A 57,671-nucleotide genomic window follows, 5' to 3' on the forward strand; every position below is an offset into this window, starting at 1 on the left:
CAAGGAGCAAATTTTGCGTTGCCGCCTTTCGACAGCGACTTAATTAATATACCATCTAATAGAGTTAAAGTCAACAGCTTTTTTTATTTTTTCTTGTTTAGATGTATTTGATGTTGCGTCTGTTTTTGCAACGATTAATAATGTATCATGTTTTATTCCCTGGATCAATAGCAAATTAAACAAAAAATAACTGGGTATTTCATCCAAATTAAAATGACCCTATTACTTTCCACTCTTCAGTTAAATCGATCCCCGCGTGCGCTTTGATTTAAACCAAAGCGCACGCGGGGGCCTGTAGTACACAGCGGCAACATTGATTATATGCAGGTAATCAGCACTTGCCCGCAAATAATCCCTTTATATGGAATTATTTATTGCGCATTTGCGGAAACAGTAGCACATCCCGGATGGACGGGGAGTTAGTTAACAGCATTACCAGCCGGTCTATTCCAATTCCAAGTCCACCCGTTGGCGGCATGCCGTATTCCAATGCTTCCAGAAAGTCTTCATCCATTAAGTGTGCCTCATCATTTCCGGCATTCCGTTCTTTTACTTGAACTTCAAAACGTTCACGCTGATCGATTGGATCATTTAATTCACTAAAAGCGTTCGCATGCTCACGGCCGACTACGAACAATTCGAATCGATCAGTGAACCTGGCGTCCTTGTCATTTCGCTTGGCCAGTGGCGAAATTTCCACCGGATGACCGTAAATGAACGTCGGCTGAACAAGGGATTCTTCAACCTTTTGCTCGAAAAATTCATTAAGAATGTGACCATACGTCATACTTTCGTCAACCGCAATGCCGTTTTCTTTAGCTAGCTTAAGTGCTTGTTCGTTACTCATCTTAGGCCAGAAGTCAACACCGGTATACTCTTTGACAGCATCAACAATATGCATCCGCCGCCATTCCGGCTCCAGATTTATTTCCTCGTCATCATAATGTATCGTCATAGTGCCAAGCACTTCATTGGCAATATGAGAAATAAGATTCTCGGTAAGTGTCATGACGTCATGGAAATCAGCATAGGCTTCATACAGTTCCATCATGGTAAACTCAGGATTGTGCCGGGTGGACACACCTTCATTCCGGAAAACACGCCCGATTTCATACACTTTCTCCATACCGCCGACGATCAGTCGTTTCAAATGCAATTCAATTGCTATTCGCATATATAATGGAATTTCCAGAGCATTATGGTATGTTTCAAATGGACGTGCTGCTGCCCCTCCAGGAATACCATGCATCATAGGCGTTTCTACTTCCAGAAAACCTTGTCCATCAAGGTAACGCCGCATTGACTGAATGATTTTACTTCGCAGAATGAATGTTTCTTTACTGTCTGGATTGGTGATTAAATCCAGATAACGTTGACGATAGCGCTGCTCAATATCTTTCAGCCCGTGATATTTTTCGGGCAGTGGCCGCAATGACTTGGTTAGCAAGGTGAACTTCACAGCTTTCACTGACAGTTCCCCCACTTTTGTCCTGAACATAAGCCCCGTTACGCCAACGATGTCTCCCATATCGGCCGACTGAAAAACCTCATAGGCATCTTCACCAATCATATCTTTCCGCACATAAATTTGGATTTGGCCGCTCAGGTCCTGAACGTGGGCAAATCCTGCCTTTCCTTTGCCGCGCTTTGTCATAATCCGGCCGGCAATTGTCACTTCATCGTCCTTTTCTTCCAATTCTTCCTTGGAAAACTGATCATATATGCTGGCCAAATCAGCCGCATAATGAGTCCGGTTAAATTTCCCGCCGAACGGGTGGACGCCTTTTTCATGATAAAATTCAAGTTTTTCGCGCCTTGCCCGCATATGATCATTTAATTCCTCTGTCACATTTATCACTCCATTTTATACGACCGGCTCCATGTTTTTGAAGGAACCTGGCTTTCAGTAATAAGTATCTCGATTTCCATGGCATACGCCAAGATTTATAAATCAGGAGGACTTGCTTTTAGCTTCCGGTTCTTCTGCAAATGAATAAAGTATGTCAACGAGATTTTCGCGGGTTTCCGTATCGCTGATTTTACGCCGGATTTGAGGCTTTGGCTATTCCTCCTTCTTGTTCGGAGGCTTTTTACCCTGCAATTCACCTCTTGATACACGTAATTGGTCAGCTATTTGCTGCAGCAATTCATCTGAAGCTTGCTGGCTCCCCCGTTCGACATCACCAAGATTAATAATAGGCATATTTAATTGCTTTGCCAGACCTGCCTGCGTATACCCCTTTAATTTGCGGAATGCTTTTATTCTTCTTCCTAATCTCTCTCTGTCCATTGTCGTACATCCTTTATGTCGCTTTCAGGAAGTGCTTTTATATAATCCGCTGCACGCTTGTGACCTACTGCCGTGATCGTCAGTTCCGGAGCAATTTCACCGAGCGGAATTAGCACAAATGCCCGCTCAAGCATACGTGGATGCGGAAGGATTAATCGTTCTGTTTCTCTATTTTCCTGATTATACATTAAAATGTCAAGGTCGATTGTACGCGGGCCAAAGCGGATTTCTCTTCTTCTGCCCAATTGCTTTTCAATTGCCTGACAAACATCCAACAATTCCATCGGCAAAAGGGAAGTATCCAATTCAATTACCATATTTAAAAACTCAGCTTGATCTGTATAACCGACGGGGTCTGTCTGATATATAGATGACTTTTTAATAATGGTAATCTGCCGATGAGCGTTCAATGCTTCCAGTGCTCTAGTAAGGTATTTCTCCCGCGGTTCGATATTGGACCCTAAGGCCAGATAAATATTCTTCATGCGTTACGCTCCCGGAAAATTTGTACGGCAACTGACTGATAATGACCTGGTATCGGCGGGTCGGGTTTGATGACTTTTAGCTTACACGACTCAAGCAAATTAAAAGAGCGGAACAATTCATCCGCAATGTCTTCGGCGATTGCCTCCACCAGCTTTTTTGGCTTACCTTCCATAATATTTTTGACGACGTTATAAATCTCGCCATAATCAATGGAATCATTCATATCATCCGAACGGCTTGATGTTTTTAAATCAAGCATCAGTTCGACATCGACATAAAACCGCTGTCCAAGTGTGTTTTCTTCCGGAAATAAGCCATGATATCCGTAGAATTCCATTTGATTAAGCAATATTTTATCCAAGGTTCTCAACTCCTCGCTTACCGAGCATTGTATCCATCATTTTTGCCAATTCGGCATGTAATTTCACATTATGAACCCGAACGACCTGAACACCCTTCGTGATTCCCAGACACGTTGTGGCACCCGTTCCATTATCACGCTCTGCAGCCGGTACATCCAGAATTTTGCCGATAAAAGATTTCCGTGATGCCCCGAGCAGTATAGGGTATCCCAAATCATGAAATTTCTCCAGCTGGTTAATCACCGTCAGATTGTCAGCCGACGTTTTGGCGAACCCGACCCCGGGATCGAGCACGATATTATCCGGCAAGACACCTGCATTAAGCGCAATATCGATGCTTTCATGCAAATCCTGTTTCATATCAGGGATTAATGAGCTATAATTTCTATTAGTTCGATTATGCATCAGGATAATCGGAACGTTATAATCAGCAGCAACACCTGCTATGTCAGGTTCTCGCTTTGAACCCCAGACATCATTGATAATCTCAGCACCCGCTTTAACAGCCTGCCTTGCCGTTTCAGCTTTATACGTGTCGACAGAAATCGGGATCGTTATGTTTTCCTTTACTGCCCGGATCACCGGCAAAACTCGCGCGATTTCCTCATCCTGCGAAACGGGCTCATGGTCCGGCCGGGTGGATTCACCACCTATATCAATCATGTCGGCGCCCTGTTCCTCCATTAAGATAGCCTGATTAACCGCGCGTTCAACTGTGGTATAACTACCGCCATCCGAAAATGAATCAGGTGTGACGTTCAGTATTCCCATAACATGAGTTCGTTCATCCAATTGAAACGTCCTAGAATCAGTTGTTAATCTCATACTGTACCTTCTTTCAAATCTGTAATGAAAGTCTCATCTCAAGCATTATTCATATCGTATCACACCATTAAAAAAAGGACTAGCACCAGAGTATCCGGTGCCAATCCTTGATTCAAGCAATTATTCTTCGTCATATTGGTAGAGCGGTGTGGAGAGGTAGCGCTCACCATTGTCCGGGATGACCGCAAGTACTTTTTTACCTTTGCCCAATTGTTCCGCAACCTTCTTCGCCGCGGCTACGGCTGCCCCGGCCGAAATACCGCCCAGGATACCTTCCTGTCTGGCAACCTCCCGGGATGTTTGGAAAGCTTCATCGTTCGAAATACGGATGGTATCATCATAAAGTTCCGTATCCAGGATCTTAGGCACAAATCCTGCGCCAAGCCCCTGAATTTTATGTGGCCCCGGTGAATCTCCGGAAAGGACAGCAGAATCATCCGGTTCAACAGCATACAGTTTGACGTCTTTAAAATGATCTTTCAGAACTTTGCCAGCGCCAGTGATCGTTCCGCCGGTTCCAATACCGGAAACAAACGCATCAAGCCCGTCGTCCATCTGCTTGACAATTTCCTGACCAGTTGTACGGGCATGCACTTCCGTGTTGGCTTCATTGTTAAACTGCTGTGGCATAAAATAGCCATGCTCTTGCTGCAGTTCCTCAGCTTTCTTAATCGCGCCTTTCATAGCATCCGCCCCAGGGGTCAGCACCAATTCAGCACCGTATGCGCGCAATAAATTACGGCGTTCCTTACTCATCGTATCAGGCATAACCAGGATTGCCTTATATCCTTTTGCAGCAGCAACCATGGCCAGACCAATACCGGTGTTGCCGCTGGTTGGTTCAATAATCGTGTCACCCTCATTTAGTTCGCCTTCTTTTTCAGCAGCTTCAATCATCGACAATGCAATCCGGTCTTTTACGGAACTGCCAGGGTTCATGAATTCTAGTTTCAAATAAACATCGGCACTATCCTTTTCAACTGAACGGTTTAACTTTACAACCGGTGTTTCCCCAATCAGGCCAGTTATATTATCAGCAACTCTCATCTTAACTCCTCCCAATTCCAAGTATTTTTATAGGATTTATATTTAATGTACGTTTAAATTGAAAAAATGTCAATCATTTTAAATTGAAATGTTACTCACTGTAAATCCAGTCTGTTTTCAATTCATCCCATAATGATTCAGCTGACAAAGACTGGTCCATTTGATTCAATGCCAATTCCCGCTCCACATACGGTTTTATCTCATCATAATCAAATGTAATGGAAGGAAGCTTGCGATGAAGATAGATAATTGCCACCCCGTTTTGTGTCTCAAAGGGTTCACTGAATGTGCGTTCTTCCATATTCTTAACTTTATCAAGATAACCGTCAGGCCAAAATTGGCTGGTATTGACCAAAAAACCCAAGTATCCGCCATTATTCTTCGTTTCTTCATCTATTGAATATTCTTGTGCGAGTAAATCGAATGATGCGCCGTTCTCAAGTTCGCTTATCACTCTGTCCGCGGTATTCATATCCGGTATTACAATATGGGAAACTTGAGTTGAGGCTTTAAAATTATATTGCTCCTTATAATCTTCATAATACGTTTTGACTTTTTGGTCAGGTATATCTCTATCAGCCGTCAAGAGGGCTTCCAATTGATAGCGATGTTTAATATCATGCCGCCATCGCTCTTCTTTATTATTTGTTTCTTCCTCGGTCATAACACCCTGCATTGTCGTTAGCTGTGCTATTTCCCGGGTAATGACTTTATCATCAACGGTAACATTGTGTTCTTCAGCCAGCTGCTGCACCACCTGCCGGTTCATCATGATCTTCAGCTGCTCTTTCCCGTGCTCTTCACGTAATGTAAGCATCCATTCATCAAACGAAATTGTTTCATCACCTGCAGAAGCAACCGGTTCTCTCTGATTGATTTGATTGTTATGATGATCAATCGGTATCGTTTCATCCTGATTCCACAACATGAGGGTCGCAATGTTTGTTACAAGCAACACCGTAATAATACCCCAGAGAAGTTTCCTATTCATCGGCTGCTCCTTTCCGCTTCAGTCGTTTAATAAAGGGATAGTTTAAAAGCGTGTCAAAAAGGAGTATAACATGGACTTTTTGAACAACCACTTTAAATACGCTCTTTCAGTTCTTCCAGCTCCTGTTCAGACAAACGGTAGACTTCATTACAGAAATGGCATGTTGCTTCTGCCCCGTGGTCCTCATCTATCATGCTCTGAATTTCTTCACTGCCGAGACCCATAACTGCCTGTTCAACGCGTTCTTTGGAACACTTACATTGAAAACGGACAGGCAGTCGTCCATGAATCGTTATTTCTTCATTTCCAAAAAGCCTTTCAAGAATTTGTTCCGGCGAATTACCTTCCCTAATCAAGGACGAAATGGCCGGAAAGTTCTGGATTTGTTCCTCCAGACGGGCGATCACCTCTTCATCAGCACCAGGCATCACTTGGACGATAAAGCCGCCAGATGCCGATATGCTGTGATCAGGATTAACTAACACCCCGGCCCCGACAGCAGAAGGCACCTGTTCAGAATTGGCGAAGTAGTAGGTAAAATCGTCGCCAATCTCGCCGGATACAATCGGAACCTGACCTGTAAAGTGTTCCTTTAAACCCAAATCTTTAACGACACTGAGATTCCCTTCTGTACCAACCGCTTGTGCCACATCCAACTTGCCTTGTTCATTCAAATCAAAATCGACATGCGGATTTGACACGTAACCACGTACATCCCCCGTTGCATCACTGTCAGCAATGATTGCACCAATCGGACCGGTTCCTTCAAACTTTACCGTAAGCGAATCATCACCTTTCAGCATCGCTCCCATCATTGCACTGACGGTAATTGTCCGGCCCAGAGCGGCTGAAGCAGTTGCCCACGTATCCTGGCGCCTTCTTGCTTCTTCAACCGTATTTGTCGAACTGATGGCGTATGCGCGGACTTTCCCGTCATATGCCGTCGCTTTTAAAATATAATCTTTCATGTGATATGGACATCTCCTTTAAATTCTCAGTTAAAAATCTGCCGCTTGCGTATTTTGCTTGTAAATCAGATAAAGCCCTTTTAACGTCAAATATTTATCGGCATAATCAATCGCTTCAGAGGCTTCTGTAAACAAAGATGCAAGTCCCCCGGTAGCAATAACGGTCGGTTCTGTTCCCATTTCCTGCTTCACCCGGTACACAATCCCGTCAACCTGTGCAACGTAGCCATAAAACACTCCGGATTGCATCGCATCTTCCGTTGTACGGCCGATCACATTTTCCGGTGCTTGCAATTCAATTTTCGGCAACTTTGACGCTTTACTGTTAAGTGCCTCCATGGATATCAGAATCCCCGGTGCAATCAATCCGCCGTGGTAAGCTTTTTCATGATTAATATAACAAAAGGTCGTTGCCGTTCCAAAATCAATAATAATCAGCGGGGCTCCATATTCATCGATGGCACCGACTGCGTTCACAATACGATCAGCCCCGATTTCTTTTGGATTTGGATACGCCATTTTTAAATATGAATGCACTGACTCCTTACCGATCACGAGGGGTTCAAGGTGAAAATATTTGGTGCACATTTTTTCCAGCGAAAACATGATCGGCGGTACAACAGACGAAATAATCACCCCGGTGACATCAGTGAAGGAGAGATTTTCATGTTCCAGTAATGATTTAACAAGAACTGCGTATTCATCCTCCGTTTTATGACGATCCGTTTTAATGCGCCATTCATGGATTAATGTATCGTCCCTAAAAACACCCATAACCGTGTTTGTATTACCTGCATCGAGCACAAAAAGCATTGATTACCAAACCTTCCTGTATACCTTTTCTATCCTTTTACTATATCATAAAGCGAAACTTCATTCAGCAGAGTGCTTTTCTCTGCTGAATGTTAGTTGAGCCGAATCGGGCTTTTATGGACAGTTATCTGTCGTAGTTTGGCATGTTGTTGCCCGTCATATGTGGGTTAAAACAGTCTAAGAGAAAAAATCAGCCTCTCACTTTCATGAGAGGCTAACAAATTCTGTCTTATTCTTTTTTATCTTCCGAGTCAGAGGATGAATCGTGATCGTCACTTTGTTCTTCGTTTTGTTCTTTCCTTTTCTCTTCATGCTCTTTTTCAGCCCGGCTTTTGGCTTCTTCATACGTTTTCGGCTCAGGTTCGTCGCCATCTTTGGACTGAATATTCACTTTCACATCATCATTATTGTCATCGCTCTCTGAAGTGGAATTTCCTTCACTCTTATCAGGTTCAGGGAGAAAGCCCTCTTCAAACAATGTCTTGAGCTGTTTTCTGTCCAGCGTTTCAACATCAAGCAATGTTTGAGCCATCAATTCAAGCTTATCTTTGTTCTCGGTAAGAATCCTCTTGGCACGGTCATAGCAGTAATTGATAAAGTTTTGCATTTCTTTGTCGATCTCATATGCAATCGTATCACTGTAATTTTGATCGTTTTGGATGTCACGGCCAAGGAATACTTCTCCGCCGCCGCTTGTAAACTGCAGCGGACCAATTTTATCACTCATACCATATTCCGTAATCATCTTGCGTACAATATTGGTTGCCTGCTGAAAGTCATTATGTGCGCCTGTACTCACTTCGCCGAACATCACTTCCTCAGCAACCCGGCCGCCCAGTAATCCGGTAATCTTATCAAATAGCTCTGGTTTGGTAATGAAGGCCCGGTCTTCTTTTGGCAACTGGATAGCATAACCGCCTGCCTGACCGCGCGGCACAATCGTCACTTTGTGCACTTCATCCGCATTCTCCAGCACAAGACCGATGATTGTATGCCCACTTTCATGGTGGGCAACAATGTCGCGTTCCTTCTTGGAAATAACCTTACTCTTCTTGGCAGGGCCGACAATAACCCGATCAATGGCTTCATCCACATCTTCCATGCCGATCTTATCTTTATCGAAGCGCGCAGCAACAAGCGCCGCTTCATTCAGCAGGTTCTCCAGATCGGCACCCGAAAATCCCGGTGTGCGTCTCGCAATCGTATTGAGATCGATCGTATCATCAAATGGTTTATTCCGTGCGTGCACTTTCAATACTTCTTCACGGCCTTTGACATCCGGACGGTTAACCGTGATCTGTCGGTCAAAACGTCCCGGACGCAGAAGTGCCGGGTCAAGAATATCCGGACGGTTTGTTGCGGCTATAATGATAATGCCTTCATTGATACCAAACCCATCCATTTCAACGAGCAGTTGGTTCAAGGTTTGCTCACGCTCATCATGGCCGCCGCCAAGCCCTGCGCCACGCTGTCGGCCGACAGCATCGATTTCATCGATAAAGATGATGCACGGTGAGTTTTTCTTGGCATTTTCAAATAAGTCACGTACACGTGATGCACCAACACCTACGAACATTTCCACGAAGTCCGAGCCACTAATGGAGAAGAACGGTGTGCCTGCTTCTCCTGCTACAGCACGGGCAAGCAATGTTTTACCTGTCCCCGGCGGGCCTACGAGCAGCACCCCTTTAGGGATTTTTGCACCGACTGACGAGAACTTGCGGGGATCCTTTAGAAAGTCAACAACTTCGACGAGTTCCTGCTTTTCTTCATCCGCCCCGGCAACATCCTTGAAACGAACTTTTTTCTTATCATCACTGACCATTTTAGCTTTACTTTTGCCGAAGTTCATGACACGGCCGCCACCGCCGCCTTGAGCCTGACTAAGAATAAAGAAGAAAAACAGTCCTAATATAAGAAATGGAATAATTGTTGTCAGAAAGGTTACCCAGCCGCTTGGTTGTTCCTCTTCTGCTACACTGAGCTGGCTTTGTTCACGAGCCTGCTGTGTTATATTTGAAACAACAGTATTCGTATCCGGAACTTGGGCGACAAATTGTTCGCCTTCTCCCATTTCACCGGTAATACGCACGATACCGTTAGCCGGCTGCATGGTCATTTCCGCAATTTGTCCTTCTTCTAATGCACTCATGAATTCCTGATAATTATATTGTTCTCTTTGATCATTTTGGCCATTAAATACTCCTATGACGCCTATGACGACCAGGAATATAAGCAGGTAGAATATAACATTTCTAAATATCCGGTTCATTCCTTACCTCCTCCAAGCGGGAAAACTACAAACAATACTACCATATAAAAAAGTAGCGATACAACTAATTGTGCTTACAATTTCTTTAATCAGTTTACCGTGAGTTCTGATATTTTATCACTAAAATAATAAGTTCATTAACTGACAGGTCACGATTCTTCTCCGCCATATATCTCCGGTTTCAGCACACCGATATATGGCAGGTTTCGGTACCGTTCCTCATAATCAAGACCATAACCGACAACAAATTCATTCGGCACTTCAAATCCAACAGTATCCGCTTTGATATGTGACGTGCGTCCGGATGGTTTATCAAGCAGTGTTACGATTTTAATGGAATTTGCCCTGCGGTACTTGAATAAATCAACCAGATAACTGAGTGTTAAACCACTGTCAATGATATCCTCGATAATTAATAAGTCACGGCCTTCAACCTTTGTATCCAAATCCTTTTCAATCTTCACTTCACCAGATGAACGCATTTTGCCGCCGTAGCTGGAGACATCCATAAAATCCATTTCCAGATATGTATGAATATGGCGCAATATGTCAGACATGAATGGCATAGCTCCCTTCAGAACACCGATGGCCAGAGGGAATTTTCCATCGTATTCCTTTGTCAGCTGTTCACCAATTTCCGCGCACTTTGCGGCGATTTCCTCTTTCGTGATCAATATCTTTTCAATATCGTTGTGCATGCTGCTCCTCCTATTTTATGCGTTACTGGGCTTAAAACTTAATTGAATGTACATTCCGCTGTCGGTTTGCGTCAAAGGTGTTCCTTTTTTTAAACCGGCAAGCCACAGGACGGTATCATTATTATCAGTTATAACCGGCCATGTATCCCTTTCATTTAATGGAATTTTTGCATCAATAAAAATATCTTTGACCTTTTTGCTACCGTTCAGACCTTTCCACCGCAGGCGATCCCCCGGCTTTCGTGTCCTGATATGTAAAGGCAGGGCGACTGCTTCCTTATCACATACATAAACCATTCCATCTTTCATGCGAGGAATGCCGGTCATTTCCGCCGACATAACACCCCCGTCGGGCAGCACCGTTTCACCGGGAAGTTCGACCAGCATATGATAGGAGAAAGATTGGGTCTGTTCGTTCTCGAAGTAAAAGGACGTACTTTGATAGGATCTTTCCAGTTTCAAACGATTGGGGAAATCAATCCGCATATTGCCATGACTCGCATTAAGCATTTTAAAAAACTGTTCTTCATGTACATATGACATTTTTTCCGGCAGATTACTGTATAGATAGTTCAATATTAGATGAAAGACTCGCCTTTGTAAAGATTGCGGATAAGAAAGAAAGGTCTGAGTGTTAAAATGCACTGCGATTTTCTGTTCATCAAATATAACCATCTCTTCTGCCATCTGTTCAGCTTCATGTCCCAGAAATTTTTCATCTTCCTGCAGTGAGCGACTTAAATGTTGGATGGTCCGATGCAGATTCTGATTCTTATTTTTTAATAATGGAAGTACTTTGTTACGGTAGTAATTTCGTGTATATGTTATGTCGTCGTTTGAAGGATCCCTTCTTGGTGTAATGGCATGCTCTCTGCAATAATGTTCGATGGATTCTTTTGTTACACATAAAAAAGGCCGGATAATCTTTCCGGATGCAAAATTCCGCTCAAGTGGCATGCCAGCTAATGACTTTACACTGGCTGAATGAACCAGCCCCATTAGCACCGTCTCTACCTGATCGTCACCGTGGTGCCCGAGTGCAAGACAGTCCGCATCATACAGACGCATCTGTTCAGCGAAAAATTGATAGCGCAATTCCCTTGCTGCAATCTGTGTCCCCATTTGCCTTTCCTGTTTATAGGCCGGTACATCCAGCGATGTCCCAATAAATTCAATGTTCCGTCCCCGGCAAAGCTCTTTGACATACTCAAGATCCTCAAGCGACTCCCCCCCCCGGAGCTGGTGGTCGACAGATACGGCAATTACACGTAAATTCCATTCTTCCCGAACACTCCAAAAAAAATGAAGTAATGCCATGGAATCCGGGCCGCCCGAGACAGCAATCAAAACCGTTGAATGTTTGTTTACCAGTTGGTAGCGTTTAATAAATGCGCGAACTGTGTTATCCATCCCATTCCTTCCAATCACGAAAGACTCCTTTTAGAACAACCACTTTTATTTTCTCTTTTATTCTATCATAGTTTCATCACGTGACAAAGCATTAGGATGTCTCTGGAAACTATGGCAACATCAGTGATGAAAGGTAGTAAAACAGAGCAGCCAGAATAATCCCGCTGCCCTCTGCAAGCGGGGCCCTTGCGCCATTCGCGTATCTGGACCGGCGTTTTGGTCTTTTTCGGTGTTCTGCTGCATTGATCGTATTCATTAGATCACGTCGCATGTCAGCACTCGACTGATAGCCGCCGAGTAGTGCTTTTTTTAAACACTCCTTGTATCCACGCAACTGCCGGACATCATTCAATTTCTTCAAAAGGGTTGCTTTGGGATTTGCTCCTTTTTCAAACCGCTTTGGGTAATATATATTTAAAAACACCATCACCAATGCAAATAAATCATAGCTTGGTTCAGCCTTTCTTGAGCCAAGCCCCCAATAGCCGCGGTCATAGAATTCCGTATATTCCTTGATTGCCCTGCCAATTTGTGTTGTACCGCCGACATCGATCCAGCGGACAGTCGGTGGATGCGGGATCACGATAAGATTTTCGGACTTAAAATCTCCGAACACCCAGCCGGCCTGATGCAAGTGTTCCAGATCATCGAGTAATTGCAGCATGAATATAGGCGTCCATTCATGGCCGTGCCTGCTAATGAAACGGGTTATCGGCTCTCCCTGCAAGTATTCCATCACATAAAATGAACACTTGCTATTAGGGGACATTTCCCAGTCATCAACATCCAGCAGAGAAGGTCCAAGACAATTGCCTTGGACCTTCTCCAGCGATTTCAGAACATTTACTTCAACCGTCATGGATGTGGCATTTTTACTGATTTTTAAAGCGCCATATTGGCCGTTGCAATCACATAAATATACTGTTCCGATTGCACCCTGGCCAATCTTTCGTTTTATGACATACCGATTCTGATGCCATTTTCCATGAATAACCGTACCCGGTTTTAGATTAATGCCCTGCTTCTTCCACGCCTGGTCCATCTTCATCCCTCAATTTTTTTAATAAACCTTTCTTGCCAAATTGATACATCGCCTCCTTGATTGCCGGACCGGTTGGAGTGATGCCACCGCTTGTCAATTTTGGGAAGATCGTGGAAATTGAATCAAGCTTAGGAGACCAATCCAATACATTTTCAATGGCTTTACGTTTACCGGGAAAATTGAAAATACAAAACCGGTTGCGCCCAATGCGGGCGTTCAGGCTGATTGACAAATCAAGCAGCGCTTCTTTAACGGTTGGAAGTTTATCATGCATGCTTGCGCTCGTATCTGTCAGTACAAGCACTTCCAGATCACACGTCTCGCCCATATCTTCAACAACTTCCATAATTTCGCCCCGTTTTTCCGGTTCAATCTCTTCCAGACTCTGGTTGTCTCCAAGAATTTGTTTCAGCTCCTGATTGACAAAGCCCTGCAATGTCTGGGTCATTGCCTGTTTTGTAACGGTTTGAACAGTTTGAGAAAGCGCCTGTTTATAAACTAGCTGACTGATGCCGCCACCTGACAACGCAATATCTTCCACTTCCTGCAGCCCTTCAGGTTCTTCAGTCTGATCATCATCAAGAATCCCGATGACATTGACAGTTATCCCCTGTTCCCGGCAGAGTGCAGCTGTCACCGTCGGGTCTTCACCTTTGTTTGAGCAGCCATCCGTGATTAACAAAATCTGTTTTAATGTTCCTTTTTTCACCGAAAATACCTCCCTTGTATCCACTACCATCATCACCATAAATGCTGGGCTATATACGTGGGAGGACGGATGACAGCCGTTCAAAGACGGGAAGCCCTATATGCTGAAGACCCCCGAAGTAGGCGGTGGGGGCCATTTACTGTGCCTGATCTGTATAAACAGGAATTGACGTCCACTGCGGTGAATTTTTCGTTACCTTGGCAACCACCACAGTCATGTCATCTTCAATCGCCCCGCCTCTTGTCCGTACAACTTCTTCCAATATTAAATCGGCCATTTCCTGCGGGTCATCTGTTTGCATATTCCGGATTTTCCGTTTCAGCCACATATCAATATTTTCAATGTGCTTAGGCCCGTCCAGGATACCATCGCTCATCATGATTAAAATATCACCTGACCTCAATTGGTCACCGACAATATCGACATCAAATTCCTGAATAATCCCCATCGGCAGATTGCTCGCCTCAACCTTAATGATTTCATCTCCACGTTTAATCAGACTAGGGGTGGATCCAATTTTCAGAAATTTAACTGACGCATTATGCAAATTAATGACCGCAAGATCCAGCGTCGCGTACATTTCATCAGTTGTTCTTAACGACAGGATGGAGTTGATTGACTTGATGGCAACACTTTCCGGTATTCCCGTCTGCAGAATCTGCTGCAGCAAGCGCAATGTTTCTTCACTTTCTTCATTCGCGCGGGTGCCGTTACCCATACCATCACTGATGGCCATGGCATATTTGCCTTCCCCAAGTTCAATCGTCCGGAAACTGTCCCCTGAAACGAGCCCGCCTCCTTTGGCAGCGTTGGCGATTCCTGTGTCGACAACGTATTCTTTTGCCGAACCGAATACCAGCTGGCAGTAACCATTCGGAAATGGTGATACGTCTTCCTTTTTCACGATAATCATTTCATTGAGAATATCAGATAAAACCGGCGCAATCAGTTTCGATCCTTCTCCATGATAATCATAAAAGGACAGTGTCATTTCCAAATCGACATTACCTTTTTCCAGCCGGTAAATATCAAGCTTTTCCAGCGCAATTCCCATGTTTGTCAGCGTCTCAATAATTTGCATTTCCTGTTTTTCGTGATGCTCCCGTTCCTTAAGAATCTCATTTGCAAAATCATCCATGACTTCTGACACACCCTGCAGTTGATCCGCAACAAAGCGTTTGCTTTCCATCACTTGTTTTTTCAATTTTTTATTTGCTTCGAAAAATGAAATTTCATCTTTCATCGTATCCATTACTTTTTTGTTTTTGACACAATGATTTTCAAAGTCACGAACCGACTTGTGATTTGGTTCTTTTCCATCTGCCAAATCATGCTTTAAGTTCTCCATTAATGAATACGTTTTATCAAATTGCTGCTCCCAGCATCGTTCTTTCATAAAACAGGTCTGGCAGGTTTTTTCGGTTACCTGGCTCAGAAAGTAGTCCGTATCCCGCCTGGCACTAACGCTATCTTCGTTCGTTTCCTCAGCTGCTGAAAAACTTTTTGACAGTGCTTCAAAAACATCAGAAAATTGCTCAACACGTTTGGCTGTGACATTGCGGACTTTTTGCAGGTATTGCTCCTGCTCATTGGAGTGTTCCTCAGTCCCCGGTATATAGCGGGACAATTTTTTTATCCACCCTGATGGGGTGATCAGAAACAATGCAATGGCAATTGACGTTTCTGTAAGCGACGGTATAACTCCCGCTACATCAGCATAAATCGCAATCAGAAACGTTCCGACCAATAACCCGATACTGACACCAACCTTACTGCCTTCTTTGAGAAGACCGCCAAGCAGTCCGGAAAAAGCCAGAAGACTCATCTGATAAAGATTGGCAACATTGGCGAGCGATAATATAAGCCCTGCCACAACGCCAACGGTAGAGCCGATAGCCGCGCCCCCGACAAATGAAAGCAGCAGTACAAAATACCTGGAGAAAATTTGTTCAATGGAGGCATTATAGATTTCCCAGCCGATCGTACCTGTGAGAATCGATGCCAGAAGTATAATTAGACAAACAATTTCCTCATTTTTTAATGCGGGTTTAAAACGTTGTGGTGATAATAATGGAATACTCTGCATAAAGATTAATACCAGGACGGTTCCCAGAACACCTTCTACTAACAACAGCATCCATTCATAAGATGACAGCTGTCCCCAAAATGAATAAATGGACAGCCGCGGGGCTACTGTTGCAAAGAAAACAAAAACAGGTATCAAGACCTGCTGTCTGCTCACGTTCTTAAAAATGCCGGCCATAAAAATAAATAGAATCATCGCCAGCATAATAAATACACCATGTGTGACTGAATAACTGAATGCTCCGGCCAAAACAGCGAGCATCACTTTCGGAGCCTTCTCCCTATGTATAAGCCAGATACCAGCTAAAAAAGCAACAGCAAATGGAGAAACCACTGATAAAATGATAGCTCGTCCAAGCAAAAAGCCGACAAGAAAAAATAACCACCCTTTTTCCAGCAGTAGCGTTTTCAATTGTGCGGAAAATTTGATGCGCAGTTTTTCCAGCACCCCCTGATTGACACCAATCGTTTTGGTTTCCGCGCGTGAAATTGAATTTATCATACAATACCACTCCCTCTTGCCACTCATTAAATCACATAATGCATTCTTTTTTTGTCAAAACAACAGGGCGAATTCAAAAAATCGTTCGACTGGTTTCTAAGCGGACAAGCTATTTTCTACATCAGGTTCCGTATTCTGTTTAGTGATGTCATCTTTTTGTCATTATCCCGTACCAGTACTGATTGGAAGCCGAAAATAGATGTTATGAAAATCGATATGCTGGCTAATTTCCGTATATGTTGCCAGTTTCGATGATAAAATTTCTGTTGACACATAGGTATTGCTGTTGTATTATATTTTTTGTGACTGAATTTGGCGGTGTAGCTCAGCTGGCGAGAGCGTACGGTTCATACCCGTAAGGTCGGGGGTTCGATCCCCTCCGCCGCCACTAAGAAGCAAAAGAAATCGGTAATAGCACCGATTTCTTTTTTATATCTGTCGGTTTTCTTGAAGATTGTCGTTTTTGAAACAAAGTCCATAAACTGCGACGTAGTGAAAATTTTGTGTGCAATAACATCGCTTCGGAAATACACTGCGCTTTCCTCGGGCGGCTGGTGAGCCTCCTCGAACTCCGTTCTGCGGGGTCTCACCTATGCCTTTTCTCCCGCAGGAGTCTCCGTGTATTTCCTTCGCTGGTTTGGAGATATTCGACTTCCAATCACTATTGATGATATTATGATGGTTGATTGGAGCGGAGGGCAGTTAACCCCTGCGGGAAGGCGGGCAGCTGAAGATCCCGCAGGAAGCGTTTTTTGCTTCCGAGGAAGCTGAAGCGTTGCCCGCGGAAAGCAACTGCCCGAAGCGGAAATCACCCTGTCACTTTGTCGCAGTTTATCTCAACTGTGTGTTTTTATAAAAATGAAAAAGTCTTAAAAAAGCAGGTGCCGCGATCGTGTACGCGGCACCTGCTTTTTATTTATGGGGAAATTTATTATCAATTTTTCATAGACAGCAAACAGCTATCCTCTTTTAGCACCTCGACCTCCGCGTTTGGATTCCGTGTGCTTTTTCAAAGAGGCTAAACGGTCTTCCGAATCTTTAAGGAATTTGTTCATTTTTGATTCAAAAGATTCCGTCCGTTGACGACTCCGCTGACGTGGCGGTCTATCTTTTGCTTTTTTGATGGAAAGGCCAATCTTCCCATCATCCTGGACATTAAGCACCTTGACCGTTACCTCATCACCAACGCTCAGGTGATCATTAATGTCTTTTACATAGTTGTCGGCAACCTCACTAATATGGACAAGGCCCGTTTTTCCTTCATCAATTTCTACAAAGGCCCCGAAATTAGTGATACCGGTTACCTTTCCCTGCAGCTTGCTGCCTACTTCGATTGACATACAGAAAGTGCTCCTCCTTAGATTGTTGAAAAGTATACTTCTTATATATTATAGCCAGTATTGTAAAAGCGTGTCAATAAGAGGGATTTTCATCTGGAATGTTAAAAATTAACTCGCCTTCTTTTGAGAAAAAGTAGTTGGTGCGTGCGATGTCTAATACGTATTCCTCATCGTTCAGCAGATTAATTTCTTCCTCTAGATTCTGTTCCTCTTTTTCAAGTGCGGCCATCTCGCTCTGTAGTTGTTCATACTGCTCTGTTTTTTCTGCATGAAGCGCACGCTGATTGAAATGATAGGTGGCCAGACTGCCGAAAACGATTAACACCACGATTGAAAATAAAACCAGACGGCGCCTCAGACGCTGTTTCTTCCGCTTCTGTCTTTCTATGTAGGCATCATACTGCTGTATATAATTCGAATCTAGCCGTGTCACGTTCTTTTCCTTTAAAGGCAAAGGCATCTACCTCCTCTTAGAGATGAGCTTGTTTATCCATTTCTTAAATGTATTCTCTATTGTACTATAAAACCCTGCTATTTTGTGTAACTTTTTTTGAATTGTTTGAGGAAGCATTTTAAAAATTCTTCGAGCCAGCCACAAGATTGGGGTCAATACAATTATTAAGATGTATCGAACCACAAAGAGCAGTATCTTTACTATAAATACAACAATTGTTATGCCCAATTGAACAATGAATTTAAGTGGTGCCATGACTAGTATTCTGACCATCTTTTCCAAGAATTGATAAACCTGGAGGATGATTCTGATCAGATGTTCCAGCAGCTTCTTGTATGTTTTGGCGGCTGCTACCTGATATATGGAAAAACCTAAAAGAACAGCAATAAACACATAGAAACGCAATTCACCGCTATTCACTTGGAATAAAACATAATATAACAGCAAAGTCTGCGTCAGCCAAAAACTGATTTCCATGAAGTATTTCAGAAATACTCGCCGCCTCCAGCTGTCGGAAAGACGCCGGAACGAGTCCAACGCAACGCCCAGGTAGAATCCTCCGGCGATCATGGAAAGCATTGTTATAAACTGCACATCCAATGTCATTTGAATAGCTTGCTAAAGAATCCTTTAGCTTTCTCCTGATGATGTTCATCAACATAGGAAAGCTCGTAAACCTTGCCCTTGATGGTGACAAGACCATCACTCACATCGAGGTTTTTCAATTGCAGGTCTTGGCCGCGGATAATTAAATAGCCCATAACCGTTTCCAGCAAAAACTCTTCGTTGTCAAAACTATCGACTTCTTTTACACCGGTTATCTCCAAGTTTTTTCGGTTTTTAACTGTTACAGTATGCTCCTGTTCTGTCCGATTAACGGATTGCTGTTCATAATAATTCATACACTTCGCCCTCCTTATCACTATCACTGTATGATAAAGAGGACAAGTCTAGAACTATTCTAATTCACTTTCTCTTCACTGATTACTTTATACAAGCTTTCCGCTTCATCTTTTTTTGCCGCTTCTTTTAATGATGTCACTTCAAGTGTCACCGTTTTCTGGCCGAACTTTATGACCAATTCGTCACCTGTCGATAGGACTGTTGATGCCTTTGCAGGATTTCCATTAACCTTAATGCGTCCCTGCCCAGCGACTTCCTTTGCCAGTGTCCGGCGTTTAATCAGTCTTGACACTTTTAAAAATTTATCAAGCCGCAATACTATCACTCTTTTCTTTTTGCCTGATTCCAGTAATGATCCATTTCTTCCAGAGGGGTTCCCTTAATGTCTTTCCCTTGAATCTCCAATTGTCTTTCAATGTGGGAAAAACGCGAAATGAACTTCCGGTTCGTCTGATTCAGTGCTATTTCCGGGTTTATTTTATAATACCGCGATATGTTGGCCAATACAAACAATACATCGCCAAGTTCGCTTTCGAGTTCCGTCTGATCTTGTCTATCGATTGCCTCCTGGGTCTCGTCCAGTTCTTCCTGTAGCTTCTTCCATAGATCCTGAATGTCATCCCAGCGAAACCCGACTTTGGCTGCTTTTTTCTGTAGTTTAAATGCCTTTGTCAGCCCCGGAACCCCCGCTGGTATGCCGTCCAGAACTGATTTCCGCTGATCACCTTTTTCCTCCTGTTTCAGCGCATCCCACGTTTTGTCAACAGCATCAACTGTATCAGCCGATTGGTCTTTAAACACATGCGGATGGCGGTAAATCATTTTATCTGTGATCGAACGAATGACATCATCAATGGTAAAGTAGCCATCGTCTTTACCAATCTGACTGTGGAGCATTACCTGCAGCAGCATGTCCCCCAGCTCTTCCACAATACCGTCGTCATCCTGTTCATCAATCGCTTCAATTAATTCATAGACCTCTTCAATGGCATATTCACGAAGTGTTTCATGGGTCTGCGCACGATCCCACGGGCAGCCATCAGGTGCTCTTAACGCGGCAATGACTTCACGCAGGCGCGTAAATGTATGGCGCAGCATCTCCTCCGGTACGGGCGGAACATAAACGGAAATTAGATTATCAACCTCGGAAAAGGCATGATCCAGTTCTTCCAATTCAAGAGCAGTTATTTTTTCCTGAGTGGTGCCAGCTGCTCTAACAATCTTCACAAGATAATTCGGCGGCAGATCTTCAAGCAGTTCAAGCTTAACATTTGATGCGATAAACTGGTCATACACCTGACTGAAAACAATATGTTGATAATAATTCAATTGGCTGCGGTCAAACGCTGTTCCATCAACGAATTGAAAGCCGTCAATCGGATCAATTTTAAGAGACGTGAACAAAGCATCCAAGTAGCTGTGACCGCCTGTGATTTCAACCGGCACATCATCTTGTTCCAACAATAGCTGTACCGTTTTTTCGGCAAGCATCGGATGGCCTGGTACCGCATAAACAACGGAACTGTTCTGTGCTTTTCCCAGCAGTATACCAGCGATCTGTTCATATACATCCCCAAATTGGTCTGTTGCTTCGTATATGTGATCAAAGGCTGTGAAAGTAATGTCCTCCTTCTTTAACTGCCTTACCGCCGGATGATCGACCGTACGGAGATATAGCGGCGTATCGCGATTGGTTAGTTTTTTATAAATGCCAAGTGTTAATTGATCCAGGTCACCGGCACCAAGCCCGATTATTTCGATTTTATGATGCATTAACGATCCCTCTCTTTATGTATTCGAATCAACACGGCAGCAAACGGAAACATGGACAGCTCTTTTTCTGTAAAAGCCCTAAGCCTAAGCAGCAAAATCAGATAAACGATCGCTCCTGCAATTGAAATGAACATCACATAGAATAACAGTCCTGCTCTCGACGTAATCGGTTCAAACAGATAATCCATCCCAGCTAAAAAAACAGCCATTCCGGCCAAAGCTATCACAAGTGCGGTCCAATTCAAGTGGTTTGCCAGTTTCAGTTCAGGCAACTTCCGTTTTAATGCCATGATCATCATGGCGGCAAAAGCGGCTAAACCAAGCACAGTGGCAAGCGCACTCCCGGTTATCCCAAACAGCGGCACCAGCACCTGATTACCGGTCCATTTCAAGAAAAACGCAATGACAACAAAGCCTGCTGTCCGTTTCATAAAACCCATTCCCTGCAGGATGGAAGCTGCTGTTATGCCGACAGAACTGAGCAAAATGGCGATAACCAGTATTCGCAGGCTCCCCGATCCGGCATCATTCTGAAACAATAGGACGTTTGCTTCCGGGAAAATGATCACCAAGCCCGCTGTTGCGCCCGCCGCCAAGTACGAACTGACAAGCAGCGCACTCCGGACAGAATTACCGATTGCTTTCTTCCCGCTTTTAAGACTTTCTCCCGATACGGCCGGCACTAACGCTAAAGCAAACGATGATCCCAGAACCGTTCCGAGCTGAATAAGTGGCTGCCCGCGGTCAAAGATACCTTTTGCTTTCATTGCTTCGCGTTGTGACAGGCCAAATTCCTGCAAGCTTGGAATTAGTGTAAACGTATCAGCAAATTGAATAATAATGAGAACCATATGGTTTAATGCCGCAGCAATACCCAGGACGAGCAATGTTTTCACATAATATTGCCAGGGTATTATCAATTGCTGTTTTTCTGATGGCCTGCAGCGGAAAAAGAAAATAAGAAGAATCATAATTGCCGTCAGAGTGCCCATGATGGAGGCAACAGCAGCTGCCTGTCCAATATTGTATAAATACTCCGGATGGCTGTAAATCCATATGGCAGCAGCAATAATCAAAAAGACCCGTGTCAGTTGTTCACCGATTTGGGAATAGGCTGTCGGCTTCATGAAACGCCTTCCCTGAAACACACCTCGCAGGAGAGCGGAAAAAGGGATCAGCAAAAAGATAAAGGCCGCCAGTTCATATGTCTTCCTTAGTCTGTTATCGCCTGCCCATACAGCCATTTCCTCTGCGTTGAAAAACAGAAACAGAAAAACACTTCCCATCATGAGCAGCATAACGAGGAGCACCGGCAGATAAAAATATCGAAGTGAGACCCCTTTCCCTTGCGCTTTAAAATCGGCGATCATTTTTGATATCGCAGAAGGAAAGCCATATAAAGCTGCGATCAAAGCAATACCCAGAAACGGATAGACCTGCTGATAAATATAGAAACCCATATCCCCGGTCAGATTCTGCAGCGGAATCCGGTAACCGGCACTCAGCAGTTTACTGAGAAAGCCTGCCAATGTCAGCAATAAAGCACCTTTCATCAATTTGTTCTGCTGATTTTCACCCATCATAAACGCCTTTCCCGCTAACTCATTTGTCCTCATTATAGCATAAGAAAAGAGGCATGCTATACAATCACCTGCGCAAATGAAAAAAAGCGCCTTATTTTAAAAATAACGGCACTTTTTTCCTAATGGATGAGTATGTTACTTAAGAAAACGCAGTCAGTTGGAGTCGGCTATTCCATTTGCCTTGCCAGAAAACTTGAGGCTGTCTGTACTGATTTTTGTTCGACCTCACTCAGTTTATTCCCATCTTTTGAAAATAACATCACACAGCCGATTGGATCGCCGCTGGCAATAATCGGACTGATGCAATATGAATCAAGGTCTTCCTCCTGACCTTTAATAAGCTCAGTAGCAGATGGCTCCGTTTCATAAGCCATGGTTCGCTCCTCCATCGTCTTTTCTGGCTGTGAACCAATACTCTTGTTTAAGTAATCTTTTTTAGACTCGCCAGCCACCGCAATAACTTCATCACGATCGCAAATCAGAACCGGGTAGTTAAGCGAGTCAAACAGTGCTTCTGCATACTCGCTCGCAAAAGAGCTCAACTCGCTTATAGGAGAGTATTTCTTTAAAATAACTTCACCTTCCCGGTCAACAAATATTTCTAATGGATCACCTTCCCGAATACGCAACGTTCTTCTGATTTCTTTTGGGATGACTACCCTTCCTAAATCATCAATGCGACGTACAATTCCTGTTGCCTTCATGTTAGGAAGCCCTCACTTTCTACGATGATTGTTCCTGGTGCACGCATTTTCAAACGTTACCTCCAAGAGAAAAAAACACCAGTTGTGAGTTTAGTATGAAACATCTTAAAAGAACTATACATCGTTTATAAGTGCCGGGTAGTGCTTTTTATTAAAATGGCTTGTTTAATCACTGCCTTTTATGTTGCTGGAACCGCAGTTGACCTGAACATCGCTTTCTACAGAATCCAGACTCAGCCTCACTCAACCCTGTCAACATCCGATAGCTGGCTGATAAATTTTTCGAGTATTTCATAGCGATGATGCTGTGTATCATTGTTCCATTTATACATAATTTTTAACTTTTGGCCCTCCGTTCCAAGCTGAATTTCCCGCCCAAACTGATTGGCCAAGCTAAATAATTTTGAACCGTCTATTTGCTGGCTGCGGTTTTGAGTGACAACCACTTCAATTTTCTTCGGCTTCTCACTGATCGATTCAATCCGCTGTTCTTTTGCTTGCCTTTTCAATGACGATACAACAAATAAGTTCGCTACTTCTTCTGGATAATCCCCAAAACGGTCAATCAATTCATCGCGGAGATCCGATATGCCTTCAGACGTTGTGATTGATTGAAATTGTTTGTACATATCAATCTTTTGCTTTTCATCGTCAATATACGAATCCGGTATATAGGCATCAAGTGTAAGCGATAATTCCGGTTCCAGCGTTTCGATTTCATCGAGTTCTTTTCCTGATTGGCGTGCCTCAATAGCATCTTTAAGCATTTGCGAATACATATCAAACCCGACAGAATCAATAAATCCATGCTGCTGCGAACCGAGCAAATTACCTGCGCCCCGGATTGACAAGTCGCGCATGGCAATCTTAAAACCGGAGCCAAGTTCCGTGAATTCTTTAATTGCTTCCAGCCGTTTTTCGGAGACTTCACTAAGCACTTTATCTTTATTATAGGTGAAATAGGCATAGGCCACCCGATTAGAACGGCCGACCCTTCCTCTGAGCTGATAGAGCTGACTGAGCCCCATCCGGTCTGCCTGATTAACAATCAGCGTGTTGACATTCGGGATATCAACACCGGTTTCGATAATGGTTGTGCTGACAAGAACATCGTATTCACCTTCGAGAAAAGCAAAAATGACATTTTCCAGTTCGGCTTCATTCATCTGGCCGTGAGCGACGGCTATCCGAGCATCTCCAACAAGCATTCCGAGATCTCTTGCCACTTTATCAATGTTCTCCACCCGGTTATTGAGGAAATATACCTGTCCGCCGCGTGCCATTTCACGCTCAATAGCTTCCCGCACAAAGACAGGGTTATACTCCATAACATATGTCTGAATCGGAAAGCGATTTTCTGGCGGTGTTTCAATAACCGACAAATCCCTGACCCCAAGCATCGACATGTGCAGTGTTCTTGGAATTGGTGTGGCGGTCAATGTCAGCACATCGACATTTGATTTCAGGCGTTTGATTTTTTCCTTATGCTTGACACCAAATCGCTGTTCTTCATCCACGACTAACAGACCCAGGTCACGATAGATTACATCCTTTGATAATAAACGGTGCGTCCCGATCACAATGTCGATCTTTCCTGTCCGGAGACCTTCAATTGTTTCATTCTGCTGTTTTCGTGTGCGGAATCTGCTCAGCATACCAATCTCAACTGCCTGGTTCTGGAATCGTTCCTGAATGGTTTCAAAATGCTGCTGGGCCAGAATGGTTGTCGGTACAAGGATCGCCACTTGCTTTCCATCTGCCACTGCCTTAAACGCGGCACGGATTGCCACCTCAGTTTTGCCGTAACCGACATCACCGCAGAGCAGGCGATCCATGGGCCTTTCTTTTTCCATATCTGCTTTGATTTCAGCAATACAACGCAGCTGATCTTCCGTTCCCTCATATGGAAAGGAAGCCTCAAACTCATTCTGCAATTCCGTTTCTTCGCTGAATGCATACCCTTTTCGGGATTCCCGTTCTGCATAAAGTTTAATGAGGTCATCTGCTATATCTTCCACATTGGACTGAACTTTTCGTTTGACTTTAGCCCATTCACTTCCGCCCAGTTTATACAGCTTCGGTTCTTTGCCTTCTGAGGCGACATACTTCTGGACAAGATCGATTTGATCAATCGGCACATACAACTTATCATCACCGGAATATTTGACCAGCATAAAGTCTTTATGCAAACCGTTCATTTCCAGTGTTTCGATCCCCAGATATTTCCCGATTCCATGATGCGCATGAACGACATAGTCGCCCACTTTTAATTCTTGATAGTTTTTGATGCGCTCAGCATTGGTAATTTTCTGTCTTTTTCGCGGACGTTTTGTTTTCTTCCGGAAAAGTTCATTTTCCGTAATCAGCACAAGTTTGTGCATTGGAAATTCAATGCCGTTGCTAATCTCACCAACCGATATCGTTGGTCTCTGTACTGGCAGCTCAAGCTGGCTTGCCACATCCGCTTCAATCGAATAATCCATGAAAATGGACTGAATCTTTTCAGCTCGCTCCTCATTCGGGGCCAGGATCACTACAGAAAAATCGCCTTTCTCCCAACGCTTCAGTTCATTTTTCAATAGGTGCATCTGCCCATGAAATTCCTGCATCGCCCTTGTCGATAAATTAACAATATTTTGCGGCTGTGTATTCGGAATATGACGCAGGAATACAGACATATATATGCGCTGATGCGTAATACTGTCCCACACCGAATTCCAGTCATATGAGAAGTGACTGTTTCGGACCATTTTATTGGCTTCCAGCAAGCTGCTATACCATTCAGCCTCTTCCGCATCAAGATTGGTTGCTGTTTCCTGGATTCTGCTCATTTCATCGAGAACCACCAAGCCATCAGACGGCAAATAATCTAGCAAACTAGCTGGATGACTATAGAGGAAGCCGATATATTTGTACATTTCCTGAAAGTGTTCGAGGTTCTTCAAACGTTCGATATCATGTTCAATCGTTTCAGCTAGTTTCTCCTTTGCCTCCTGAGAGTTCACCTTCTTAAGGGACTCAGCTAATGCTGCTTCGAGACGTTGGGCGGCTGTCAGTCTATCTTCTTCTGTCAGCAGCATTTCCGTTGCCGGACCGACTGCCACAGCAGTCTTCTTATCCAAGGATCGCTGGCTTTCAGCATCAAAAAAACGAATCGAGTCAATTTCATCATCAAACAGCTCAATACGTACCGGATGTGTCTCGGTAACGGGATAAATATCAATAATACCACCGCGCCGGCTGAATTCACCCGGTGTGGTCACCATTGATACCCGTTCATACCCCATGTCAACGAGCGATGAGAGGTATGCATCCAGGTCAATTTGCTTATCGATTTGAAAGTCAAGCTGATACCGGGCCCAGTAATCGGTTGGCGGCAGCATCCGTTTTAACGCTGCGACCGGCGCAATCAAGATACCGGAGTCCTTTTTCGACCATTCTGTCAATGCCTCAATGCGCTGCGCTTTAAGTTCAGGACTGGCAACGGCAATTTCCGAGGCGATCAGTTCATTGACAGGATATAAATGAACGTGCTCCTCACCCGTAAATGCTGCCAAATCATCATATAGCTGCTGTGCTTGTGCAAGCTGGTGCGTTACAAGCAGAACAGGCTTTTGAAATGCTTTATTGATAATGGATACAAAAAGGCTCCGGGCAGATCCTGACAGCCCGGCAACCAGCTGTTCCTTCATCCCGTCAGATATTCCATTTATGACGGATGATACATCTTCTTTCGATCGTAAAAACTCATGTATACCCTTCATTTTTCCCCACCTGTTTACGTGCAAAAATGCCTTGATTTCCGTCATCGAGGGAACCAAAGCTTTTTCACCTGATATATTATATTATTGTATAAAATAGTCCAATTCATGATACTGCGGAAGACTTCCTAGTGACTCCTCACAGCTTTCACAGATGGACTTAATTTTGATATCACCATTCGCTTCATAGCTAATCATATCACGTTTATCCTCAGATGATAACTGATCCAGCCCGAGCATTGATGTGTCGACCATTTGCTGATCCAGTTTGCCGATCTTCTGGCCGCAATGTTTGCATTTATAGACGATTGCCATAAAATCCCTCCTCGAATAAACACAGGGTATCCTAAAGTTTATCCGAAAAGCGCACATTTATACTTATATAATAGCTCAAAAAGGCGGCTGGCAAGAACCGTGAAGATGCAATAGTCATCTCACCGGAATACATCAACTGTTAAAGTCGTTCATAACTTCGGCAAACGGCTTTTGCATCCAAGTTTCACAGGCATTAGCACTTTTTTCGATGCTTGATTGAACATCTTCCTGCTGTGCTTTTGAAAATGGCTTTAATACATAATCCACAACGGGCACCGCGGTATCCGGTCTGCCGATACCGATACGCAAACGGTTGAATTCTTTTGTTCCGAGATGATCGATAATCGAACGGATGCCGTTGTGACCGCCATGGCCGCCCTTCTGACGCAGCCGTATTTTCCCCGTCGGCAGATCAAGATCATCAAAGATAACCAGAATATCTTCAGGTTTCATCTGGTAAAAGTTCATTAATGGACGAACTGACTCACCGGAAAGATTCATAAATGTCTGGGGCTGCAGCAGTATGATTTTTTCACCTTCAGACGTTTCCACAGTGGATTTGCCGCTAAATTTATCCTTTTTCAGCTTCCAGCCATTACGTCCAGCCAGCTCGTCAATAACCATAAACCCAACATTATGACGGGTTTTAACATATTTTTTCCCTGGATTGCCCAGACCCACGATACATTTCATCCTGCCACTTCCTTTATGCGGTTGTTCAAAAAGTCCGGTAAAAATGACACATCGATGTTTCTGGTTGGCTTGTTTCTCCGCTGCTCGAAACAGCGCCGCCTCGGTCCTTTTTATCCTCCTTTTTGAACAGAGTCTTTATGGCATTATTTTACCACATTTATTGCTTTTTCTGTGTGAATGAAGCAAAACCCTCCTAATATCTGCTGACTAGGAGGGTTTATTACGCGTAAGTTTCACTTTACATTTACTTGCCTACCGTGTTATTCGTTTTTTTCCTCTTCACCGTCAGAGTCATCTTCAGCATCAACCAACTCAGGTTCTGCATTTTCGTCGGTTTCTTCTTCGATATCCCCCATAGTATCAGGTGGAACAACAGTAGCAACTGTGGTATCCAATTCCTCGGTTATTTCATAGAGGTCTGCTTTTGGAAGATTCTCGACTGTTAACGTATCACCAATGTTCATCTCACTGACATCAACAGTAATAGCTTCTGGAATATCTGCCGGTTTAGCGCGTACCTGCAATTCATATAACGGCTGCTGCAGGACACCGCCATCTTTCACACCAACAGCTTCCCCGTCCAGAGTCAGAGGTACTGATACATCCATTTCCTCTTTCAGGTTAACGGCATAGAAATCAGCATGAATCAGCTCATCCTTCAATGGATCCGTCTGATATTCGTGAAGCATAACATCCACTGGTTTGTCATTCTCAACATCCAGTGAGATGATAGCGTTTCTACCTTCGTCACGTACTGTTTTAACTAATTCGATACTATTGACGGAAATAGCTTTTGGTTCTTTATCCTTACCATACACAACTGATGGGACATCTCCATCCAGTCTTATCTGCTTTGTAGCAGATTTCCTTAGGTCATCGCGTTTTGTTGCCTTTAATGTTACTGCCATTCTTATCACCCTCCATTATTTCAAAACCTGGGTCTGTTCAGGTTTTATATGGCAAATTCTTTTATATAACGTTTCTATTAAAACATAATTTGCCGCTTTACACAAAATACACTGGCTATATCACAGTTAGTCAAACAGGATACTGACCGATTTCAGTTCATGAACACGCGTGATTGCCTCACCAATCAGCGGTGCAACAGATAGCTCTGTAACTTTGTCGCTCGTCCTGTCTTCGGCAAGCGGGATTGAGTTCGTAACAACCAATTCCTTGATTTTAGAATCATTTATACGCTGAATTGCAGGTCCTGATAAAACAGGATGTGTACAGCAAGCGTAAACCTCTTTGGCACCATTTTCGACTAATGCGTTTGCGGCAAGCGTAATGGTGCCTGCTGTATCAATAATATCATCGACCATGATGGCTGTTTTCCCTTCGATATTACCGACAATATTCATCACCTCTGAAACGTTCGGGCGTGGACGGCGTTTATCAATAATACCGATTGGGGCCTTGAGATAATCAGCCATTTTTCTTGCACGTGTCACACCGCCATGGTCAGGTGAAACAACGATAATATCTTCAAAGTTCTTTTCTTCAAAGTAATTGGCCAGAATTGGAACACCCTGTAAATGATCAATTGGTACATCAAAGAAACCTTGGATTTGCGGCGCATGTAAGTCGAGTGTAATCACACGGTCAGCACCGGCTGTTTCCAGCAAATCAGCAACCAGTTTGGAAGTAATCGGTTCTCTTCCACGTGCTTTACGATCCTGTCTGGCATACCCATAATATGGCATCACAATATTAATTGATCTTGCTGAGGCACGTTTAAGGGCATCGATCATAATCAACAGTTCCATCATATGCTGGTTGACCGGTGAAGAAGTTGATTGAACGACATACACATCATAGCCCCGGACACTTTCCTCAATCTTAATCTGAATTTCACCATCGCTAAAAGATTTAACCGTACATTTACCCAATGTTGTCCCAATATGATCCGCAATATCTCCAGCCAATTTTGGATTTGAATTTAACGAAAAGACCTTTAAAAATGAATCCTTATAGCCAGACGCCATGAAATTAACCCCCCGTTAGTCCTTTTTTTGATTTCTGATTCGTGATGCATAACCTTCTTTATTTGCCTGTCTTGCCCGGGCAATTGATAATGCATCTTCCGGTACATCCTTCGTAATCGTAGAACCCGCCGCAACATAGGACCCTTCTCCAACGGTTACTGGTGCAACCAAATTGGAATTGCAGCCGATAAATGCATCATCTTCAATCGTTGTCAGATACTTATTCTTCCCGTCATAATTAACTGTAATCGTTCCGCAGCCGATATTCACATTGCTTCCAACTTCAGCATCGCCGATATAGCTTAAGTGAGAGACTTTACTTTTATTACCCAGAGACGACTTTTTCACTTCAACAAAATTGCCGATCTTTGCCTCATTGCCAATGGACGCTTCCGGCCGTATATGCGAATAAGGGCCGATCTGCACCCGGTCGCCTATATAGCTGTCTTTGGCAACGCTCTGTTTGATAATACTAGCTTGTCCAATATAACAGTTATCAATTTCCGTATGCGGTCCAATTTCAGCATCTGCTTTGATCGTGGTACTCCCCTTTATGATAGAGCCTGGATGAATCAAAACATCCTGTTCAATGGTAACATCCGGGCTGATATATGTGTTGTCCGGGTCTATCAGCGTGGCACCATTTCGCATATGCTTTTCATTAATACGCTTTTTCAGTATTTTTTCAGCATGGGCAAGTGCTACACGATCATTGATGCCCAGCGTTTCTTCAAAGTCAGGTGTCTGAAATGCACTTACTTTTTCGTCCCGGCTTTGCAGAATTTCAATGACATCCGGCAAATAGTATTCACCCTGCACGTTATCATTCGATACATGCTGCAGTGCTTCGAAAAGCGCTTTATTATCAAAACAGTATGTTCCCGTGTTGATTTCGTCCACTTGACGTTCTGCATCTTCTGCGTCTTTATGTTCAACGATCCGTTCCACTTCATTCTGATCATTGCGGACAACCCTGCCATAACCTGAAGGGTCCGGCGCCTTTGCGGTTAAGACCGTTGCTTTGGCACCTTCCTGTTCGTGATGATCAAACAGCGACCGATACGTTTCACTGGTGATAAGCGGGGTATCACCACAGACAACAATCGTTGTTCCATCTTTGTTTTTAAGTAAATCTTCGGCCTGTATTACAGCATGGCCTGTCCCTAATTGTTCTCCCTGTAAAACCATTTCGCTCTCATTGCCGATATGTTCAGCCACTTTCTCCGCACCATGGCCGACGATAGTTATCATTTTGTCAAGGTTCACAGGATTTAATTGGTCGATTACATGCTGCACCATCGGACGGCCCATTACCGGATGAAGCACTTTATATAGCTTTGACTTCATACGGGTCCCCTGCCCTGCAGCAAGAATCACAGCATAACGTTTTGCCATGGGGAATCCTCCATTCCATTTATCCATTATGAATATATCTTAAAAAAGCGTCATTTTCAACAGATAAGGTGAAACTAACGTTCATTGGGACGCTTTTTCCCGCTAAAATGTTAATTGAACAAAATAGGACATTTATGGCCAGTTCGCAGTAATTTGGCGGGTTATTATCATAACATGTTGGGGAACCACTTCAGAGGAGTGTGTTTAGAGAAAAGAAGGTCTTGTGGCGGTAAGGAAAAAATACTGAAAAAGGAAGCAAAAAAGAAGGGCCAACCTGCCCGCAGATCAGTCCTTCTGTTTATTATAGATTTAGGATGCTCCGGCTTCCTCGTATTTTTCCGTTGCTTCTCCGGCACGATGATATTCTTCTAATACTGCATCCTGAATCTTACCGCGAGTATTAGAATTGATAGGGTGGGCGATATCCCTGAATTCACCATCAGGGGTACGTTTGGAAGGCATAGCCACAAACAACCCATTGTTGCCATCGATCACACGGATGTCGTGCACCACAAATTCATCATCCATGGTAATCGATGCAATTGCTCGCATTCTCCCCTCTGTGTTCACGCGGCGTAATCTAACGTCAGTAACTTCCATGATGTTTCACCACCTTTTTCCTTTTGAACTTATTACCATAATTCAACAAAAATATGAGAATTCCTGCCTGTCCAGTAAAAAAATTTTAGAAAATATTGCCTTTTTTCAAAAGGGGGTGACAAATCGCCGCGGATGGGAAAAGTTTAAGCAAAATTGCCATGATGGACTTCAATGGTCTTTTGCTTCATATCAACGTTCGTAATTTTTACCAGGGATGTGAAGCTGTGCACCTCACGCTCGTCTTCTTCATCATCTGCTTCCGCCAGTACACCAATCCCCTGTACCTTTGCATTAAACTCACCCAGCAGACTTATCATCCCATTAATTGTACCGCCCGCTTTCATGAAGTCATCAATGATACAAACGTTGGCATGATCATGCAAGCTTCGTTTAGGCAGCACCATTGTCTGGATTTTCCGCGACGACCCTGAGACATAATTGATGCTGACAGATGAGCCCTCAGTTACTTTAGGATCACGCCTGACGATGACAACAGGCACATTCAGGACTGAAGCTGTTGCATAAGCAAGTGGAATGCCTTTAGTTGCGACAGTGACGACCACATCAATTTCAAGATGGGAAAAGGCCGAGGCTAACACACGGCCAATCTGATTCACCATCTTCGGGTCACCTAAAATGTCGCTCATGTATAGATAGCCACCTGGAAGTATGCGGCTGGTGTCTTCCAATGTATGGCACAGTTCATCAATAAACTGATTACCTTTTTCCCTTGAGAATCCAGGTACGAAGCTGACACCTCCTGATGCTCCGGGGAGTGTTTGCAACTGCCCTATTCCTTCTTCCTGCATCACTCGGTCGACAATCGACAGGTCTTCACTGATTGATGATTTAGCTGCATCGTATTTATCACTGAAATACGGCAGTGACGTATGTTCTTTAGGATTTTCCAAAAAGTAATTCGTTAATGATACTAACCGATCACTTCGTTTCATATAGTCCACCTCGTGTTCAATATCCGAATATTTTAGCTAAATATATCACTAACATACGTATTTAATCAAATGTTTAGCGTCGGTCAAGCAGCTGAACGATGTAAACTTCATCGCAAAATCCTCGTAAACCGTTATACACACGCTTCGCTTTGCTGAAGTGTCTCGTGAGGCCGACAACGGTAGGGCCGCTTCCGCTCATAACAGCACCGTCCACACCAGTCTGGAGCATTTTGTCCTTAATACGCTCTACTTCTGGATACAAAGGAAAGGTGACACTTTCCAATGAATTGCCCATGTGATAGCACAACTTTCCGAAATCCTTATCTTCCAAAGAATGAATAACCTCATCTGTCTGCGGGTGATAAAGTGTGTCCAAGGTCACTTTTGGGAAAATATGCCGGGTGGAAATCCCAATGTCCGGTTTTGCCAGCACAACATAACAAGGTGGTGGTGAGGACAGTACGCGGATTTTCTCTCCATGCCCCGTCCCAATCGCAGTGTTGCCATGAATACAGAAAGGGACATCAGATCCAAGGGCCGCACCAAGCTCAACCAGTTCATCCAACGGCGCATCAACGGACCATATCCGGTTAAGGCCGCGCAGCACCGCAGCAGCGTCACTGCTTCCGCCACCAAGCCCGGCCGACACGGGGATATTTTTTTGAATATCAATGCGGACGCCCTGATACAACTGATATTTATTTTTAAAAGCAAGAGCCGCCTTATAAGCTATATTCCGTTCGTCATTGGGGACATACTGGCTGTCAGTGGATACTTCTACCCTGTCCTTTTCAAGGGTATAAAGTTCGATACGATCAGCCAGATCGACAGTTGTCATAATCATTTCAACTTCATGAAAGCCATCCTCGCGTTTTCCGAGGACATCAAGTGATAAATTAATTTTAGCCGGCGCCCGTTCAAATAAAACCATATCTATCACCCACTCTTTACGAAAACTTGGGTTTCCACGAGAGTTAACGTACTTTCCGATAATGTAAAAACTACAGCAAATTGTATCATATTCACAAGCCAGTAGCGACCTTTAGCGGAAAAACCTTAAGCTACCCTGTATTAAAGGGAAACCTGCCTCCTTGATTATTAAGGTGGGAAATTACTGCCTTATAAAAAAAGGCAAACCCTTAAGGTCTGCCTTATGACTTCATGTTTTGCTCGGCCATTTCAATTGCGCGTTTCACCATATTGCCGGCATCCTGCGCCCTGATGCCGCCCCAGCCTTCCTTCTGAACTGTGTCGTAAAAACCTAACTCTTTTGCAATTTCTTCTTTCAGCTGATCTGACATTGCTCCGCCGCGTCTGGCCATGAAAGAATATCCCCTTTCCCATCAAGAGTTTTACGACATCTATAGTTTATGGGGATTGCTGAAAGAAACACCCGTTATATGTATACAAAAAAGGAAATATTTATTACTGACGGTTTTCGCATATTTTTTGGGTATTAGTCCCAAACTGAAAAAGCAAATCAACCAAAAAAGCAGTAAACTCAAGTTCACTGCTCTACAATCATTGCTTTTCCTTCCTGAAAATTCAACTCCACTGTCTCGGTCAATACGTCGGCATAGCTGTATGAAACACGTTCGAATGCATTCTCGTCCTGATCCAATTCAACAATAAAAACAGAAGGATATGTTTCTGCCAATATGCCGCACCGTTCAATTGTTCTGCGTCTGCCGCCGTTCGCCTTTAAACGAAGCCGTTGTCCGACATGACATTCAAGACCTTGCTTAATTTCGATTAATGTTTTTGCCACTATACTCCACCTCGCTCATTACAATGATAGCATATGCTTGTTTAACAGTCAAATAAAACTTTATATTATAACAGCATAGCTTTTTTGATGTCAACAAGAAAAATCGTCCCTCGTTGGTTATTATGACAAATTCTTTACAAATTATGTATGTTGCACAAGCAGAACATCTGAAAAATCTGATGTGGCAGGAATCGGCATGATGCCGATTCCTTTTTAACCAGTCAAACTTAATAGTCATTCTCTTCAGGAATATAGGGCATTCCTGTTCGCAAAAGCCCCCTCGTCTCCACGCCCCCCATTCCTTTCTCACCGGTTAATGTATTGCGAAGCGCATCCCATACCCCTACTTTTTCCATAAACGATGTGTACGCGATTTTGGCTGCAATATAAACCGGATCCAGCGCATGAATGTTAATTCGGGACGGAGAGCTCGCATAATTCGCTCCCGCCTGAATAAGCGACTCAAAGTGCGATTGACAGGCACCTGCGAATATCACAAGGTCATCCAACCGGGGGTTCTTTTTTCTTATAGTCTCAACGGTTTCGGCAAAGTATTTTGAATGGCGGTAGGCACGAAGATCACTTTTCGGCCCTTTATTTCCTGAAAATGCATCATGACCCGTAATGACGATGATATTGGGTTGAATAGTGTCCACTAGCTGGTCAATTTTTTGCGGCATTTCCTTTTCATAAACATAGACACCATGGACCTCAAGGCCAACCCTCTGATATAGTTCGGTACATTTCCTGAGATATGTCCGGTCACCATCAACATGCAGAACTTTCGCCGGCAGCTGAAAATAACCGGCAGTATGCTGATAGCCGCTGCCTGACTGATACTCACGCTTATCTTTCATTAATTGGTAGTCCTGCCGAAACAGACGGTATGAATATTCCTCCTGCTCCTTTGCCTTCTGTTTCAGCTTTTTTAGATCCCTTTGTCCGACGCGCACCAGATCATCCAAAGGTGCATCTGCTGCAAGACGCATATCTTCCCCATGAAGGATAGCCGCATCCCCAGTCACTGATGCAATACGGAACAATAAATCATGGTTATATGATTTTCGTGTCACACGTTCACCTGCTGAAAAACTCATAAATCCACCTCATAGCCTCTGATCCGGTTAATAATAATATTACAGTAAAATGCATGATAAATAGGTCTCTACCTACAGGCTATGAAACCATAGCTCGCATTGTGCCTGGAAAACTGCTTAACAATAAAAAACTGTTGCCCTATGAGAGCAACAGCTTTACATGTCATTTTCGATTATCCTGTAAAAAGTATTGGCTAAGGCCGCAAATTCTTCCATGTTCAGGGATTCGCCGCGCCTTTTCTCATCAATTCCCGCCTGCTTCAGGCCGTCTGATATCGTATGATTATCAGACGGTTTAAAGTACCCGATTAGATTATTCCGCAGTGTTTTCCGCCGTTGGGCAAAACACGCCTGAACAATATCGAAAAAAAAGTCTTCATCGATAACTTGTACAGGAGGCCTTTCTCTTCTGGTCAGCTTTAAAACACTTGAATCAACATTCGGCGGGGGCATAAAAGCACTTTTGGGCACATTCATGACAATCTCTGCCTGCGTATAATACTGGACCGCGATAGACAAGGAGCCGTATCTTTTATTATTCGGTGCTGCTGCCATTCTTTCAGCCACTTCCTTTTGGATCATAACCGTAAAACGCATTACCGGCAAATCCTCACGCAGCAGCTTCATCAGAATTGGCGTCGTTATGTAATACGGCAGGTTGGCAACGACATGAATCGGCTGACCAGGTTTGAAGTGGGCTTTAGCCATCTCAGAAACATTTGCTTCCAGAATATCCTGATGAATGATTTGTATATTATTATATGGCGCAAGTGTCTCTTTCAGGATGGAAAGTAGGCGCTGGTCAATTTCATAGGCTATCACATTATTGGCATGGACCGCCAATTGTTCCGTGAGCGCACCGATGCCCGGCCCAATCTCAATCGCACCAGCCCGGTTGTCGATACCTGTCTTTTGAATGATATTGTAAAGGATATTAGCATCGATAATAAAATTCTGCCCTAAACTCTTTTTAAAGGAAAACCCATGTGTCTCAAGTATCTCCTTTGTCCGCTTAGGTGTCGCAATCCATTTAGCCGTCATTTTGTTCCTCCTGGATAACCTGATTCATGGCCGCTTCAAATTGATCTTTTGTTATGTGGAACATGGTAAGCCGTTTGAGCAGCTGTTTGCCATTGGTATGTCCGATCTGCAGCAGTTCGCCGAGACGGCTCCGCCTGGAGGCTGCTTTTGAACCGCCGATCAGCCCCGCTAAGATTAGGTCCTCTCTTGAGATGTCAGAGGCCCCTTTTTCAGATATGGAATAAACGCTCCGAAGCGCCGTCTTGATAGCTTCAGCAGATGCATGTTCAATTCCAAGGCTTTTATTATGCGAATGTCTCGCTCGTGCATCATCACGGGGCAGAAACGCATGCTTGCAGCCCGGTACAGCCTGATCCACAATGTGACGGATCCGATTTCCCGGATAGTCCGGATCCGTGAAGATAATGACACCTCGTTTAGCTTGTGCATGCCTGATCTGTTTTATCACACTAGCATTGACTGCGGATCCATTTGTCTCGATTGTATCCGCCTCCACCGACTGATGGATTTTAGACGTATCATCGCGCCCTTCCACGACAATTACTTCCTTGATCTTCACGTAAATTCCTCTTTTCATTAACTTCATTCAGTAGTTGAACAGAATCGGCCATTGTATGCGGGATACAATAATGCTCCTGCCACAATGCTGTGACAGGAGCATTATATCATACCTTAATCAAGAATTTTGACTGTAACCGATTTTCGTCCAAAATTCAGTGCGTCTGCCTGAGATGGCATATGCAAGTCAATTCGATTACCTCCAATGTCTCCACCAGTGTCTCCGGCAATCGCAGTGCCATATCCTTCCACATGTACTCTGCTCCCCAGCGGAATAACATTAGGATCAACGGAAACGACCTTCTTGCTAGGGTTTTTATTTAAATTAATTCCGGTCGCTGTAATACCCGAGCACCCGGGGCATTCTGCTGTATAAGCTGTCGCCGTCATCTGCAGCACTTTACTGCTGCTGGAATTACTGCTATTTTCGCTGTTGCCACTATCATTCTTACTGCTATCGTTGCTGCTTGATTTGCTGCTGCTTTTTGAACGGCTGCTCTTTGTACTGTTGCTGCTTTCTGAAGACAGCGTTGTCAAGTTTTGTTGCGTTTTTTCTTCTTTCGTGCCAAGTGCTACAATTCGTTTTTCGCTTTCTTGTTTCACTTCTTTATTAACGAGTTCTTTATTGACTTCTTTCCCATTTTCTTTCGTTATTTCATATGTTTTGACCAGGACACCTTCCTGCCCCCCAGCAATGACCTTCTTTTTTCCCTTTTCAAGATTATTATCTTTACGTTCTTCAACCTTATAGTCAATGGTTTCTTTTACTTCGTCTGTAACTTTTTCAACATGTGTAATAGTGATTGGCGTGTCTTTTTTAACTTTTTTATTTTCGCCTGGTTTTAATTTGTCTGAATCATCCAGGCTGATCTTCTCTTCCTCCAAAAGATCACCAACTTTTCCACCGGTAGCCCAGACTTTTTGCTTGTCACCGCCGTCATTAATGGTTACTTGAAAGGCTCTGTCAATCGTATAGACCATGCCGTCGCTGATGGCAGCTGTTTTATTATGTGATGTGTCATCATGCTTTGAGACGCTGATTTCCGCCTCATCAAGAAATTCGTCAATTGTACCTGTAACTGTATGATAGGTCTTTTCTTTCCCCTCAGCTTCGACGGTAATCTTATTGGCTGCTTCGTATGTAATCGTCATGCCGTCTTCGATCTCAGCATCTGTATCATGTGATAATGCATCATGCTCTTCGTAGGCAATACCTGCCTCATCCAATAATTCGTCTACAGTATCGGCATGTGTGTGCATGGTTTGTTTTTCCCCGTTATCAACGATGGCTACTTCTGCTTTGGTGGTCTCAACAATGATGAATCCTGAAAATACCATAAGTGCTAACACTCCAACCACAGACAGAATCCATTGCCAGGTTTCTTTCGGCAAAAGACTTGAAAAAATTTTCATCCTTTTTTGCCTCCTTCCATCGCGATTTTGATTATATAGACAGTACTATGTAATTACAACGATATTTCGTTTACGGTTAGTTTACAATTGATTTACAAAAAGTAACCATTGTATAACAGCGTCCTATAACCATTGGTATGAGCGTCTTTATACAATAAAAAATGAGGCCGGAAAGTTGACCGGACCTCATCAGGAAGCTTTTTTTATTACAGGAAGTTTACGACATTTTTTACGGTTATTCGCTGATATTAAAGAATTTAAGGGCATTTTCTGTCGTGATATTACTAAGCTTATCGAATGGCATACCCCGAAGTTCAGCAATTTTCTCAGCAACCAATTTAACGTATGATGGTTCATTTCGCTTGCCTCGGTTTGGATGAGGAGCCAAAAATGGGGCATCCGTTTCAACCAGCAGCCGGTCAAGCGGAACTTCAACCGCCACATCTTTTGGCAGGGTGGCATTTTTGAACGTTACCGGTCCGCCGAGTGAAATATAAAAATTCATATCAAGAAAGGTCTGCACATATTTAGCTGAATCATTGTAGCAATGCATGATGCCGCCGACTTCACTAGCCTTTTCTTCCTGCAGCAGCTCCATAATATCTTCTGTCGCTTCACGGTTATGGATGATAATCGGCATATTAACTTTCCTGGCCAAGGCAATTTGTCTGCGGAAAACCTCTTTCTGCAAATCTTTCGGTGACTTATCCCAATGATAGTCCAAGCCCATTTCACCAATTGCCACCACCTTTGGATGACTCGAAAGCTCTTCAATCCGAGCAAGATCTTCATCGGTCATGTCCACCGCATCAACCGGATGCCACCCGACAGCTGCATAAATGGTTTCATATTGTTCCGCAATTTCAATAGCGAGCGGAATCGTCTGACGGTCAAACCCGACAACAACCATATACTTTACCCCAGCGTCAAATGCACGCTGGATCGTTTCCTTCCGATCTTCAAAAAACTGGTCCGCATTCAAATGGACATGCGTATCAAATAACATAGTGCCACTCCTTCATCCTGCATATAATGGAAAGGGCCAGACTCGGCTGAGCTGACCTTTCCCCATTCTGTATTATTATTTTACAACTGAGCCATTTGGCAGCGATTGTTCAACAGACGTCAGTACAACTTGCCCGCTGTCATCTTCGCCACAAAGAATCATTCCTTCTGATTTCTCCCCGCGAAGTTTGACCGGTTTAAGGTTCGTCACACAAATGACTTTTTTGCCGATCAGATCTTCCGGCTTATAATACTCAGCTATACCGGATACAACCTGCCGTTTATCTGTTCCGGCATCAAGCTGAAGCTTCAGCAATTTATCCGTTTTTTTCATCGGTTCGGCTTTCAAAACTTCTGCCACACGCAAATCCAGCTTCATGAAGTCATCAATCGCAATTTCTTCTTTTTGTTCCGGAACGTGACTTTCTGATTTTTCCTCTTCCTGTGCCGGTTTTTGCATCATGGCCTTGATGGTTTCAACTTCTTTGTCCACATCAAGACGCGGAAAGATTGGATCGCCTTTTTGGACAGGCGTTCCCGCTTTAATCTGACCATTTTCGTAAACACTGTCCCACACGTTCAAATCGGTATCGTCCAGCCCAAGCTGACGGACGATTTCTTTAGGTGCTTCGGTCAAAAATGGCTGCAGCATAATGGCAATTTTGCGCAAGGATTCAGCAAGGTGGGCCATAACGTTCCCGAGTCGCTCCTTGTTTGCCTCATCTCTTGCCAGGATCCATGGTTCCGTTTCATCGATATATTTATTGGTGCGGCTGATCAGCTGCCATAATGATGAAAGGGCGACCGAAAACTGCATGTTTTCCATCGCATTTTCAACCTTTTCGATCGTTTCGGTTTGCAGCTTTTCAAGTGATTTCTCAACATCCGTTTCAGATGCGGTATATGCTGGTATTTTACCGTCAAAGTATTTATTAATCATCGCAATGGTACGATTCAGCAGGTTCCCAAGATCATTTGCCAGATCGTAATTTGTCCGCTCAACAAACCCTTCAGGCGTGAACACACCGTCAGATCCGAATGGAACTTCGCGCAGCAGATAATAACGCAATGCGTCGAGCCCATACCGGTCAGTTAGTTGAATCGGATCGACCACATTCCCTTTTGACTTGGACATTTTGCCGTCTTTCATCAATATCCAGCCATGGGAAAAGACCTTCTTCGGCAGCGGCAGATCCAGTGCCATCAGCATGATCGGCCAATAAATCGTATGGAAACGAACAATTTCCTTACTCATTAAATGAACATCTGCCGGCCAGAATTTCTGATACAATGAATCGTCATCCGTACCATAGCCCAAAGCTGTAATATAGTTGGTCAGGGCGTCAACCCAAACATAGATAACATGCTTCGGATCACCTGGAACTTTAATCCCCCAGTCAAATGTTGTCCGTGATACTGCCAAATCTTCTAGACCGGGTTTTATAAAATTGTTCAGCATTTCATTTTTGCGATTCTCTGGCTGAATAAATTCCGGGTTTTCCTCATAGAATGCCAGCAGTCGGTCGACATATTTGCTCATTTTAAAGAAATATGACTCTTCTTTGACTTTCTCAACAGGATTGCCGCAGTCCGGACAGTGTCCGTCGTCCAATTGACGTTCTGTGAAAAAAGATTCGCATGATGTACAATACCAACCTTCATATTCATCAAGGTAAATATCCCCTTGTTTCACCAGCTGGTCAAAGATCTGGGCAACCACTTTCTTATGTCGTTCCTCCGTCGTGCGGATAAAATCATCATTGGTAATCTTTAACTTCTTCCAAAGACTTTGGATGCCGCTGACAATGTCATCAACATATTCCTGAGGCTCCATGTTTTTCTCTTGTGCTTTACGCTGGATTTTCTGACCATGTTCATCCGTCCCGGTCAAATACATAACATCGTATCCCCGCAGTCGCTTATAGCGTGCCATCGCATCACCAGCAACTGTTGAATAAGCATGTCCAATATGTAAATTGCCGCTCGGATAATAAATTGGTGTTGTTATATAGAATGTCTTTTTTGTATTTGGCATGGGCTTACCTCCTCCATCATTATTTCTATTGTAGCTATTTTTAAACCGTTTGCCAATAGATGCCGTAGTTTGGCGGATTACAGGCCATTATATAAAATAAAGCGCTATTTACATAATGTCAGTGTAATTTTATCGATAAACGTCATTTTAACAAAAAACATGCGAATTGTTTAGTTAATTGAATATTCCTATTTATTTTTATCTTGTGCTATATATATTGACACTCTTTATAATGACTGGTACTATATTCCATAAGCAACTGTCGAAACATGCCGAAAAATTTTAGAACGATGGCAGTAAAAAGCCATTAGAGGGGAGAAATGGAAAACATGAAATCTACCGGAATTGTTCGTAGAGTTGATGAGCTCGGCCGCATAGTCCTTCCGATTGAATTGCGCCGTACGCTTGAAATCAACGAGAAAGATGCCCTGGAGATTTACATCGACGATGATAGAGTTGTATTGCGGAAATACACACCGAATATGACGTGTCAGATGACCGGGGAAACATCTGATGATAATTTCTCATTAGCAAATGGTAAAATCGTTCTTAGCCCTGAAGGAGCAGAACAGCTCATTGACGAACTTCAATCACGATTAGACAAATAACCTGATTCTGTATAAATCTTTTGTATGTGAGAAAAACGGCTGACGCATTGGTGTTCCAACGTCAGCCGTTTTTTGTAATAGGATGGAGGGAACCACAACTTGTTCCCGAATTGCGAAACATCGGCGCAAAATCACTAACTTGTTCCGGAAACTCAAAGTATTGATACATCACCTCTCCACATGATATGCCTGATAAACTTCGCGTTTTGGCATGCTGCGATCTGATGCTGTTCGTTTGATCGCATCTTTACTGGAGAGATCTGCTTCATTGATATAATAGGAGACATGCTCAACGACTGAAAGACTGCTCCACCACAGGTCATTCTCGTGTACCTCTTCACGGGATATCCCTTCAATGACCAGACAAAATTCACCTTTCAGCTCCGTTTTGTCCACCCAATTGATCAGCTCTCTAACAGTGCCGCGTATGTATTCTTCAAATTTCTTGGTCAGCTCACGGGCGACTGAGATCTGCCTGTCACCAAGATGGGTATGCAGCATTTTTAACGTGTCCTTAATCCGATAGGGCGATTCATATAGCAGAAGCGTGCCATTAATCAGTTTTAACCGCTCTAGTTCCGCCTCTTTATCCTTCTTTTTCCGTGGCAGAAACCCGTAGAATAAAAATTCATCCGCCGGCAATCCCGACCCCACAAGTGCACATAACGCGGCGTTGGCACCCGGAAGGACAACAACCGGGTGATCTGCTTGAATCGCTGCCTGCACCAGCTCGAAACCCGGATCTGATATGCCGGGCATACCCGCATCACTGACAATGGCAATCGATTCGCCATTGTCCAGACGGTGAAGCAGTTGTTCGCCGCGTGTCTCCTTGTTATGTTCATGATAGCTAATGAGATGGGTGGTGATGTCAAAGTGATTCAGCAGCTTCTTTGTGTTTCGTGTATCCTCAGCGGCAATGATGGACACTTCCTCCAGTGTTCTCAGCGCACGAAACGTCATATCCTCTAGGTTGCCAATCGGCGTTGGTACGACATAAACCGTATTTTGCTCCTGGCTGCTAAAACTCTTTTGAATTCTCATATTTCATCACTTCTTTCAGCTTATCCCGGATTAATTGAGCTTTTCCTTTCCGTTTCAGCTGTTTGATCTCATGTTCTCTGCGCATGGCTTCCTCTTTTGTTTCGAAACTCTCTACAAAAACCACTTGAAATGGCCCGCGCCCGCGTGTATATTTGGCGCCTTTTCCTTCCTCGTGCATTTGAACACGGTGCTCCAGATCATTTGTATACCCGGTATAAAATGTGTTGTCAGCACACTTTAAGATATAAACGGTATGTTGTTCAATGTTTTCCATAAATGATCCCCTCTGCTTCCGTTGTATAAGTATTGTCGTCGTTATAAATATATAAAGGCGGCAAAATCGTTAAATCAGCATTTCCATCCCGGCTGCCTTCAATCAAAATCATATTAGCATCCCGCCCCCGTTTGGGGTAAACAAACTGAAGCCGTTTGGGTTCAATTTTATATTGCCGAAATAATGTGATAATATCCACCAGCCTGCCCGGTCGATGTACCATTGCAACCTTCCCGCCCGGGCGCACATGCAGCTTGCTTGCTTTGACGACATCTTCCAGTGTGCTGTGCACTTCATGGCGGGCAATCGTTAGATGATTATTTTGATTATGTTCTGTTTTGGCCGGTGTCGGAAAATACGGCGGGTTGCAGGTGACCACATCGTACCTGCTGTGCCCAAGAACGCTTTTCATTTCCTTTAAATCACCGTGGATCATCCTCAGCCTGTCCGTAAGTCCATTCAACTCAACGCTCCGTCTCGCCATGTCAAAAAGCCGGTCCTGTATCTCTACACCTGTAATTGATGCATTTGTCCGGCGCGATAACAATAATGGTACCACACCATTGCCGGTACATAAATCAAGAATATGGCCTCTTTTGATCGGCACATAAGCAAAATGAGCCAACAATACGGCATCAAGGGAGTATGCAAACACGTCAGGGCTCTGAATAATATGCATATCGTCCTCTGAGAGCAAATAGTCAAGCCGTTCATCATCAAATAATTGTACCATTTAACACTTCCGTTCTCTTTGCGATATAAAAACTGCCTCCACCCAATAGAGACAGTTCTATAATATAGATTGTTCAAAAAGGAGGATAAAACCGGACTTTTTCAACAACCTATAATACGCTATTTTGTTTTACTAAGAAACTGCAGACAAAATAAGCAATCCTCTTCTTGTCGCGGCGTGCCAAAATGGACATTGCAAATATGAAATCCTTCTTCATAGAGCCGCGCCAGGTTATCGTAACCTTCTCCGGGTATATTGCTGGAATCATTCACAACTTTATTTTCTTTAAAATCATCATCTGCTTCCTCCAAACGGCTGCGCAAATGGTGATTTTCCATTTCCAGGCGATGCTTTTCCTCCAGGAGATTGCTTAATTTGCCCTTTAAATCACCAAGTTGTTCATATAATTCACCGATTTGGGTCTCCATATCGGATACCTGATCGAAAATTTGCCGCTGTGACACGCCTATTCACCCCACTATTCTGTGGCTTGCGCTGTAATAATGCCCTCATCAATCATTTCATCTAAAGTATATTCGATAACACGTTCATTTTCAGGTATTTCAATATGAATAACGCGTTCCAAAATATTCAAACCAACGACTTTTCCTTCACCATATGGCGTGTTGACATCCTCGCCAATATCAGGCAATTCTCGCTTGGCTGTTTCATATTCGTCGTTTTCATATTTTAGGCAGCACATCAGCCGGCCGCACAACCCTGAGATTTTTGCAGGGTTTAGGGACAGGTTCTGATCTTTAGCCATTTTAATCGAAACCGGCTCAAAATCCCCCAGGAAGGTTGAGCAGCAGAGCAGTCGGCCACATGGCCCAATACCGCCCAACATCTTGGCTTCATCGCGCACACCGATTTGTCTGAGTTCAATACGTGTTTTGAAGGTTGCCGCCAAATCTTTGACCAGGTTTCGGAAATCGACCCGACCATCAGCTGTAAAATAAAAAATGATTTTGTTGCGGTCAAACGTATACTCAACGTCCACCAGATTCATATCCAACTGGTGTTCCTTAATTTTTTGAGTACCTGATTCCAACGCTTTATCGGCAAGTTCATGGTTTTCAACCACTGTCAATTTATCTTTTTCATCTGCCACACGAATAACTTTCTTAAGCGGAAGGACGACGTCTTCTTCGTCAACCTGTCTATTCGTAATGACTACTTTTCCGAACTCGATTCCGCGAACCGTTTCAACAACTACATATTGATCAAGATCTATATCATTGTTTCCCGGATCAAAATAATATATTTTACCCGCTTTTTTAAAACGGACTCCTATTACTTCTATCATTCAATCACCCCTGTATTTGAATGGTGAGCTGCTCCATCACTAGTGTCGGGTGGACATTTTGCTTGAGTTTCCGTTTTGCATCAAGCAGTTTATTCAATATATCCAGCAATTTTTCCTGTGAAAAGAACATCACCAGATTATCGATTTTTGAGTCATCCTTGGCAAAAACAGTCATATCATCTTCTTTTCCGATATGGTAATAAAGTATATCTTTAAAAGCCAGCAGCAGCAAATCAAGACCCTGTTCCTGCTGTGAGCGTTCTTTGAAATGCGGCATCCATTGCTGATGGATAAATAAAAATGCATCATTTCTATGTGTTGAAAACGTTTCTACCAATTGTATCATTAATTTTCGTGCCTGCGCAAACCACTCATCCTCACTCCATGAGATGGCCTCGTCCAGGTTGCTGGTTAACGTGCTAAGCAACACAGCAGTAGATCTGAACACGCCATGATCGATTAGCTGCTGCTGAAAAGCCTGCGGGTTGAGTGGCTTCAAATCAATCGTTTGACAGCGGGAACGAATGGTCGGGATAATTGATGAGCTATTCTCAGTCAAAAGAATCGCTGTCGTCTTCCTGGATGGTTCTTCAAGGAATTTTAATATCCGATTGGAGGCATTCGTTGTCAACGTATCAGCCCCCTTTACGACGTATACCTTTTGGTCGGTTTCAAGGCCTGAATAATAGAACTCCTTTTGAAGATGCTCAATCTGTTCTTTCCTGATGGACTGTCCATCAGGTTCGATCCAATGCACATCGGGATGGTTGCCGGAGTCGATCCGCCTGCATGCATTGCACTCCTGGCACGGTTCAACATCAGAGGCGTTCGTACAGAAAAGTGTTTTTGCCAGTAATATGGCAATAGCTTCTTTTCCCGTTCCGCGTTCCCCCTGGAGCAAGTAGGCATGGGAGATCCTTTCTTTATTAATGCTCTTGGTAATGATTCTGCTTGCCAACGGCTGGATTTCGGCTGTTTCAGACCACGTTTTCATTTTGGTTCCCTCTTTATTCAATATATATAATGCCAGTCCACTGTTGGCGGATTTTGATCAGGCATTGCGATATTCACCCGCAATGCCGCTGGTCTAAAATTGTATGAATTGTTCGATCGGAAGGATAAATACAGTTGCACCACCAACTTCGACTTTGACCGGTTTTGGAATATAAGAATCCGCATTGCCGCCCATCGGGGAGATTGGTGCTACCATTTGTTCACACTTGGAACAATTATCCTTGATGACATTCAGTGCCTTATCGACATATTGATCCTCACAGCCAATCATCAGTGTGGTGTTTCCTTCTTTTAAAAATCCACCGGTGGTTGCAAGTTTGGTGATTTTAAAATCCTCTTCACCCAATGCATCAAGGAGACGGTTCGTATCTTTGTCCTGAACAACCGCAATGAGTAACTTCACGACTCTTCACCCTCCTTTACTTTATTTTTTTCAAATAAGAATCGATATATTTCACTGTGTCAGTTTCAACTTGCGCAAATGGCTGATCAGCATTCATTACCTGAATCCGGTCAGGAAATTTAGAAACAAGCAATTGATATGCTTCGTAAACCTGTTCATGGAACCGGATATTTTCAAAATCAAGACGGTTCCTCTCTCTATCTTTGTTCGCTTTGATGCGGGCTAAACCCTCTTTTGGCTCAATATCAAAAAATAAGGTCAAATCCGGCATCAAATCCTGAATAGCAAACTGATTTATCGAAAACACTTCATCAATCCCGAGCCCCCGGGCAAACCCCTGATAAGCAAGACTGCTGTCAACAAACCGGTCACACAATACAATTTTCCCTTTCTTAAGGGCCGGTAAAATCTTCTCAGTCAAATGCTGTCTTCGTGCCGCTGCATATAAGAGTGCTTCGGTTCGTGCGTCCATAGCTGTATGAACCGGATCAAGAATGATGTCACGGACTTTTTCAGCGATTTCAATGCCTCCGGGTTCCCGGGTCGTCAAGACATCATAGCCTAAATTTTGAAGCTTTTGCTCAGCTGATTTAAGAATGGATGACTTGCCTGAGCCCTCACCACCCTCAAATGTGATAAAGTAACCGTCCACGTCTGTTGCTCCTTTATTGTTAGTTGAACAGAATCGTCATTTATGAGCAGCTAAACGCCGTAGTTTGGCGGCTTACTGATCGATGAAAATATTTATTCCGTCATTTATATCAAGATGCTGTAAATGAACACCTTGCTTCGCCAATTTTTTCACTTCCAGGATATGACTTTGGGTAATCCGCTCACCCTTCAGTATGAGGGGGATTCCGGGTGGATATGGCGTGATTGGCTCTCCCGCAATATACCCCGCCGATTGATGAAGCGAAACTTGTGCTGTCCCGTGCCGATCCATTACGGAATAATCCAAATCGAGTTCCGTCAGTCGTTCTGTAAAAAGATTGTCTATTGTTATTATATCATGATTCCGTTGATTTTTTAATTGTGCACCAATCTGTCTGATCGCTTTTTTCAACTGATCAAACTGCGTAAAGGGCGCAAGACCATGAATGAACAAAACCTGATGATTGGTTGAAAGTTCCGGATATATACCTTGCTGCTCGAACAAGTCCGCTATCATCCCACCGGTAATGCCCGGTTTTGCCTCCAGCGTTATTTTCAGCGGATCGTCCGCCGGCAGGACATCCCAGTAATCACTTGAATCAAAAATGTCACTGACCTCACAGGCGCTTTCAAGTATCAACTCCAGATCGTCTGAGGTTAAATTTGCCAAAAATGCACGCGCCAGGTCCAATGATGCCATAATCGGATAGGATGGACTGCTTGACTGAACCATCTGCAGATAGTGATGCACCTGGCTATTAGAAATCCGATCCGACTGAATATGCAATAATGCGCCCATTGTCATCGCCGGTGCCATTTTATGCGCTGACTGAACGACCGCATCCGCGCCAAGTGTTAAAGCAGAAGTCGGAAACATCCTGCCTGATGAAAAGTGGACACCGTGTGCTTCATCGATCAGTACTGGTACATTATATTCATGGATAAGCTTAATGATTTCTTCGATTTCAAATGTCCTGCCAAAATAATCCGGATAGGTCAGCACCACGGCCTTGGCATCAGGATGCTCCTGCAGTGCCATTCTGACAGTTTCAATATCTGGTGCTGTATAACGTTTAACCGAATCATCGAATGTCGGTACCATAAATATTGGTCTGGCACCGCTCAGCTCCAGCCCATTAAAAATCGACTTATGGCTGTTGCGCTGTACAATGATGCTATCGCCTGCTGCACAAACCGATAATATCATGGCCAGATTCCCTGCTGTACTGCCGCCAATCAAAAAGTGGGTATGATCCGCGCCGAAATATTCAGCAGCCAATTTCTGCGCCTCATCAATCACACCACCCGGTCCATGTAAGTCATCAAGTCCTGTTAGTTCGGTCAAATCCAGCGGCAATACCGCTTCAAAATATTCCCGTGTCTCCCCTGGAGGAATTCTGCCGTTTTTATGGCCAGGCACATGAAAGGAAATCGGCTGACCACCGGCAAACCGTTTCAGTGCATCGAATAATGGTGTATTGTTCTGTTTAAAATTCATGATTAACCGTCCTTTATGTATACCTATTCATAATCATAATCATAAACAACAAAAAAGACCGCTGCAACAATTAGCAGCAGTCCCTGTTCTAGGAATATAGTGTTGGCTGATTCATATTTTTTAATTTTTGCAGATAATAGCGATATTTTTCTTCCCTTGGTTCGGTATGAATCATATTCGTTTCGCATTCACAACAAATGAACAATTTGTATAAATGAATGCCCCATTCTTTTTCCTCTTCACAAATACCGCACCGTTCCGTCGTTAATTTTTGTACCATGTCCCCACCTCCGTTAGCTTAGTATCTCCTAATCTAACGAATTTTATACGAATCATTGAAACTTTTTTCAAAACAGCTGTTTCAATAAAAGTATATGCCGGGGAGGCTTATTTCTTTACACATCATACGAGCACAGGCCAGAACAATTTTTTACGGTTAGTTTTTCTTATAAGGTCAACCATAATGTATACTTTCTGACACTATAAAATAAATAAATGAATGGCAGCAAGAGACGTCAGGCCAAACAAACCTAAAAACCCTGAGACAATAACTGTAAATAGATTGATAGGGATATGCAAGCCAATCGCCCCGCCAAACACATTAAAGAAAAACAGGAACAATATGCCGATTCCTAATTTCACAGTACTGTTCGCAATAAAACGCATTGGCTTAACAGGAGCTCCCACAAATAATAGAATGACGATTAACACAACCATAATCGAAATAACCAGTGTCGAACTCATACCGAATCACTCCTTTTCCTTGTCCCTTTCTATTTTTATATGAAAGGTTAGACGGAAAAAGAACTGAATTCTATGGAATTTACCTGATGGCACTGATTTTCCGGTATCTTGCTTCCCGCCATAAAAATAAATACTTTGCTTGGGCAAGACGCTCTTTATAATAGCCATCATATGTTGGTTCGATACTTTTCTTCACGATTGACTGAATTTCTTTCCACTCGTGTTCCAGCGTAAATAATGAATCCAATAATTGCTCGTCAACTTCCCGTTTTCTCCGTTTTCTCCCCATGCGCCTCACCTGTCTTTATAGATCTCTTCTGCCTTCCAATGCTTTTGACAACGTTACTTCATCAGCGTATTCAAGATCACCGCCAACAGGAAGCCCGTGTGCAATCCGGCTCGTTTTAATGCCTGATGGCTTCACAAGACGAGAAATATACATCGCTGTCGCTTCCCCTTCAATATTCGGATTCGTAGCCAATATTAGTTCCTCAACCGCTTCATCTTTCAATCTGTTAATCAGATCAGGAACATTGATATCTTCGGGGCCGATTCCGTCCATCGGTGAAATCGCACCATGCAGGACGTGATATTTGCCGTTGAATTCTTTCATTTTCTCCATCGCAATAACATCTTTCGGATCCTGTACGACACAGATAACAGAGCTATCTCGTGAAGTGTCCTGACAAATGGCACATGGATCCTGATCTGTGATATGACCGCAATTTGAACAGTGTGTCAATTCACGCTTGGCATTCACCAGCGATTTGGCAAAATCCATCACATCATCATCTTTCATATTTAAAACAAAAAATGCCAGACGAACAGCAGTTTTGGGGCCGATCCCCGGCAATTTGGTGAAACTGTCAATCAGTTTGGAAATCGGTTCCGGGTAATACATATATACGCCTCCCATTAGAAAAACTCAGGCCTAGCCCCATAAAGCAAGCGCCTAAGTTTTTCATACCAGGTCCCCTATCGTGTATTTTCGATGATTAGAACATTCCGCCGGGCAGATTCATCCCTTGGGTGAATTGCCCCATCGTGTCATTTGTCTTATCTTCAATCTGTTTAATAACATCATTTGTCGCAGTAAGAATCAGATCCTGCAGCATGTCAATGTCATCAGGGTCTACAACTTCTTCTGAAATTTGCACATCGGTTATTTCTTTTTTGCCATTGGCTACAACGGTCACCATGCCGCCGCCCGCTGACGCCTCAAATGTCATCTCATGCAGTTCTTCCTGTGCTTTCATCATTTTCTTTTGCATTTTCTGCATCTGCTTCATCATATTGTTCATGTTTCCTTTCATGGATAACGCCTCCTAAAAAATAATCTATTCATCGTGAATCTCCAGCAGTTCATCCCCTACCAGCTTTCTCGCTTCCGCCACGATAGGGTCCTCCTGCTGCTCCTCTTCTTTGGTCGCTGATTGTTCCTGCCTGCTTAAATATCCGTTGCGCAATTCCTGCCATTGGTTTGCCGGAATAGGTATAATTGTCCACTTTCTTCCGGTGACACTTGTGAGCACTGACTCCACCGTATCGCGGTTATCCAAAAACAGAGAACAATGAATTTCATATTTAAATTGAACGACTAGTGCCTCATCAGATGCTGCTGCAGGCTTGCTGTCCTGTATTGTAGCATGTGCAGGGGCGCTTGTCGATTTCAGTTTGTTTAGAAACGAGGCCCATTGTGACTGCACTTCTTTTAGCATCGGCCGTTCCGCTGCGTCCAGAACACCGCGGATCTTTTCATACGGAATGTTGTAGCTGTTTTTGGCTGTTCTTGGTTTAGGCCGTTTCGGCTCCGGTGTTGGTGCTGACTGCCTAGCTGCTGCAGGCGAGTCCTTCAAAGCAGTCAATTCTTTCTCCAAATGTTCCAGCCTGCCGATTAGCCTTGTAACGGCCTCTGAGTCTGCCGCATTTTCTGTCTCCTCTTTCTGATGATCCTTATTGGTTATCGTTAAAATGGCAATTTCAATAAATACTTTCGGGCTGGTTGTCCATTTAATTTCCTGCTGGCACTGATTAAGCTGAGTAATTGCATCCTGAATCCAATCTTCGGAGACTGTCCCGGCAAGCTGCTTAAATGGCTCATCGGCCATAGCCCGCTCGAGAATCCCCTCGAGTGTCGGTGCGCTTCTGTACAGCAATAAATCACGCAGAAAATAAATCAGGTCATACACAAAGCGCGCAGGATCTTTTCCGTTCTGAATCAATTCATCAAGCAGTGTTAAAGCGCTCTGCACATCCTGGTCATGCATAGCTTGAACAACGTCTGTTAAAATCCCTTGGGAGACACCGCCAGTAACGGCCAGAACATCCTCCACTTCGACCTGTTCATCACTGTACGAAATCGCCTGGTCGAGGATGCTGAGTGCATCACGCATTCCGCCTTCTGCCGCCAGTGCAACAGTTTCCAGTGCTTCATCCGATACAGCAATTTGTTCCGATTCAATCACTGTCCGCATCCGTTCAACAATTGACTTATTCGAAATCGGTTTGAAGTCAAAACGCTGGCAACGTGAAGCAACTGTCATTGGGATTTTGTGAGGCTCAGTTGTCGCCAGTATAAACACGACATGTTTCGGGGGCTCTTCCAACGTTTTCAAAAGTGCGTTGAATGCACTTGTTGAAATCATGTGCACCTCATCGATGATGTATACTTTATAAGGGACCGAACTTGCGGCATATTTAACTTTATCACGTATCTCACGGACATCTTCAACACTTGTATTCGAAGCTGCATCCATTTCGATAATATCGTTGATTGAGCCATCCTGAATACCGCGGCAGGATGCACATTCATTACATGGCTCTTTGATAGGGGCATTTTCACAATTAATTGTCTTCGCAAAAATTTTCGCGGCACTTGTTTTTCCGGTTCCCCGCGGGCCTGAAAAAATATAGGCATGCGAAAATTTTTCCTGAGCTATCGCATTTTGAAGTGTCTTGGTAATGTGGGACTGGCCGACAACATCCTGAAATGTCTTGGGCCGCCATACGCGGTATAGTGCCTGGTAGGTCATTATCAATGTTTCCCCTTTATGAACACGCATTTATAGATTCTATGTAAATTATACTCGATGTCATGGGTGAATGTGAAGGGGATTGCAAATAATCACAAGGCTGGCCATTTTGTGCAGCCCCCCTCCTTTCACACATGCCGTCGTTCCATCAAATGAATGTCGATGCCCGCCCTTAAACTACAATACCATTAACACTTCCATGTCATACGTCAGCGAAGTATTGTGGGCAAATCGTTAGAAAACCCGGCCTATCGCCAAGCATTAATGGCGAAAGCCTTAGTTGCACTTATGCAGTTAAGAAAGAATTTATACTTTCTTAACTGCTAAAAAAGACTGCATCAACTGTCGCTAACAACATTGATGCAGTCTCTCTTCATTATGTAAACCGTGCACCCATTGTTGATTGGGCGTCCCTAAGCGTTACCCAAGTTCATGGCTCGGCTCAGGCTTCCCCGCGGCACACAAGAATGACCACTTACTGCTGCTTCCTTCCGGATCTGACAGGGTTCATGGGTTCCTGTTGCGCGGGACCTGGGCGTCAACACCACTCCCTTGGGGCAGACCTTAAAAACGTCCAACCTCGAATGGGAATTCGGCCTCGCTATAGCGGATTGCGAGTTCAGGGCACCGCTACCTCCCCGCTTAGCACGGTATTAACTATTATACTTATTATAACTGCAAAATGCAATCATAATCGTGAGCTGGATACAATTTACAGACAGTTTTTATACAACAACTATTTTTTCCCCCGAAGTTTCCGAAAAAAATCTGTCAGTAAGGTGCTGCACTCGTCGTGCAGTACGTTGCTTGTAATTTCGGTACGGTGATTGAACCTTCCGTCCTGCAATAGATTCATCAGTGTACCGGCACAGCCTGCTTTCGGATCCGGTGCCCCAAAGACAACCCGTTTGATACGTGATTGGACAATGGCGCCGGCACACATTGGACACGGTTCAAGGGTGACATACAGTGTACAGTCTTCAAGCCGCCAGCTGCCAATGATTTGATTCGCCTTTTCAATCGCAATAAGCTCCGCATGTGACAACGTGGTTTGTGATGATTCACGAATATTGTATCCCGCAGCAATCACCTCATCTTCATAAACAACCACAGCCCCGATAGGGACTTCTTTCATCGCCTCGGCTTTTTTGGCTTGTTTGATCGCCTCTTTCATAAATACAACATCTTTTTCCATTTCAATACCCCTTAATGTTTGAAATTACCCACAAAGGAAAAACTGAAGTTAGAAAGGAGTTACTTTATGGATACATCTATTGATAACAGTGCCATTATATTTATAGATATTATAAACGATTTTAACTTTGAGGGCAGTGAAAATCTGCTTAAAAATACAGATGAGATTTTACCTGGTTTAAAAAAATTAAGGAAGTTTGGAAAAGAAAATGATATTCCTATTATCTATGTCAATGATCATTACGGCATCTGGCAGGCAGACTTCCGGAAAATCATCGACCATTGCCAAAATAGCCGAAATCAGCATATGATACAGACATTAAAACCGGATGATTCCGACTATTTTCTGATTAAACCGCAGCACTCGGCCTTTTTCCAGACCCCTTTACACGCCCTGCTGAACGACCTCGATAAAACACATCTTATCATGGCAGGCATCGCCGGGGATATTTGTATTTTGTTTACGGCGAAAGATGCTTACATGTACAAATACAGCATGCATGTCCCGGAAAACTGTATGGCGTCCGAAGAAAAAGAAGGCAACCAGTATGCGCTCTACCTGATGCGTTCCGTAATGGATGCACTTATTGGTCCAATCTGAGTTATATCCTCCTTCCTTAAATCATAATGTAGAAAAAAGAGCAAATTTAAGGGAGGGATTTTTTTGCAAATTCATGTTGTCCAACAAGGAGACACAATCTATAATATTGCCGATACATATGGTTCCATACCAACTGACATAATCGACGCAAACGAACTGGATGCACCAAATAACCTTGTTGTCGGCCAAGCGCTTGTCATCCCAATCGTGGGGCAATTTTATTTTGTACAGCAAGGGGACAGCTTATATTCGATTGGCCAGCAATTTGGCCTGACGGCTGAACAACTTGCACAAATCAATAATATCCCTGTCGGGGGTACGTTACCTGTTGGGGCTCAACTTTATATTCCAGAACAGCCAAAACCGGGAATCACTTCAAATGCCTATATCGAACCGACTGGAGAAGAAGTTTCCCAGACGTTAATCAATTCTGCAGAAAAAACAACGCCATATCTTACTTACCTTGCACCGTTTAGCTATCAGGTCAACCGGGATGGAACACTGACAGCCCCGCCTCTGGATAATTTTGCACAGATTGCCGCTAACCAGAACACGTCACTGATGCTCACTGTTACCAATCTGGAAGAAGGAGAATTCAGTCGTGATCTAGGCCACATTATCGTGACGGTCCAGGCTGTACAAAATACATTATTAAACAGTATTGTCAATGTTGCAAATGAAGTTGGGTTCAGTGATGTCCATTTTGATTTTGAATTTTTGCCGCCGGAAGACCGTGAAGCCTATAATAATTTTTTGAGAAAGGCCAAACAGCGTTTATCTGAAGAGGGCTTATTAATGTCCACCGCCCTTGCCCCCAAAACAAGTGCAGAGCAGACAGGAGCATGGTACGGGGCGCATGATTATGCGGCACACGGGGAGATTGCCGACTTTGTTGTACTGATGACCTACGAATGGGGCTATAGTTACGGTCCGCCATTAGCCGTATCACCGATCGATGAAGTACGAAAGGTAGTCAATTTTGCGTTGAGTGTCATGCCGGCAAATAAGATATTGCTCGGACAAAACCTCTACGGCTATGATTGGACACTTCCCTATGAAGAAGGCGGTGAACCGGCTGAAGCCATCAGTCCCCAGGAAGCCATTACGAGAGCACGCAGCCAAAATGTGGCCATCGAATTTGACCAGGAAGCACAGGCACCCTTTTATACGTATACCGATAGCCAGGGGAACAATCATGAAGTTTGGTTCGAGGACGCACGCTCAATTCAAGCAAAATTTGATATGATCAAAGAATTGGGTCTCCTAGGAATCAGCTACTGGAAATTAGGTTTGGCCTTCCCGCAAAATTGGCTGCTCTTGCAGGATAATTTTACAATCAGGAAATTGGATTAAAAAGATCCCCCTAACCGCTGTTTAAGCGATCAGGGGGATTCATTTTTTGTTATGCGCTCAGCACGTTCAGTGCCTCTCTGTTAAATGCTGGTATATCACCCGGATCGCGGCTTGTCACCAGCTGATTATCGCATACGACGACTTCCTGATCCAACACTTCTGCACCTGCGTTTTCCATGTCCACACGGATGGATTTAAAACCAGTTGCTTTGCGTCCATCCAGTGACCTTGCATTAATCAGCAATTGTGCACCGTGGCAGATGGAGAATACCGGCTTTTTGTCATCCATGAATTGCTTAGCGAATTTCACAAACCGTTCATCCGCCCGCAGCATGTCCGGTGAAAAACCGCCGGGGATAAACAGTGCATCGAATTCTTCCGGTTTTACATTGTCGATCCCTTCATCAACGGTGACAGTCGTTTCATTATTTTTTCCTGTCACTTCCTTGCCTTTCTCGGCACCGACTGTAATCACTTCATGTCCGGCATCTTTAAAAGCCTTGGCCGGATCCGTATATTCAACATCTTCAAACATATCAGTAATAACTGTTGCTATTTTTTTAGCCACTTTAATCACTCCTTTAAGAAATGCTCCATAATAATTCTACCCGCAATAGATTGGACTGAAACGTAACGGTAATGCCTCATTATTTAGAAAACTTGGCTTATCCCAAGATTTAATGGCGAAAGCCTTAGTTGCACTTATGCAGTAAGAAAGTATTTATACTTTCTTAACTGCCAAAAAAATTGGCCACCAATACAAATTGATGGCCAATTAAAGTTACATATTTTGCTTTGAGACAATACTGCCGTAATTAAGGGTCTTTGTGATCTTTATACTATTCTTCAAGTGTTGAGGTATCACCTGTTGGCAATCCAAGCTCCCAGGATTTCAGAAGACGACGCATGATTTTACCACTGCGCGTTTTTGGAATTGCATCTTTAATTTCCAGCTCCCGCGGTGCAGCGTGTGCACTCAGGCCGGTTTTGACAAATTGCCGTACCTCCTCGAGCAGTTCCTCTGAATCCTCATAGCCGTCGTTCAGAGTAATAAACGCTTTGACAATTTCCCCGCGTTCAGGATCCGGTTTACCGATAACCCCGGCCTCTGCTACAGCAGGATGCTCAATCAGCTTGCTTTCCACCTCAAATGGCCCGACACGTTCACCGGATGTATTGATGACGTCATCCAGCCGGCCCTGGAACCAGAAATAGCCGTCTTCATCTTTGTAAGCACTATCACCTGATACATACCAGCCATTGATAAAGTAGCTTTCGTATTTTTCCGGGCGCTTCCAGATTTGCCGCATCATAGCGGGCCAAGGTGCTTTGATCGC

Annotated in this window: 61 protein-coding genes, 1 tRNA gene and 1 other RNA gene (1 of these 63 running past the window's edge); 4 read left to right on the top strand and 59 right to left on the bottom strand. The window is 43.7% G+C overall.

The window, feature by feature from the left end:
• Positions 1-367: 367 nt before the first annotated feature.
• The 15 genes from lysS to spoIIE all read right to left on the bottom strand — a co-directional run bounded on the left by lysS (position 368) and on the right by spoIIE (position 16,500).
• The gene (gene lysS, locus ON01_RS11480; RefSeq protein WP_010531191.1) at positions 368-1,849 is read right to left on the bottom strand and encodes a lysine--tRNA ligase; all 1,482 of its coding nucleotides are present in this window, start codon (positions 1,847-1,849) and stop codon (positions 368-370) included.
• Between the two features lie 213 nt (positions 1,850-2,062).
• The gene (locus tag ON01_RS11485) at positions 2,063-2,290 is read right to left on the bottom strand and encodes a helix-turn-helix domain-containing protein (RefSeq protein ID WP_010531192.1); all 228 of its coding nucleotides are present in this window, start codon (positions 2,288-2,290) and stop codon (positions 2,063-2,065) included.
• Positions 2,272-2,775, bottom strand: coding sequence for a 2-amino-4-hydroxy-6-hydroxymethyldihydropteridine diphosphokinase (gene folK / locus ON01_RS11490; RefSeq protein ID WP_010531193.1), 504 nt, complete (start codon positions 2,773-2,775; stop codon positions 2,272-2,274). The genes ON01_RS11485 and folK overlap by 19 nt, the downstream gene beginning before the upstream one ends.
• A complete protein-coding gene (gene folB, locus ON01_RS11495) occupies positions 2,772-3,137 on the bottom strand; it encodes a dihydroneopterin aldolase (protein WP_010531194.1) in 366 nt (121 codons plus the stop codon). Before folB ends, folK begins: the two co-directional genes overlap by 4 nt.
• Positions 3,130-3,963 carry a dihydropteroate synthase gene (folP, locus tag ON01_RS11500; RefSeq protein ID WP_010531195.1) on the bottom strand — a complete coding sequence of 278 codons (834 nt, stop codon included), beginning with the start codon at positions 3,961-3,963 and terminating at the stop codon, positions 3,130-3,132. The genes folB and folP overlap by 8 nt, the downstream gene beginning before the upstream one ends.
• Positions 3,964-4,083: 120 nt before the next feature.
• Positions 4,084-5,010, bottom strand: coding sequence for a cysteine synthase A (cysK, locus tag ON01_RS11505; RefSeq protein ID WP_010531196.1), 927 nt, complete (start codon positions 5,008-5,010; stop codon positions 4,084-4,086).
• 91 nt (positions 5,011-5,101) lie between these two features.
• Positions 5,102-6,001 (bottom strand): peptidylprolyl isomerase, encoded by a 900-nt coding sequence (locus ON01_RS11510; RefSeq protein WP_010531197.1) that lies wholly within the window; start codon positions 5,999-6,001, stop codon positions 5,102-5,104.
• Positions 6,002-6,093: 92 nt separating this feature from the next.
• Positions 6,094-6,969 carry an Hsp33 family molecular chaperone HslO gene (hslO, locus tag ON01_RS11515; protein WP_010531198.1) on the bottom strand — a complete coding sequence of 292 codons (876 nt, stop codon included), beginning with the start codon at positions 6,967-6,969 and terminating at the stop codon, positions 6,094-6,096.
• Positions 6,970-6,999: 30 nt separating this feature from the next.
• Positions 7,000-7,782 (bottom strand): type III pantothenate kinase, encoded by a 783-nt coding sequence (locus ON01_RS11520; protein WP_010531199.1) that lies wholly within the window; start codon positions 7,780-7,782, stop codon positions 7,000-7,002.
• Between the two features lie 229 nt (positions 7,783-8,011).
• A complete protein-coding gene (ftsH, locus tag ON01_RS11525; RefSeq protein WP_010531200.1) occupies positions 8,012-10,054 on the bottom strand; it encodes an ATP-dependent zinc metalloprotease FtsH in 2,043 nt (680 codons plus the stop codon).
• Between the two features lie 149 nt (positions 10,055-10,203).
• Entirely contained in the window at positions 10,204-10,752 is a 549-nt protein-coding gene (gene hpt, locus ON01_RS11530; protein ID WP_010531201.1) for a hypoxanthine phosphoribosyltransferase, read from the bottom strand.
• A 15-nt stretch (positions 10,753-10,767) separates the two neighbouring features.
• Positions 10,768-12,162, bottom strand: a complete 1,395-nt coding sequence (tilS, locus tag ON01_RS11535) for a tRNA lysidine(34) synthetase TilS (protein WP_040912513.1) — start codon at positions 12,160-12,162, stop codon at positions 10,768-10,770.
• A 109-nt stretch (positions 12,163-12,271) separates the two neighbouring features.
• Complete coding sequence (locus tag ON01_RS11540) at positions 12,272-13,204, bottom strand: protein kinase domain-containing protein (protein ID WP_010531203.1); 933 nt, start codon at positions 13,202-13,204, stop codon at positions 12,272-12,274.
• Positions 13,173-13,913, bottom strand: coding sequence for a VWA domain-containing protein (locus tag ON01_RS11545; protein ID WP_010531204.1), 741 nt, complete (start codon positions 13,911-13,913; stop codon positions 13,173-13,175). The genes ON01_RS11540 and ON01_RS11545 overlap by 32 nt, the downstream gene beginning before the upstream one ends.
• Positions 13,914-14,049: 136 nt before the next feature.
• Entirely contained in the window at positions 14,050-16,500 is a 2,451-nt protein-coding gene (gene spoIIE / locus ON01_RS11550; protein ID WP_010531205.1) for a stage II sporulation protein E, read from the bottom strand.
• Positions 16,501-16,814: 314 nt separating this feature from the next.
• On the opposite strand from spoIIE, the gene ON01_RS11560 reads away from it, so the two are divergent.
• Positions 16,815-16,888, top strand: a tRNA-Met gene (locus ON01_RS11560).
• Between the two features lie 571 nt (positions 16,889-17,459).
• Here ON01_RS11560 and ON01_RS11565 read toward each other — a convergent pair.
• From ON01_RS11565 to metG, 25 genes are all read right to left on the bottom strand, one after another.
• Positions 17,460-17,840 carry a S1 domain-containing RNA-binding protein gene (locus tag ON01_RS11565; protein ID WP_010531206.1) on the bottom strand — a complete coding sequence of 127 codons (381 nt, stop codon included), beginning with the start codon at positions 17,838-17,840 and terminating at the stop codon, positions 17,460-17,462.
• 73 nt (positions 17,841-17,913) lie between these two features.
• Positions 17,914-18,294, bottom strand: coding sequence for an FtsB family cell division protein (locus tag ON01_RS11570; RefSeq protein WP_010531207.1), 381 nt, complete (start codon positions 18,292-18,294; stop codon positions 17,914-17,916).
• Positions 18,295-18,300: 6 nt separating this feature from the next.
• Positions 18,301-18,900: a spore cortex biosynthesis protein YabQ gene (yabQ, locus tag ON01_RS11575; protein WP_010531208.1), complete on the bottom strand. Its 600-nt coding sequence runs from the start codon at positions 18,898-18,900 to the stop codon at positions 18,301-18,303.
• Positions 18,897-19,196 carry a sporulation protein YabP gene (gene yabP / locus ON01_RS11580; protein WP_010531209.1) on the bottom strand — a complete coding sequence of 100 codons (300 nt, stop codon included), beginning with the start codon at positions 19,194-19,196 and terminating at the stop codon, positions 18,897-18,899. Before yabP ends, yabQ begins: the two co-directional genes overlap by 4 nt.
• A 59-nt stretch (positions 19,197-19,255) precedes the next feature.
• The gene (locus tag ON01_RS11585) at positions 19,256-19,513 is read right to left on the bottom strand and encodes an RNA-binding S4 domain-containing protein (RefSeq protein WP_010531210.1); all 258 of its coding nucleotides are present in this window, start codon (positions 19,511-19,513) and stop codon (positions 19,256-19,258) included.
• 5 nt (positions 19,514-19,518) lie between these two features.
• Positions 19,519-20,970, bottom strand: coding sequence for a bifunctional methyltransferase/pyrophosphohydrolase YabN (gene yabN / locus ON01_RS11590; RefSeq protein WP_010531211.1), 1,452 nt, complete (start codon positions 20,968-20,970; stop codon positions 19,519-19,521).
• Entirely contained in the window at positions 20,970-22,553 is a 1,584-nt protein-coding gene (locus ON01_RS11595; RefSeq protein ID WP_010531212.1) for a putative polysaccharide biosynthesis protein, read from the bottom strand. Before ON01_RS11595 ends, yabN begins: the two co-directional genes overlap by 1 nt.
• 167 nt (positions 22,554-22,720) lie before the next feature.
• On the bottom strand, positions 22,721-23,257 hold the full coding sequence (gene spoVT / locus ON01_RS11600) for a stage V sporulation protein T (protein ID WP_010531213.1): 537 nt from the start codon (positions 23,255-23,257) through the stop codon (positions 22,721-22,723).
• 239 nt (positions 23,258-23,496) lie between these two features.
• The gene (gene mfd / locus ON01_RS11605) at positions 23,497-27,021 is read right to left on the bottom strand and encodes a transcription-repair coupling factor (protein WP_010531214.1); all 3,525 of its coding nucleotides are present in this window, start codon (positions 27,019-27,021) and stop codon (positions 23,497-23,499) included.
• A gap of 81 nt (positions 27,022-27,102) precedes the next feature.
• Positions 27,103-27,333, bottom strand: coding sequence for an anti-sigma-F factor Fin (gene fin / locus ON01_RS11610; protein WP_010531215.1), 231 nt, complete (start codon positions 27,331-27,333; stop codon positions 27,103-27,105).
• Positions 27,334-27,465: 132 nt separating this feature from the next.
• Positions 27,466-28,026 (bottom strand): aminoacyl-tRNA hydrolase, encoded by a 561-nt coding sequence (pth, locus tag ON01_RS11615; RefSeq protein WP_010531216.1) that lies wholly within the window; start codon positions 28,024-28,026, stop codon positions 27,466-27,468.
• A 260-nt stretch (positions 28,027-28,286) separates the two neighbouring features.
• On the bottom strand, positions 28,287-28,934 hold the full coding sequence (locus ON01_RS11620) for a 50S ribosomal protein L25/general stress protein Ctc (RefSeq protein WP_010531217.1): 648 nt from the start codon (positions 28,932-28,934) through the stop codon (positions 28,287-28,289).
• A 126-nt stretch (positions 28,935-29,060) separates the two neighbouring features.
• Entirely contained in the window at positions 29,061-30,014 is a 954-nt protein-coding gene (locus tag ON01_RS11625; RefSeq protein ID WP_010531218.1) for a ribose-phosphate diphosphokinase, read from the bottom strand.
• A 15-nt stretch (positions 30,015-30,029) separates the two neighbouring features.
• Positions 30,030-31,409, bottom strand: coding sequence for a bifunctional UDP-N-acetylglucosamine diphosphorylase/glucosamine-1-phosphate N-acetyltransferase GlmU (glmU, locus tag ON01_RS11630; RefSeq protein ID WP_010531219.1), 1,380 nt, complete (start codon positions 31,407-31,409; stop codon positions 30,030-30,032).
• A 309-nt stretch (positions 31,410-31,718) separates the two neighbouring features.
• Positions 31,719-32,009, bottom strand: coding sequence for a septation regulator SpoVG (gene spoVG / locus ON01_RS11635; protein WP_010531220.1), 291 nt, complete (start codon positions 32,007-32,009; stop codon positions 31,719-31,721).
• A 143-nt stretch (positions 32,010-32,152) separates the two neighbouring features.
• On the bottom strand, positions 32,153-32,962 hold the full coding sequence (gene purR, locus ON01_RS11640; protein ID WP_010531221.1) for a pur operon repressor: 810 nt from the start codon (positions 32,960-32,962) through the stop codon (positions 32,153-32,155).
• Between the two features lie 73 nt (positions 32,963-33,035).
• Complete coding sequence (gene ispE, locus ON01_RS11645; protein WP_010531222.1) at positions 33,036-33,893, bottom strand: 4-(cytidine 5'-diphospho)-2-C-methyl-D-erythritol kinase; 858 nt, start codon at positions 33,891-33,893, stop codon at positions 33,036-33,038.
• Between the two features lie 220 nt (positions 33,894-34,113).
• Positions 34,114-34,284: a small, acid-soluble spore protein, alpha/beta type gene (locus ON01_RS11650; protein ID WP_010531223.1), complete on the bottom strand. Its 171-nt coding sequence runs from the start codon at positions 34,282-34,284 to the stop codon at positions 34,114-34,116.
• 185 nt (positions 34,285-34,469) lie between these two features.
• Entirely contained in the window at positions 34,470-34,730 is a 261-nt protein-coding gene (gene veg / locus ON01_RS11655) for a biofilm formation stimulator Veg (RefSeq protein WP_010531224.1), read from the bottom strand.
• Positions 34,731-34,957: 227 nt separating this feature from the next.
• Complete coding sequence (gene yabG / locus ON01_RS11660) at positions 34,958-35,827, bottom strand: sporulation peptidase YabG (protein ID WP_010531225.1); 870 nt, start codon at positions 35,825-35,827, stop codon at positions 34,958-34,960.
• Positions 35,828-35,983: 156 nt separating this feature from the next.
• A complete protein-coding gene (rsmA, locus tag ON01_RS11665; protein ID WP_010531226.1) occupies positions 35,984-36,868 on the bottom strand; it encodes a 16S rRNA (adenine(1518)-N(6)/adenine(1519)-N(6))-dimethyltransferase RsmA in 885 nt (294 codons plus the stop codon).
• Positions 36,858-37,427: a ribonuclease M5 gene (gene rnmV / locus ON01_RS11670; RefSeq protein WP_010531227.1), complete on the bottom strand. Its 570-nt coding sequence runs from the start codon at positions 37,425-37,427 to the stop codon at positions 36,858-36,860. The genes rsmA and rnmV overlap by 11 nt, the downstream gene beginning before the upstream one ends.
• 113 nt (positions 37,428-37,540) lie before the next feature.
• Positions 37,541-38,839 carry a resuscitation-promoting factor gene (locus ON01_RS11675; RefSeq protein ID WP_010531228.1) on the bottom strand — a complete coding sequence of 433 codons (1,299 nt, stop codon included), beginning with the start codon at positions 38,837-38,839 and terminating at the stop codon, positions 37,541-37,543.
• Positions 38,840-39,074: 235 nt separating this feature from the next.
• Positions 39,075-39,845 (bottom strand): TatD family hydrolase, encoded by a 771-nt coding sequence (locus ON01_RS11680; RefSeq protein ID WP_010531229.1) that lies wholly within the window; start codon positions 39,843-39,845, stop codon positions 39,075-39,077.
• A 75-nt stretch (positions 39,846-39,920) separates the two neighbouring features.
• A complete protein-coding gene (gene metG, locus ON01_RS11685) occupies positions 39,921-41,879 on the bottom strand; it encodes a methionine--tRNA ligase (protein ID WP_010531230.1) in 1,959 nt (652 codons plus the stop codon).
• Positions 41,880-42,208: 329 nt separating this feature from the next.
• Between metG and ON01_RS11690 the strand changes: the two genes are divergently transcribed.
• Positions 42,209-42,487 (top strand): transition state genes transcriptional regulator AbrB, encoded by a 279-nt coding sequence (locus ON01_RS11690; protein ID WP_010531231.1) that lies wholly within the window; start codon positions 42,209-42,211, stop codon positions 42,485-42,487.
• Positions 42,488-42,655: 168 nt separating this feature from the next.
• Here the strand turns inward: ON01_RS11690 and rsmI are convergent, their stop codons facing one another.
• The 17 genes from rsmI to tadA all read right to left on the bottom strand — a co-directional run bounded on the left by rsmI (position 42,656) and on the right by tadA (position 54,381).
• Positions 42,656-43,531 (bottom strand): 16S rRNA (cytidine(1402)-2'-O)-methyltransferase, encoded by an 876-nt coding sequence (gene rsmI, locus ON01_RS11695; RefSeq protein ID WP_010531232.1) that lies wholly within the window; start codon positions 43,529-43,531, stop codon positions 42,656-42,658.
• Positions 43,509-43,805, bottom strand: a complete 297-nt coding sequence (locus ON01_RS11700; RefSeq protein ID WP_010531233.1) for a GIY-YIG nuclease family protein — start codon at positions 43,803-43,805, stop codon at positions 43,509-43,511. The genes rsmI and ON01_RS11700 overlap by 23 nt, the downstream gene beginning before the upstream one ends.
• Positions 43,792-44,538: a tRNA1(Val) (adenine(37)-N6)-methyltransferase gene (locus ON01_RS11705; RefSeq protein WP_010531234.1), complete on the bottom strand. Its 747-nt coding sequence runs from the start codon at positions 44,536-44,538 to the stop codon at positions 43,792-43,794. The genes ON01_RS11700 and ON01_RS11705 overlap by 14 nt, the downstream gene beginning before the upstream one ends.
• A 119-nt stretch (positions 44,539-44,657) precedes the next feature.
• The gene (yabA, locus tag ON01_RS11710) at positions 44,658-45,002 is read right to left on the bottom strand and encodes a DNA replication initiation control protein YabA (protein ID WP_010531235.1); all 345 of its coding nucleotides are present in this window, start codon (positions 45,000-45,002) and stop codon (positions 44,658-44,660) included.
• Positions 45,003-45,016: 14 nt separating this feature from the next.
• Positions 45,017-45,844 (bottom strand): PSP1 domain-containing protein, encoded by an 828-nt coding sequence (locus ON01_RS11715; RefSeq protein WP_010531236.1) that lies wholly within the window; start codon positions 45,842-45,844, stop codon positions 45,017-45,019.
• A 4-nt stretch (positions 45,845-45,848) separates the two neighbouring features.
• Positions 45,849-46,838, bottom strand: a complete 990-nt coding sequence (gene holB / locus ON01_RS11720) for a DNA polymerase III subunit delta' (RefSeq protein WP_010531237.1) — start codon at positions 46,836-46,838, stop codon at positions 45,849-45,851.
• Between the two features lie 93 nt (positions 46,839-46,931).
• Entirely contained in the window at positions 46,932-47,261 is a 330-nt protein-coding gene (locus ON01_RS11725) for a cyclic-di-AMP receptor (protein ID WP_010531238.1), read from the bottom strand.
• Positions 47,262-47,277: 16 nt separating this feature from the next.
• Positions 47,278-47,913 (bottom strand): dTMP kinase, encoded by a 636-nt coding sequence (gene tmk, locus ON01_RS11730; RefSeq protein ID WP_010531239.1) that lies wholly within the window; start codon positions 47,911-47,913, stop codon positions 47,278-47,280.
• Positions 47,914-47,985: 72 nt separating this feature from the next.
• Positions 47,986-49,410 carry an aminotransferase class I/II-fold pyridoxal phosphate-dependent enzyme gene (locus ON01_RS11735; protein WP_010531240.1) on the bottom strand — a complete coding sequence of 475 codons (1,425 nt, stop codon included), beginning with the start codon at positions 49,408-49,410 and terminating at the stop codon, positions 47,986-47,988.
• 88 nt (positions 49,411-49,498) lie between these two features.
• Positions 49,499-49,690, bottom strand: coding sequence for a sigma factor G inhibitor Gin (locus ON01_RS11740; protein ID WP_010531241.1), 192 nt, complete (start codon positions 49,688-49,690; stop codon positions 49,499-49,501).
• 200 nt (positions 49,691-49,890) lie between these two features.
• Entirely contained in the window at positions 49,891-50,154 is a 264-nt protein-coding gene (locus ON01_RS11745; protein ID WP_010531242.1) for a pro-sigmaK processing inhibitor BofA family protein, read from the bottom strand.
• Positions 50,155-50,233: 79 nt separating this feature from the next.
• Positions 50,234-50,443, bottom strand: coding sequence for a YaaL family protein (locus ON01_RS11750; RefSeq protein WP_010531243.1), 210 nt, complete (start codon positions 50,441-50,443; stop codon positions 50,234-50,236).
• A gap of 15 nt (positions 50,444-50,458) precedes the next feature.
• A complete protein-coding gene (recR, locus tag ON01_RS11755; protein ID WP_010531244.1) occupies positions 50,459-51,055 on the bottom strand; it encodes a recombination mediator RecR in 597 nt (198 codons plus the stop codon).
• Positions 51,056-51,149: 94 nt separating this feature from the next.
• On the bottom strand, positions 51,150-51,467 hold the full coding sequence (locus tag ON01_RS11760) for a YbaB/EbfC family nucleoid-associated protein (protein ID WP_010531245.1): 318 nt from the start codon (positions 51,465-51,467) through the stop codon (positions 51,150-51,152).
• 24 nt (positions 51,468-51,491) lie between these two features.
• Positions 51,492-53,186, bottom strand: coding sequence for a DNA polymerase III subunit gamma/tau (gene dnaX / locus ON01_RS11765; protein ID WP_010531246.1), 1,695 nt, complete (start codon positions 53,184-53,186; stop codon positions 51,492-51,494).
• A gap of 385 nt (positions 53,187-53,571) precedes the next feature.
• Positions 53,572-53,837, bottom strand: an RNA gene (gene ffs, locus ON01_RS18980) — signal recognition particle sRNA large type.
• 85 nt (positions 53,838-53,922) lie between these two features.
• A complete protein-coding gene (tadA, locus tag ON01_RS11770) occupies positions 53,923-54,381 on the bottom strand; it encodes a tRNA adenosine(34) deaminase TadA (RefSeq protein WP_010531247.1) in 459 nt (152 codons plus the stop codon).
• Positions 54,382-54,447: 66 nt separating this feature from the next.
• Between tadA and ON01_RS11775 the strand changes: the two genes are divergently transcribed.
• The gene (locus ON01_RS11775; RefSeq protein WP_010531248.1) at positions 54,448-54,981 is read left to right on the top strand and encodes a cysteine hydrolase family protein; all 534 of its coding nucleotides are present in this window, start codon (positions 54,448-54,450) and stop codon (positions 54,979-54,981) included.
• A gap of 63 nt (positions 54,982-55,044) precedes the next feature.
• Positions 55,045-56,334: a glycoside hydrolase family 18 protein gene (locus ON01_RS11780; protein ID WP_010531249.1), complete on the top strand. Its 1,290-nt coding sequence runs from the start codon at positions 55,045-55,047 to the stop codon at positions 56,332-56,334.
• 49 nt (positions 56,335-56,383) lie between these two features.
• Here the strand turns inward: ON01_RS11780 and ON01_RS11785 are convergent, their stop codons facing one another.
• Both ON01_RS11785 and acsA read right to left on the bottom strand, forming a co-directional pair.
• Positions 56,384-56,902, bottom strand: coding sequence for a type 1 glutamine amidotransferase domain-containing protein (locus ON01_RS11785; RefSeq protein ID WP_010531250.1), 519 nt, complete (start codon positions 56,900-56,902; stop codon positions 56,384-56,386).
• Positions 56,903-57,173: 271 nt separating this feature from the next.
• Positions 57,174-57,671 carry the final stretch of an acetate--CoA ligase gene (gene acsA / locus ON01_RS11790; protein ID WP_010531251.1) on the bottom strand. Its footprint extends 1,218 nt past the window's final position, so 498 of the gene's 1,716 nt are visible here — the last part of the coding sequence; its start codon lies off the right edge, out of view — the gene reads right to left on this strand; it ends in the stop codon at positions 57,174-57,176.

The sequence above is a fragment of the Lentibacillus jeotgali genome (genome assembly GCF_000224785.1).
Lineage (GTDB): Bacteria > Bacillota > Bacilli > Bacillales > Amphibacillaceae > Lentibacillus > Lentibacillus jeotgali.

Bases quoted from the DNA above. Each gene is read 5' to 3' on its own strand.
- hpt (WP_010531201.1), bottom strand. From the start codon at position 10,752: ATGCACAACGATATTGAAAAGATATTGATCACGAAAGAGGAAATCGCC.
- ON01_RS11740 (WP_010531241.1), bottom strand. From the start codon at position 49,690: ATGGTACAAAAATTAACGACGGAACGGTGCGGTATTTGTGAAGAGGAA.
- ON01_RS11650 (WP_010531223.1), bottom strand. From the start codon at position 34,284: ATGGCCAGACGCGGCGGAGCAATGTCAGATCAGCTGAAAGAAGAAATT.
- folP (WP_010531195.1), bottom strand. From the start codon at position 3,963: ATGAGATTAACAACTGATTCTAGGACGTTTCAATTGGATGAACGAACT.
- rsmI (WP_010531232.1), bottom strand. From the start codon at position 43,531: ATGAGAATTCAAAAGAGTTTTAGCAGCCAGGAGCAAAATACGGTTTAT.
- holB (WP_010531237.1), bottom strand. From the start codon at position 46,838: ATGAAAACGTGGTCTGAAACAGCCGAAATCCAGCCGTTGGCAAGCAGA.
- yabN (WP_010531211.1), bottom strand. From the start codon at position 20,970: ATGCATCATAAAATCGAAATAATCGGGCTTGGTGCCGGTGACCTGGAT.
- ON01_RS11690 (WP_010531231.1), top strand. From the start codon at position 42,209: ATGAAATCTACCGGAATTGTTCGTAGAGTTGATGAGCTCGGCCGCATA.
- ON01_RS11735 (WP_010531240.1), bottom strand. From the start codon at position 49,410: ATGAATTTTAAACAGAACAATACACCATTATTCGATGCACTGAAACGG.
- mfd (WP_010531214.1), bottom strand. From the start codon at position 27,021: ATGAAGGGTATACATGAGTTTTTACGATCGAAAGAAGATGTATCATCC.
- tilS (WP_040912513.1), bottom strand. From the start codon at position 12,162: ATGGATAACACAGTTCGCGCATTTATTAAACGCTACCAACTGGTAAAC.
- rsmA (WP_010531226.1), bottom strand. From the start codon at position 36,868: ATGACGGCTAAATGGATTGCGACACCTAAGCGGACAAAGGAGATACTT.
- yabG (WP_010531225.1), bottom strand. From the start codon at position 35,827: ATGAGTTTTTCAGCAGGTGAACGTGTGACACGAAAATCATATAACCAT.
- ON01_RS11760 (WP_010531245.1), bottom strand. From the start codon at position 51,467: ATGAAAGGAAACATGAACAATATGATGAAGCAGATGCAGAAAATGCAA.
- ON01_RS11625 (WP_010531218.1), bottom strand. From the start codon at position 30,014: ATGGCGTCTGGCTATAAGGATTCATTTTTAAAGGTCTTTTCGTTAAAT.
- ON01_RS11510 (WP_010531197.1), bottom strand. From the start codon at position 6,001: ATGAATAGGAAACTTCTCTGGGGTATTATTACGGTGTTGCTTGTAACA.
- ON01_RS11745 (WP_010531242.1), bottom strand. From the start codon at position 50,154: ATGAGTTCGACACTGGTTATTTCGATTATGGTTGTGTTAATCGTCATT.
- ON01_RS11620 (WP_010531217.1), bottom strand. From the start codon at position 28,934: ATGGCAGTAACATTAAAGGCAACAAAACGCGATGACCTAAGGAAATCT.
- fin (WP_010531215.1), bottom strand. From the start codon at position 27,333: ATGGCAATCGTCTATAAATGCAAACATTGCGGCCAGAAGATCGGCAAA.
- ON01_RS11705 (WP_010531234.1), bottom strand. From the start codon at position 44,538: ATGGTACAATTATTTGATGATGAACGGCTTGACTATTTGCTCTCAGAG.
- recR (WP_010531244.1), bottom strand. From the start codon at position 51,055: ATGTATTACCCGGAACCGATTTCCAAACTGATTGACAGTTTCACCAAA.
- ON01_RS11775 (WP_010531248.1), top strand. From the start codon at position 54,448: ATGGATACATCTATTGATAACAGTGCCATTATATTTATAGATATTATA.
- ON01_RS11485 (WP_010531192.1), bottom strand. From the start codon at position 2,290: ATGGACAGAGAGAGATTAGGAAGAAGAATAAAAGCATTCCGCAAATTA.
- yabP (WP_010531209.1), bottom strand. From the start codon at position 19,196: ATGAATTATTATGAACAGCAATCCGTTAATCGGACAGAACAGGAGCAT.
- ON01_RS11540 (WP_010531203.1), bottom strand. From the start codon at position 13,204: ATGGACCAGGCGTGGAAGAAGCAGGGCATTAATCTAAAACCGGGTACG.
- glmU (WP_010531219.1), bottom strand. From the start codon at position 31,409: ATGGCAAAACGTTATGCTGTGATTCTTGCTGCAGGGCAGGGGACCCGT.
- ON01_RS11675 (WP_010531228.1), bottom strand. From the start codon at position 38,839: ATGAAAATTTTTTCAAGTCTTTTGCCGAAAGAAACCTGGCAATGGATT.
- purR (WP_010531221.1), bottom strand. From the start codon at position 32,962: ATGAAACGAAGTGATCGGTTAGTATCATTAACGAATTACTTTTTGGAA.
- hslO (WP_010531198.1), bottom strand. From the start codon at position 6,969: ATGAAAGATTATATTTTAAAAGCGACGGCATATGACGGGAAAGTCCGC.
- ON01_RS11680 (WP_010531229.1), bottom strand. From the start codon at position 39,845: ATGTTATTTGATACGCATGTCCATTTGAATGCGGACCAGTTTTTTGAA.
- cysK (WP_010531196.1), bottom strand. From the start codon at position 5,010: ATGAGAGTTGCTGATAATATAACTGGCCTGATTGGGGAAACACCGGTT.
- folK (WP_010531193.1), bottom strand. From the start codon at position 2,775: ATGAAGAATATTTATCTGGCCTTAGGGTCCAATATCGAACCGCGGGAG.
- ON01_RS11700 (WP_010531233.1), bottom strand. From the start codon at position 43,805: ATGGAAAACATTGAACAACATACCGTTTATATCTTAAAGTGTGCTGAC.
- ON01_RS11750 (WP_010531243.1), bottom strand. From the start codon at position 50,443: ATGGGGAGAAAACGGAGAAAACGGGAAGTTGACGAGCAATTATTGGAT.
- spoVT (WP_010531213.1), bottom strand. From the start codon at position 23,257: ATGAAGGCAACAGGAATTGTACGTCGCATTGATGATTTAGGAAGGGTA.
- ON01_RS11715 (WP_010531236.1), bottom strand. From the start codon at position 45,844: ATGATAGAAGTAATAGGAGTCCGTTTTAAAAAAGCGGGTAAAATATAT.
- ON01_RS11520 (WP_010531199.1), bottom strand. From the start codon at position 7,782: ATGCTTTTTGTGCTCGATGCAGGTAATACAAACACGGTTATGGGTGTT.
- pth (WP_010531216.1), bottom strand. From the start codon at position 28,026: ATGAAATGTATCGTGGGTCTGGGCAATCCAGGGAAAAAATATGTTAAA.
- yabQ (WP_010531208.1), bottom strand. From the start codon at position 18,900: ATGACATTGGATGTGCAGTTTATAACAATGCTTTCCATGATCGCCGGA.
- ON01_RS11595 (WP_010531212.1), bottom strand. From the start codon at position 22,553: ATGATGGGTGAAAATCAGCAGAACAAATTGATGAAAGGTGCTTTATTG.
- metG (WP_010531230.1), bottom strand. From the start codon at position 41,879: ATGCCAAATACAAAAAAGACATTCTATATAACAACACCAATTTATTAT.
- ftsH (WP_010531200.1), bottom strand. From the start codon at position 10,054: ATGAACCGGATATTTAGAAATGTTATATTCTACCTGCTTATATTCCTG.
- dnaX (WP_010531246.1), bottom strand. From the start codon at position 53,186: ATGACCTACCAGGCACTATACCGCGTATGGCGGCCCAAGACATTTCAG.
- spoVG (WP_010531220.1), bottom strand. From the start codon at position 32,009: ATGGAAGTTACTGACGTTAGATTACGCCGCGTGAACACAGAGGGGAGA.
- ispE (WP_010531222.1), bottom strand. From the start codon at position 33,893: ATGGTTTTATTTGAACGGGCGCCGGCTAAAATTAATTTATCACTTGAT.
- tadA (WP_010531247.1), bottom strand. From the start codon at position 54,381: ATGGAAAAAGATGTTGTATTTATGAAAGAGGCGATCAAACAAGCCAAA.
- spoIIE (WP_010531205.1), bottom strand. From the start codon at position 16,500: ATGATAAATTCAATTTCACGCGCGGAAACCAAAACGATTGGTGTCAAT.
- ON01_RS11565 (WP_010531206.1), bottom strand. From the start codon at position 17,840: ATGTCAATCGAAGTAGGCAGCAAGCTGCAGGGAAAGGTAACCGGTATC.